This window comes from Treponema sp. OMZ 805 (assembly GCF_050937395.1).
Lineage (GTDB): Bacteria > Spirochaetota > Spirochaetia > Treponematales > Treponemataceae > Treponema.
The window spans coordinates 57,672-115,342 of the sequence record NZ_JACCLP010000007.1; the positions used below are offsets into that span (position 1 = coordinate 57,672).

At 46.8% G+C, this 57,671-nt stretch carries 50 protein-coding genes (2 of these 50 cut by a window edge); 17 read left to right on the forward strand and 33 right to left on the reverse strand.

Annotation, left to right across the window (positions count from 1 at the left end):
* The 3 genes from rsmA to HGH47_RS07220 all read left to right on the forward strand — a co-directional run.
* A protein-coding gene (gene rsmA / locus HGH47_RS07210) for a 16S rRNA (adenine(1518)-N(6)/adenine(1519)-N(6))-dimethyltransferase RsmA (RefSeq protein ID WP_432911342.1) crosses the window boundary here: on the forward strand, window positions 1–10 show its 3' portion. Its footprint begins 854 nt before the window's first position; 10 of the gene's 864 nt are visible here — the last part of the coding sequence; its start codon lies off the left edge, out of view; its stop codon occupies window positions 8–10.
* A 34-nt stretch (window positions 11–44) separates the two neighbouring features.
* The gene (locus HGH47_RS07215; protein ID WP_330997244.1) at window positions 45–554 is read left to right on the forward strand and encodes a hypothetical protein; all 510 of its coding nucleotides are present in this window, start codon (window positions 45–47) and stop codon (window positions 552–554) included.
* Window positions 555–618: 64 nt separating this feature from the next.
* Window positions 619–1,605, forward strand: coding sequence for an RluA family pseudouridine synthase (locus HGH47_RS07220; RefSeq protein ID WP_212566575.1), 987 nt, complete (start codon window positions 619–621; stop codon window positions 1,603–1,605).
* A gap of 104 nt (window positions 1,606–1,709) precedes the next feature.
* Here HGH47_RS07220 and HGH47_RS07225 read toward each other — a convergent pair whose 3' ends face one another.
* The 29 genes from HGH47_RS07225 to HGH47_RS07365 all read right to left on the reverse strand — a co-directional run bounded on the left by HGH47_RS07225 (window position 1,710) and on the right by HGH47_RS07365 (window position 32,619).
* Window positions 1,710–3,062, reverse strand: a complete 1,353-nt coding sequence (locus HGH47_RS07225) for an ABC transporter permease (RefSeq protein ID WP_212564850.1) — start codon at window positions 3,060–3,062, stop codon at window positions 1,710–1,712.
* Window positions 3,059–3,739, reverse strand: a complete 681-nt coding sequence (locus HGH47_RS07230; RefSeq protein ID WP_212564851.1) for an ABC transporter ATP-binding protein — start codon at window positions 3,737–3,739, stop codon at window positions 3,059–3,061. The genes HGH47_RS07225 and HGH47_RS07230 overlap by 4 nt, the downstream gene beginning before the upstream one ends.
* Window positions 3,732–5,012 carry an ABC transporter permease gene (locus HGH47_RS07235; protein ID WP_212564852.1) on the reverse strand — a complete coding sequence of 427 codons (1,281 nt, stop codon included), beginning with the start codon at window positions 5,010–5,012 and terminating at the stop codon, window positions 3,732–3,734. The genes HGH47_RS07230 and HGH47_RS07235 overlap by 8 nt, the downstream gene beginning before the upstream one ends.
* Window positions 5,009–5,803, reverse strand: a complete 795-nt coding sequence (locus HGH47_RS07240; RefSeq protein WP_432911349.1) for a hypothetical protein — start codon at window positions 5,801–5,803, stop codon at window positions 5,009–5,011. The genes HGH47_RS07235 and HGH47_RS07240 overlap by 4 nt, the downstream gene beginning before the upstream one ends.
* The gene (gene ftsY, locus HGH47_RS07245; protein WP_432911352.1) at window positions 5,800–6,681 is read right to left on the reverse strand and encodes a signal recognition particle-docking protein FtsY; all 882 of its coding nucleotides are present in this window, start codon (window positions 6,679–6,681) and stop codon (window positions 5,800–5,802) included. The genes HGH47_RS07240 and ftsY overlap by 4 nt, the downstream gene beginning before the upstream one ends.
* Window positions 6,682–6,710: 29 nt before the next feature.
* Window positions 6,711–8,168, reverse strand: a complete 1,458-nt coding sequence (locus HGH47_RS07250) for a PEGA domain-containing protein (protein ID WP_212564854.1) — start codon at window positions 8,166–8,168, stop codon at window positions 6,711–6,713.
* Window positions 8,165–9,302, reverse strand: a protein-coding gene (gene prfB / locus HGH47_RS07255) for a peptide chain release factor 2 (protein ID WP_432911356.1) whose coding sequence is annotated in 2 segments (ribosomal slippage) — window positions 8,165–9,229 and window positions 9,231–9,302 — 1,137 coding nt in all. Because the reading frame shifts where the segments join, the coding sequence is not laid out codon by codon here. The genes HGH47_RS07250 and prfB overlap by 4 nt, the downstream gene beginning before the upstream one ends.
* Before the next feature lie 326 nt (window positions 9,303–9,628).
* Complete coding sequence (locus HGH47_RS07260; RefSeq protein WP_212564855.1) at window positions 9,629–9,913, reverse strand: CRISPR-associated protein Cas2; 285 nt, start codon at window positions 9,911–9,913, stop codon at window positions 9,629–9,631.
* Between the two features lie 447 nt (window positions 9,914–10,360).
* On the reverse strand, window positions 10,361–11,023 hold the full coding sequence (locus HGH47_RS07265; RefSeq protein ID WP_432911359.1) for a hypothetical protein: 663 nt from the start codon (window positions 11,021–11,023) through the stop codon (window positions 10,361–10,363).
* The gene (locus HGH47_RS07270) at window positions 11,024–11,812 is read right to left on the reverse strand and encodes an ABC transporter ATP-binding protein (protein ID WP_432911362.1); all 789 of its coding nucleotides are present in this window, start codon (window positions 11,810–11,812) and stop codon (window positions 11,024–11,026) included.
* Between the two features lie 31 nt (window positions 11,813–11,843).
* A complete protein-coding gene (locus tag HGH47_RS07275) occupies window positions 11,844–12,383 on the reverse strand; it encodes a biotin transporter BioY (protein WP_432911365.1) in 540 nt (179 codons plus the stop codon).
* 56 nt (window positions 12,384–12,439) lie between these two features.
* Entirely contained in the window at window positions 12,440–13,189 is a 750-nt protein-coding gene (locus HGH47_RS07280; protein WP_212564859.1) for a hypothetical protein, read from the reverse strand.
* A gap of 61 nt (window positions 13,190–13,250) precedes the next feature.
* Window positions 13,251–14,921 (reverse strand): CoA-disulfide reductase, encoded by a 1,671-nt coding sequence (locus tag HGH47_RS07285; RefSeq protein WP_212564860.1) that lies wholly within the window; start codon window positions 14,919–14,921, stop codon window positions 13,251–13,253.
* Window positions 14,922–14,982: 61 nt separating this feature from the next.
* Window positions 14,983–15,753 (reverse strand): M15 family metallopeptidase, encoded by a 771-nt coding sequence (locus tag HGH47_RS07290; protein ID WP_212564861.1) that lies wholly within the window; start codon window positions 15,751–15,753, stop codon window positions 14,983–14,985.
* A 25-nt stretch (window positions 15,754–15,778) separates the two neighbouring features.
* Window positions 15,779–16,168 carry a hypothetical protein gene (locus tag HGH47_RS07295; protein WP_212564862.1) on the reverse strand — a complete coding sequence of 130 codons (390 nt, stop codon included), beginning with the start codon at window positions 16,166–16,168 and terminating at the stop codon, window positions 15,779–15,781.
* Window positions 16,169–16,187: 19 nt separating this feature from the next.
* Entirely contained in the window at window positions 16,188–16,517 is a 330-nt protein-coding gene (locus tag HGH47_RS07300; protein WP_414162740.1) for an STAS domain-containing protein, read from the reverse strand.
* Between the two features lie 12 nt (window positions 16,518–16,529).
* Window positions 16,530–18,659, reverse strand: coding sequence for a PP2C family protein-serine/threonine phosphatase (locus HGH47_RS07305; protein ID WP_212564863.1), 2,130 nt, complete (start codon window positions 18,657–18,659; stop codon window positions 16,530–16,532).
* Between the two features lie 3 nt (window positions 18,660–18,662).
* Window positions 18,663–20,135, reverse strand: coding sequence for a PP2C family protein-serine/threonine phosphatase (locus HGH47_RS07310; protein ID WP_253675019.1), 1,473 nt, complete (start codon window positions 20,133–20,135; stop codon window positions 18,663–18,665).
* A 124-nt stretch (window positions 20,136–20,259) separates the two neighbouring features.
* Window positions 20,260–22,113 carry an oligopeptide ABC transporter substrate-binding protein gene (locus HGH47_RS07315; protein ID WP_432911373.1) on the reverse strand — a complete coding sequence of 618 codons (1,854 nt, stop codon included), beginning with the start codon at window positions 22,111–22,113 and terminating at the stop codon, window positions 20,260–20,262.
* Between the two features lie 56 nt (window positions 22,114–22,169).
* The gene (locus HGH47_RS07320) at window positions 22,170–23,090 is read right to left on the reverse strand and encodes an ABC transporter permease (protein WP_432911376.1); all 921 of its coding nucleotides are present in this window, start codon (window positions 23,088–23,090) and stop codon (window positions 22,170–22,172) included.
* Window positions 23,091–23,159: 69 nt separating this feature from the next.
* The gene (locus tag HGH47_RS07325; RefSeq protein ID WP_432911379.1) at window positions 23,160–24,128 is read right to left on the reverse strand and encodes an ABC transporter permease; all 969 of its coding nucleotides are present in this window, start codon (window positions 24,126–24,128) and stop codon (window positions 23,160–23,162) included.
* Between the two features lie 10 nt (window positions 24,129–24,138).
* The gene (locus HGH47_RS07330; RefSeq protein ID WP_432911382.1) at window positions 24,139–25,068 is read right to left on the reverse strand and encodes an ATP-binding cassette domain-containing protein; all 930 of its coding nucleotides are present in this window, start codon (window positions 25,066–25,068) and stop codon (window positions 24,139–24,141) included.
* Between the two features lie 10 nt (window positions 25,069–25,078).
* The gene (locus HGH47_RS07335; RefSeq protein ID WP_432911385.1) at window positions 25,079–26,074 is read right to left on the reverse strand and encodes an ABC transporter ATP-binding protein; all 996 of its coding nucleotides are present in this window, start codon (window positions 26,072–26,074) and stop codon (window positions 25,079–25,081) included.
* A 96-nt stretch (window positions 26,075–26,170) separates the two neighbouring features.
* Window positions 26,171–26,992, reverse strand: coding sequence for a Cof-type HAD-IIB family hydrolase (locus HGH47_RS07340; RefSeq protein WP_212564870.1), 822 nt, complete (start codon window positions 26,990–26,992; stop codon window positions 26,171–26,173).
* The gene (locus HGH47_RS07345) at window positions 26,992–28,158 is read right to left on the reverse strand and encodes an aminotransferase class I/II-fold pyridoxal phosphate-dependent enzyme (RefSeq protein WP_432911440.1); all 1,167 of its coding nucleotides are present in this window, start codon (window positions 28,156–28,158) and stop codon (window positions 26,992–26,994) included. The genes HGH47_RS07340 and HGH47_RS07345 overlap by 1 nt, the downstream gene beginning before the upstream one ends.
* The gene (locus HGH47_RS07350; protein WP_016523627.1) at window positions 28,155–28,637 is read right to left on the reverse strand and encodes an Lrp/AsnC family transcriptional regulator; all 483 of its coding nucleotides are present in this window, start codon (window positions 28,635–28,637) and stop codon (window positions 28,155–28,157) included. The genes HGH47_RS07345 and HGH47_RS07350 overlap by 4 nt, the downstream gene beginning before the upstream one ends.
* 23 nt (window positions 28,638–28,660) lie before the next feature.
* Window positions 28,661–30,718 (reverse strand): hypothetical protein, encoded by a 2,058-nt coding sequence (locus tag HGH47_RS07355; protein WP_212564871.1) that lies wholly within the window; start codon window positions 30,716–30,718, stop codon window positions 28,661–28,663.
* A 65-nt stretch (window positions 30,719–30,783) separates the two neighbouring features.
* A complete protein-coding gene (locus HGH47_RS07360) occupies window positions 30,784–31,452 on the reverse strand; it encodes a tetratricopeptide repeat protein (RefSeq protein ID WP_212564872.1) in 669 nt (222 codons plus the stop codon).
* Between the two features lie 12 nt (window positions 31,453–31,464).
* Window positions 31,465–32,619: a galactokinase gene (locus tag HGH47_RS07365; protein WP_212564873.1), complete on the reverse strand. Its 1,155-nt coding sequence runs from the start codon at window positions 32,617–32,619 to the stop codon at window positions 31,465–31,467.
* Window positions 32,620–32,682: 63 nt separating this feature from the next.
* Here HGH47_RS07365 and lnt point away from each other — a divergent pair, with 63 nt between their 5' ends.
* The 7 genes from lnt (at window position 32,683) to HGH47_RS07400 (ending at window position 44,482) form a co-directional block, all read left to right on the forward strand.
* The gene (lnt, locus tag HGH47_RS07370) at window positions 32,683–34,401 is read left to right on the forward strand and encodes an apolipoprotein N-acyltransferase (RefSeq protein WP_212564874.1); all 1,719 of its coding nucleotides are present in this window, start codon (window positions 32,683–32,685) and stop codon (window positions 34,399–34,401) included.
* Window positions 34,402–34,405: 4 nt separating this feature from the next.
* Window positions 34,406–38,140: a DEAD/DEAH box helicase family protein gene (locus tag HGH47_RS07375; protein ID WP_432911393.1), complete on the forward strand. Its 3,735-nt coding sequence runs from the start codon at window positions 34,406–34,408 to the stop codon at window positions 38,138–38,140.
* Window positions 38,133–39,617, forward strand: coding sequence for a type ISP restriction/modification enzyme (locus HGH47_RS07380; protein ID WP_212564877.1), 1,485 nt, complete (start codon window positions 38,133–38,135; stop codon window positions 39,615–39,617). The genes HGH47_RS07375 and HGH47_RS07380 overlap by 8 nt, the downstream gene beginning before the upstream one ends.
* Before the next feature lie 179 nt (window positions 39,618–39,796).
* Window positions 39,797–40,978: a DegT/DnrJ/EryC1/StrS family aminotransferase gene (locus tag HGH47_RS07385; protein ID WP_212564878.1), complete on the forward strand. Its 1,182-nt coding sequence runs from the start codon at window positions 39,797–39,799 to the stop codon at window positions 40,976–40,978.
* Window positions 40,979–41,012: 34 nt separating this feature from the next.
* Window positions 41,013–43,163, forward strand: coding sequence for a molybdopterin cofactor-binding domain-containing protein (locus HGH47_RS07390; protein ID WP_432911397.1), 2,151 nt, complete (start codon window positions 41,013–41,015; stop codon window positions 43,161–43,163).
* 1 nt (window position 43,164) lies between these two features.
* Complete coding sequence (locus HGH47_RS07395; protein WP_212564879.1) at window positions 43,165–43,644, forward strand: (2Fe-2S)-binding protein; 480 nt, start codon at window positions 43,165–43,167, stop codon at window positions 43,642–43,644.
* On the forward strand, window positions 43,634–44,482 hold the full coding sequence (locus HGH47_RS07400; protein ID WP_212564880.1) for an FAD binding domain-containing protein: 849 nt from the start codon (window positions 43,634–43,636) through the stop codon (window positions 44,480–44,482). Before HGH47_RS07395 ends, HGH47_RS07400 begins: the two co-directional genes overlap by 11 nt.
* Before the next feature lie 73 nt (window positions 44,483–44,555).
* On the opposite strand, the gene HGH47_RS07405 is transcribed toward HGH47_RS07400, so the two are convergent.
* Window positions 44,556–45,494, reverse strand: a complete 939-nt coding sequence (locus HGH47_RS07405; protein WP_432911401.1) for a TIGR00282 family metallophosphoesterase — start codon at window positions 45,492–45,494, stop codon at window positions 44,556–44,558.
* Window positions 45,491–46,048 carry a tetratricopeptide repeat protein gene (locus HGH47_RS07410; RefSeq protein WP_212564881.1) on the reverse strand — a complete coding sequence of 186 codons (558 nt, stop codon included), beginning with the start codon at window positions 46,046–46,048 and terminating at the stop codon, window positions 45,491–45,493. Before HGH47_RS07410 ends, HGH47_RS07405 begins: the two co-directional genes overlap by 4 nt.
* Window positions 46,049–46,248: 200 nt before the next feature.
* Here HGH47_RS07410 and HGH47_RS07415 point away from each other — a divergent pair, with 200 nt between their 5' ends.
* From HGH47_RS07415 to HGH47_RS07445, 7 genes are all read left to right on the forward strand, one after another.
* Entirely contained in the window at window positions 46,249–48,855 is a 2,607-nt protein-coding gene (locus tag HGH47_RS07415) for a ribonucleoside-diphosphate reductase subunit alpha (protein ID WP_212564882.1), read from the forward strand.
* Between the two features lie 114 nt (window positions 48,856–48,969).
* Window positions 48,970–49,221, forward strand: coding sequence for a type II toxin-antitoxin system Phd/YefM family antitoxin (locus tag HGH47_RS07420; protein WP_206181781.1), 252 nt, complete (start codon window positions 48,970–48,972; stop codon window positions 49,219–49,221).
* Window positions 49,222–49,227: 6 nt separating this feature from the next.
* A complete protein-coding gene (locus HGH47_RS07425; protein WP_212564883.1) occupies window positions 49,228–49,524 on the forward strand; it encodes a Txe/YoeB family addiction module toxin in 297 nt (98 codons plus the stop codon).
* 79 nt (window positions 49,525–49,603) lie between these two features.
* A complete protein-coding gene (locus HGH47_RS07430; protein WP_044012743.1) occupies window positions 49,604–49,810 on the forward strand; it encodes a DNA-directed RNA polymerase subunit omega in 207 nt (68 codons plus the stop codon).
* A gap of 3 nt (window positions 49,811–49,813) precedes the next feature.
* Entirely contained in the window at window positions 49,814–50,764 is a 951-nt protein-coding gene (gene miaA / locus HGH47_RS07435; RefSeq protein WP_212564884.1) for a tRNA (adenosine(37)-N6)-dimethylallyltransferase MiaA, read from the forward strand.
* A gap of 161 nt (window positions 50,765–50,925) precedes the next feature.
* Window positions 50,926–52,446, forward strand: a complete 1,521-nt coding sequence (locus HGH47_RS07440; RefSeq protein ID WP_212564885.1) for a peptidyl-prolyl cis-trans isomerase — start codon at window positions 50,926–50,928, stop codon at window positions 52,444–52,446.
* 4 nt (window positions 52,447–52,450) lie between these two features.
* Window positions 52,451–54,220: a 6-hydroxymethylpterin diphosphokinase MptE-like protein gene (locus HGH47_RS07445; protein ID WP_230974341.1), complete on the forward strand. Its 1,770-nt coding sequence runs from the start codon at window positions 52,451–52,453 to the stop codon at window positions 54,218–54,220.
* Between the two features lie 640 nt (window positions 54,221–54,860).
* On the opposite strand, the gene HGH47_RS07450 is transcribed toward HGH47_RS07445, so the two are convergent.
* Window positions 54,861–56,543, reverse strand: coding sequence for a ComEC/Rec2 family competence protein (locus HGH47_RS07450; protein WP_212564886.1), 1,683 nt, complete (start codon window positions 56,541–56,543; stop codon window positions 54,861–54,863).
* 86 nt (window positions 56,544–56,629) lie between these two features.
* On the reverse strand, window positions 56,630–57,671 hold the 3' portion of the coding sequence (locus tag HGH47_RS07455; RefSeq protein ID WP_212564887.1) for an adenylate/guanylate cyclase domain-containing protein. 44 nt of this gene lie beyond the right edge of the window; the window shows 1,042 of its 1,086 coding nt (coding positions 45–1,086); its start codon lies off the right edge, out of view; the stop codon is at window positions 56,630–56,632.

Genomic DNA, 57,671 nt, shown 5'->3' on the forward strand with positions numbered 1-57,671 from the left:
TGATGAATAAACGATTGCGTTGTACTGCGTTTTTGGTTCTGTGCATGATGACCGCTGCGCAGATGCCGCTGATTGCGGAAGAAAAAAAAGAAGATTATACGCCGGTTCCCTATACCAAAGAGGAATTCCCTCTTTGGCAGCGGGAGCTTCGACGGTTTGAAATATTGTCCTTCGGGGCGCTTCCCTTTGTTACGTTGCTCTCTTTTTGGGGCTACGATATGATTCGAGCTGCAAAACACCCCAAAGACCCCGCCTATTATCCGTGGCCGCTCAAACAGGCTGATAAAGCGGTCGCGCTGACTGAAAAAGAACAGCTCGGCGTGTTCCTTACCGCCGCCGGTATATCAATGACAATCGCGTTAATCGATATAACGTACCGCGCTATTAAACGTTCCGCAGTAAAAAAACGTTTGGAACGGGAAAATGCCTTTACTGAAGATCCCATTCAGTTTATTCCGATAAAACCATCAACTGAAGTAGAACCTCAGACTTTGCAGCACATGACCGATGCCGCATTATCTGCGGGTTCTATCGGCGGAATTGCAAGGCTATGAGAGAAGAACGTCGCTGCAGATCCTTCCGCTCAGGGCGGCAAGACCGATACGGCAGCGCAGCATTATGACTAAAGTATTTGAGCTTGAGGTTCCGGAAGGTACCGCTAAGCTGAGGCTTGATGCGTTTTGCAGCAGCATTCTTACCGGCATGACCCGTTCGCAGCTGAAAATGGGGATGCAATCCGTGCAGCTCAATGGGCGGCAGGCAAAACTTTCAAGCACTGTGCAAGCGGGCGACCGTATCACACTGATATGGGAAAATCCGCTCCCCGATGTTCTTATCCCTGAACACATTCCGCTCCGTATCCTGTATGAAGATAACGATGTCATTGTGGTAAATAAGCAGGCTGGTATGGTAACGCACCCTGCGGCAGGCAACTGGACGGGGACGCTGGTACAGGCGCTTGCCTATTATCGTTTGCACACTTCTCCTATCCATGACGCATTCGCTCGCTTGCTCGAAGCGGAGCAGGGAAAAGAAAATTTTACCGAGCTATCGCGTATGGGTATCGTTCACCGACTTGATAAGGATACCTCCGGCATCCTTATCACCGCCCGTAGCGCCGAGGCGGAAGCCTTTCTAAAAAACGAGTTTAAGCTGCGGCGTACGGAAAAATATTATCTTGCAATCTTGAACGGCATACCGGAAAAGCAGACCGGTATTATCGAAACTTCGGTATTCCGTGACGGACATAGCCGCATTCGGTTTGCCGCCTCAGGCGATTTGTCTAAGGGAAAATATGCGCGTTCCCGCTATAAGGTATTGCGGGTATATGGGAAATATGCGCTGGCGCTCTTTAAAATCGATACCGGTAGAACTCACCAGATTCGGCTCCACGCGCGGTTTATCGGCTGTCCGATTGTCGGGGATCCGCTGTATGGAAAAAAAGAGGCGGAGTGGAAACAATACGGGTTGATGCTCCATGCGTATCGGCTCCGTATTACGCTCCCTTCAGCACGTGAAAAAGCCGTGTTTACCGCCCCGCCGCCCCGAAAATTCCTGACAGTCCTGCGCCTTTTGCAGAAGCGACAGCCGCAGGGGAATAGCTGAGATATTAACACGGCAATCGCATCACAAATATTTTAAGCGATTGCTTTCCTTTTGTACGAAATTTTATCTAAAATTTCGTACAGTTGATTGACAGCTCCGTTCGCCTATACCTTCCGCATACTGTCCAAGGGCTTTTCTTTACCTGCATACACGGCAGGCAGCAAGCAGACAATTACCGACAGAATAAGCGTTCCGGCGGCGATTATATAAAGCTCGGTAGCATTGAGGGATATGGGGATATACTCCAAATAGTATTCGGGCGCTAAGAGGCGGATGGTTTCGGGGCTGCCCGTTTTTCCCAGCATATAATAGAACGCGGTCTGCCCTATATTGATTGCGTGCTCAAAAGCGACAAACAGCTCGTTGATGTGTAAAGCCGCCAGTATCCCACCGGTTAAGCCGATACAGAGTCCTGCTGCTCCCGTAAAGAGACCTGCGAGTAAAAACGACAGGGTGATAAAAAACGGATGCGCTCCGGTCGCTTTAAGAATTGCAATTTCCTTCCGCCGCTCCATGATGAGCATTACCATTGCCGACGAAACATTGACCGAGGCAGCAAGAAGAATCAAAAACATAATGAACATCAAAAGATTCTTTGAAGTCTGAAATGAATAAAATTGAGAACGGTTTAAATCCTGCCACGTATACACCGAAAATCCCGCCGGTAACAGTTGCCGAATGGCGTCTTTTGCTTCCGCAAGCAAGACGTCGTTAAAAGGATCTGCAATACTGACAACAAGAGCGCTCAGCGAAGATTGCGGCGACAATACTGCATCGGCAGACTCCAACGGGATAAAGATCCACAGTGCATCCAATTCCTGATAACCGGAGGAAAGAATGCCGACAACCTTAAAACGAGTAAGTTTCGGCTTTGTCTGATTGCCTGAATACTGCGGCAGCAGCGTAAGCAGCGAGCAGCTGTCTCCGACTTTAAGACCGGTTTTCTCCGCAATCTTTTTGCCGAGCAGGATGGAGCGGGCGCCGTCAAATTCAAGACTGCCGTCTACCACCGTTAACAGGTTCCGTGCCGCCGGATTTTCGGTAAAATAGCCCGTCTCTATTGCCCGTATTGTGCCTCCGCTGCGGCCGGTCTTGCCGATGAGTAACCCCGTACCTTCCTGTTGCCGCCGAGAACCGGTGAGCGCCGACTGTGCAGTCATGCGGATTGAATTAAAAACTTCTTGGATGCTTTGCTTCCGCTCATCGGCTGTCTGTGCATTCCGCGGCGTCGGGCGCAGGTCGAGCACCTGTATGTGTCCGCTCCCCAGTTCAATCATACGGGAGGTAATCCCCTTGATCATTCCGTCAGACACAACGAGCACAATAACCAACGGAATGATGCTGATACCGATGCCCCAGACAGCGCCGATTAAACTTTTCCGTGCGTTTGAAACTGTCTTTCCCGCATTCAGTCCCAGATACCGCAGCGCAAGCTTCCATGCCAATAAAAAATTCATAAAAGCTGCAACTTCCCTTGCTCAAGCCGGTAGCATAGATCGGTATCGGCGGCAATTCCCTGATCATGCGTCACGATGATAAGTGTTTTATGATGTTTATCAGCTATCGAAAAAAGCAGCTCCTGCACCCCGTGCGCATTTGCGGGGTCGAGGTTGCCGGTCGGCTCATCAGCCAAAATAAGTGACGGATCGTTGATAAGTGCACGGGCAACCGCCGCCCGCTGCCGCTCTCCGCCGGATAGCTGTGCGGGAAAATGATTAAGCCGTGTCTCCAACTTGACATCCTGTAAAAGTGCAGCAGCTTTCTCTTTTACCTTTTTTTTTGGCATACCTGCGATGAGCGCAGGAAGCATCACATTTTCGATAGCCGTAAAGTCTTTCAACAAATAGTGAAACTGAAAGATAAAGCCGAGGTAAAAGCGGCGATAGTCCGTCAATCCGCTTTCATTGAGCCGGTGCAGTTCGTATCCGCCTGCAATAATCTCCCCCGAATCAGCCTGTTCCAAGCCGCCGACAATATTCAAAAAAGTGCTTTTCCCGCAGCCGGACTCCCCTACTACGGCAATTTTTGCCGGTTGCTCGATTATCAGATCTAAGTTATGTAAAATACGGATTGAATCCGCCTCCGACTGAAAGGTTTTTGAAACATTTGTCAGCGCCAAAATCGGTTTATTCATAGCGCAGTACCTCCGCAGGTTTAAGGGTAAGAATTTTTCGGGCTGCAATTGAAGCGGCAAAACTCGCGGAAAAGACACCGAATAAGAACACTAAAAAGACTTCGTCGAAGAAAATACGCACAGGCACCGAATCGATGTAAAAATATTTAGGACTGAAAATACTAAAGCCGGTAAAAAATGTGTGCTCCAGCAAAATATTTGCCGCTTCAATGACGGCATTTACCAGATATTCAGCCAGTAAAAACACCCGATTGATGTCTGCGGAAAGCAGCAAACCCAACAGCAAACCAATGAACGCGCCCAAAAGCCCGATTGTAAAACCGTTTGCGATGAAGAGCGCTTGGATATGCTCTTTTTTAGCCCCCAACGAGGCAAGCACCGAAATTTCCTCCCGCCGCTCATAGATAGAACGCCGCATTCCGTTGTAAATATTCACCGTAACCACCACAAAGATTAAAAATACGAGCATAAACATCGTATTTTTTTCGATACGCAAGGCTCCGAAAAATGCCTGATTATAGGTGCGCCATGATTCGGCTCTCAGTTCGGGTATGACGGCGGAAATGCGGGCTATATATACCCCGTCGGTCTCCGAGTTTTGAAGCTTTACTGCGGCGGATAGCTCCTGTTGTTTACCGCAGAGCATCTCGCCGGTCTCCATCGACATAAAGGCAAAACTAGCGTCGATTTCATAATAGCCGGTCTTCATTAAACCGGCGATTCTACACTCCGCATCCTCAGGAAAGATATCGGTATCCGCAGTGCCCGAAAGCGCGAGAAGTGAAATACTATCCCCTGCAGAAACAGAAAGCATACGGGCAAGTTCATATCCGAGCACAACGGAATGCGGCGCGCTGAGGTCAAAAGAGCCTTCCATCATCGTTATGGCACCGGCAAAGCCGCGGTCATCGCTTAAGATTGTCTCAGGCACGGCACGCAGTATGGCGGGTTGCTGCCTGCCGTAGTTTCCCTGCATTATCGTTTGTGTTTCCGAAAACATATAAAAAGACTGGAAACCGCCCGCAGCACGCGCCTTCTCAAGCGCCGCTCCGGATCCGTACAGCTGCACGTGCGCCGAACTTACCTGCAAAATGGTATCGATAAAGCTGCGCTGAAAACCGTTCATCACGGCAAGTATTACGATAAGCACCGTAACCCCGAAGGCGATACCAAGTACGGAAAGGATTCCGGTAATTGCCGAACGCCCCTTGGTATCTGCGGCATTAAACCGCCGTAATACAAAAAAAATCCATGCAAGGTCGGTACGCTTCATTGCTCCTCTCCTACATACACTTCTTTATCATCGACATAGAGGTGCACAATATGCGGCGTACTGCCAAGCTCGATAAAGGCGGTTTTCTTCCCGTCACGGTATTTGGTTTGAGTAACAGCCTTATCTCCGGCAAATTCCCAAACCGACCTGTCGCTATTTTTTCCCGCGGTAATTGTCTGTTCAATCAGTTTATCGGAATCGTTATAGGTATTTTCCGTCTTGGATATCAAGTTTTTCCCTTCGTACCGCTCGATAGTCAACTCTTTTCCTTTCTCGTTATAGCGAATAACTTCCGAGGCATCCTTGCGAAGTATTTTTTTCTGCTCGGGATAACGGGCAGCGCCATGATATGTCCACACCGTTTTTTCAATCGCAGCGCCGTCTTCGTAGAGTACCCCAAAAGCAGACCGTCCCTGCCGGTCAAAAGTTTCATAGTACCATTTGTTTCCATCCGCAACGGCTAATCCCTTGCTATGGATTGAGGCAAAAGTTACATCGGCATCTTCGCCGCTTCCGTCCTCTTTTCCGGCTTCTACCGCTGACGCAGCGGTTTCGCTATCCTTTGCAGTCTCAGTAGAAGCCTTCTCTGTTTGGGTAGTATCTGCCGACGCTGTATCTGCCGGCGCTGTATCTGTCGGGACTGTATCTGTCGGGACATCATCCGGAGTGATGTCTGCCGGAATCTCCGGTATTGCCCCGATCTCCGTTGATTCGAACCCATCGGCAATACCGAGCGGCGATTGACAAAACGCAACCGCTAAAATGAAAAGGCAGAAAACGAAACGTTTCATACCGGCATACCGATAAATTCCCGCAGATAGGTGTCGGCATTGAATGGGGCAAAGTCTCCGTATTTTTCGCCGGTACCGGTAAAAATAACCGGTAGATTCAACTGCCGTCCTACACTGAGCGCGATACCGCCCTTTGCCGTCGAATCGTATTTTGTCAGAATGACCGCATCGACACCGACTGCCTCGTGAAAAACCTCAGCTTGCCTAAAGCCGCTTTGCCCTGCCGTTACATCGAGTACGAGTATTTTTTTATAACATCCCTCATCGGTTTTTGATTCTGCAATTCTATTGATCTTTTGCAATTCCCGTACAAGGTTTTCCTTATTGTGGAGACGTCCGGCGGTATCGGCGATAACAAGCCCGCCTCCTTGCGCCCGCGCTGCCTGAGCCGCATCAAAGATAACCGCCCCCGGATCCCCGCCGTACTGATGCGCAATAACCCGAACATCAAGCTGTTTTCCGTGATATTCAAGCTGCTCTATTGCGGCTGCCCTAAAGGTATCCGCAGCGGCAAGGATAATCGGCGCTTCAAAGTGGGGCTTATAATACTGAGCGAGCTTTGCAGCCGTCGTCGTCTTTCCCACTCCATTTACCCCCAGCAGTAAATACACCGAGGTCTTATCTTTCTCCGGCATAAAAGAAGCAACCGGCAAAAAAGGACGTAAAATATCATATAAAACCTGTAATACCTGCTCCTGCTGCTCGACCTTCCGTTTTTTGCATTCCGCGCGGAGCCGGTCTTCAATTTCAAATGCAAATTGAGCGCCGATATCGCCTTCCACCAATGTATCGGTGACGCTTTCAAAAAAAGAATCATCCAATTGGGAATGAATGCCGAACAGCTTCTTTAAGCCTTCGGAAAAACTTCTTTTAGCCATATTTTTCTCCAATAATCCCACTTATCCCGTTATAACTTACGCGCCTCTTTTGGAATACTCTGATCAGCGGCGTACAGATACAGTCCAAGCTGTATCACATAGTTAATACCTAAACCGATTGTTATTCCCTGCATAACTGCAGTGCTTATAAACAACGCACGATATTTATTCTGTACCGCTGCATTAACCCTCAAACGGGAATCCGCAGCGGCAGAAGCCATATCTGCAGTAAGCCCCTGCAAAATCATAAAAATAGGAAGCGACACATAAAAGGCTCCGAGCGACCAGTACAGGACATTTCTCCGCCTATCAATCAATGTCTTGGTCTTTTCTTTGTTGAGCGTAGCTTGCAGTTGATAGGTCGTCTGCCCTTGCTGCATAAAATTATTAGGTCGAAGTACAATATAGGTTTTTACATCTTTATACGAAAAACTGATAGCAGTATTTTTACCTTCCGGAATATCAGCTTCAAACGGCGTACCGGCAAAATACTGTGTATGTAAAAACACATCCGCATCAGGTTTTATAAACTGAAATCCGACGGAAATCGTTTGTTCTTTTTTTAATTTTATATTCAGCAAATAATTTTGCCCTGCTTGAGCCTCGATAGTCTTACCGGCTGAATCGTAACCGGCAGCAAGCGCTTCAAGTCGATGACTTCCTGCATACATATAAATAGACTTTTTTCCCGTTTCCAGTGCTTCGCTGTCCAAATACACTTCCGCATCTTCCGGTTCGACAGTAAGCAAAACCTGTGCAGGTTGGGTATTTTTTACCGCCGTCATAATTTGCGCCGCTAACGAACGGGCAATTGTTTCGATTGACTGATACGGCCCCGCTTCGCTGAACCGGTAGTCGGGCATACCCGGCAAACCGGTCGTCAATACAACGGACACATACATATAGCCTGCCAAATCCTGTATCGAGCCATCAATAACCGCGGAGATATTTTCAGTCTTCAATACTTGCGGAACATTTGCATATTCGGGGAGCTCAAACACCTGTTGGCCGTCCTTCCATATCATAACGGGGAGCGTTTCAGCGGTAAAGGAGGTATCGTTCAGTAATTCGTCGATTTTCACTTGAGCTTTTTGAATATCGGTTTCCTTCGCGGTTATTTTTTTACTGAACGCGGCTGTCTGTTTCTGCTTCTCCTTTTCGGACATTACCGCAAGGTACAGCGAATCTCGTTCTGCAATTAATGATGACCGTTCCTTGATAAGCGCAAGTTTTTTTGCCGCATAATCGACAAGCTGCCGCGCTCTTTTTTCTTCGGGTGTTACGAGCCTGCTTGCGGGTACTGCACAAAAAAGGTTGAGCATTGCGGGTAATGCGGTCGAGTACGATGCATACAATTCAGGTACATCGGTAAGCGTAAATTTTGATGCCGTAATCGACCATGTGGGAAGTTCATCTTTTGTTTGCGCAATACCGTATAGTGCAGTTACCATCACAATCAGAGCGACGCACAGCCGTTTTATTTTCATTCCGGACTGTCCTCATACATCAGCTGATTCGCCCATTGTTTTTTCAAAAAGTCTTCGATAAAGCCGTCTATATCGCCGTCCATAACAGCTTGGATATTGCCTGTTTCATGTTTTGTACGATGATCCTTTACCATTGTATAGGGCTGAAAGATATATGATCTGATCTGATTTCCCCACGAAATGCCTTTTTTCTCGGCGGCGAATTTCGCGTTCTCTTTTTCTTTTTCGTTGCGGTAGTATTCGTAAAGCCGCGCTTTGAGCATACTCATCGCCGTTGCCCGATTGGAAATTTGGCTGCGCTCGTTTTGGCACGCAACGACAATACCGGTAGGCAGGTGTGTCAGCCGTACTGCCGAATCTGTTTTATTGATATGCTGACCGCCCGCCCCGCCTGCGCGGTAGGTATCTACCCGTAAGTCTTCCGGTCTGATATTTACCTCGATGGTATCGTCCAACACGGGAAACACATAGACGGAAGAAAAAGAGGTATGCCTGCGGGCATTCGCATCAAACGGGCTAATTCGGATAAGCCGGTGCACACCGGTTTCAGCCTTTAAAAGGCCGTAAACATAGTCGCCGCGTATCTGTAGGGTAATGGATTTTAACCCCTCATCGGCTTCCAGTTCGTCGAGCGTTTCAACGGAAAAACCGCGACGCTCCGCCCAGCGGAGATACATACGGGTCAGCATCCGCGCCCAATCGCAGGCTTCGGTACCGCCGGCTCCTGCATGAACGGTCAAAAAGGCATCGCTCCCGTCAACCTCGTCGGAAAGGAGCGCTAGCGTATTGAGTTTCTCGAATCGATCTTTGAGGTTTGTAAGCGATGTATCGATTTCTTGAATGGAATCTGTGTTATCATCCTCCCCTGCCTCTTGGGTGAGCTCATAGAGCGTCTGCAAATCTTCTATATCGGCGATGAGCGTTTCCCACGGCTCGATACGGCTTTTCAGTTTTTTAATTTCCGACAAGAGTTTCTCGGCAGCTTTAGGATCGTTCCAAAAGCCTTCAGCTCCCGCAACGGCTTCTTTTTCTGCAATCCGTTTTTTTACCGCTTCGGAGTCAAAGACGCCTCCAAATTTCGTCGACATCGGCTTTAAGCGCTGCAATCTGCGGTTTATATTCTTCCAATAACATCATCATCTCCTATAAAAACTTTTGCAGGATGTTTCAGAGCCTTCGGCTCTGTTCTACAAAGAAATTCATTAACTTGTCCGCTTAAGCGGACTGCGAATCAACATCCGAAAAAAGTTTTTAGCCGTGTGCGCTACGCACACACGTAAATCAACAAGTTTGCCCCGCAAACTTTACCGCCACGGAGGGCGGTGGTTATAACAGAAGCGATATTTTGGCGTTGCCAAAATTCGCCATCAACCGATGTACACGGAAGTACATCGGTTGATGAGGCGACATAATTTTAGACGGCACTTTTTAGCGTATCTCCCATATATTCCATAAGAAGCTTAGACTTTCTTAGGTGGACGGATTAAGATTTTCCGCCACTTTTTTTTAGCAAGCGTGGAAATCGCTAATACGCCCTCGACGGGATACTGATACATGCGGATAACATCATAATAATCGGTTACCCGATCAATTTCACGTTTAAGAGCGACCAACTGTTTCTCACTAAGCGTAGTTGATTCCCAACACGCCCGCTGCACCCGTTCAAATCCGTAAAAAGTCAATAATTCAGAAAGATGGGCGGCGGATTCCTCTCCGCCCGGATCTATCATTACCGATACAAACATATTAAGGTATAGAATATAACAAACAAGGCTCTATTGTCAAAGGGCTTGCACCAAGAAGTTCAGGATAAACGCATCAGGTCGCTTGTTTAACACCCCCGCGGAAAAATTGAGACTATTCGACCAGAGTTGAACCTCTTCGCGGTTCAAATGGTCTCACAGTCTCAATTTTTCCGCGGTTTTTATCTACTCTACCTGATGCGTTTACCCGTCCGCTAGAAAAAAATGTGCGAAATTTTATTTCCTTAAAATGCAACAGTTGAACAAAATATGAATTTTGGAAACTGTTGCATTCGTGCGCGAAAAGCGCACACATCAATACGCAAGTTTTCGAAAGAAAACTTGACGGTTAAGGTGAGCGGCGTCATTGTAGACGCTCACCTTATACCTATGAAATTTCGCACAGAAGGAAGGCAACCGCTAAAAATATTTTTAATACGGTTGCCCTGCTCACCCCCGCAGTCGCCGATTTTTGAGGGCTTTTTCGACGGTAACGGCAAAGCGTAAGAGGTTTTCGATAAGTGCAGGCAATAGAGAAGCAAAACGACGGCAGGCGCTTATGAAATCACGCCGCCGGTGAGTACGCGCATCATAGGCATAGTTTAACTGCGCCCATACTTCGAATACACGGGGAACGCACATCAATGTGATGGTAAAGAGTGTCGAAAAAGCGCCGGTGTATTTCTTTCCGCAAAAGAATCGTTCGATTTTTTCACAAAGCATAAAAATTTCCAGCTTTGAGGTAGTTTCGTAAAATATCGAGGCGGTAAATAAGATAAGCGCAAGTTTTTGCATAAAAAACAGCGTTTCCGTTGCCGTAGCTTTAAACATATCTGCCGTCAGCGGCATCCCGATTATTTTGATAAGGAAGATACACACTGCGTATATACACAAGAACCGGCAATTTCTCTTTATCGCCACCAGTGATATTTTTGCACAGAGAGCGATAAAAACAAGACATACCGCATATACGGCAAGCGCCGCTTGGGGAGCGCCGTACAGGGCAAAGGAAGAGAGACATAATACGCAAAACTTTACCCCTGCCGGGAGACGGTGAATCACCGTATTTCGAGCCGTATATTGAAATAAAAAACTGTTTTTATCGACGGTCATCTATATGAGCACCGGTGAGCTTCGCTCACCAATTTTCCATACAAGGTCGGCAAATACACGGTATGAGCAGAGCGGATTCCGTATGCCGTATTGTTCAAGGATACCGCTATGGAGTGCAGGTTCGGGTTCCGCATTATAAACAAGATTTCCCTTGTGCAAAATGATGAGCCGGTTCGCAAGCGCCAACACTTTTTCCAGCTCGTGGGTAAGTACCATAATCGTTTTTCCGTCACGCTGCAGCTGCTCTATCATTGCCGTTACCTGCACCACCCCTGTATAATCGAGGTTGGCAAAAGGTTCGTCAAAGATGATGACATCGGCTTCCATCATCAGGATACCGGCAACCGCAAGCCGCCGCTTTTCGCCCCCTGACAAACTGCGCGCAGGCGAACGGCGCTTTTCGTACAAGCCCAATTGCCTCAGTACCGCTTCCAACCGCTGCGCGATGACGTCTTTAGACAGCTTGCTGTCCCGCATACCGAAAAGCGCATCCTCTTCGACGGTGTCTCCGAGGATTTGGGCGTCGGCTTCCTGAAACACCAGCCCGATACGCAGCTCACAGCCGTCTTTCCCACTACGGACTATCGAACCGGCAGACGTCATTTCCAGCCCAGCGATAAGCGTCATCAACACGGTTTTACCCGATCCATTAGGTCCGGATACGACAATACAGTCGCCGTCATACACCGAGAAAGATATACCGTTCAGTACCGGCTGTTCACATCCGGCAAAAGATTTGGTTACATCGGTGAGTTTGAGCAATTCATATCGGTCTGAGGCAGATGGCATTGGTATAGCGAACAATGCATGAGCGCCGGTGTTATTCCGTATAGCGCCGTATAATCGGGCGCAATTTGAGCGTAATGGGAACAACAACAACCAGTTTAATCAAATCGGGCAGGATAAAAGGCACAAACCCTTTCAGAAAAGTATGCTGCCAGCTGAGGTTAAGCGCGTGTTTAAACCACAAAAGACCGAACACATAAATGGACAAAAAGCTCAAAAGCCCTGCAACCGCAATGATACCGCAGGCAAGCGGCCACCGCTGTTCTTCCCTATAGAGTTTCATAATAAAGCCGCCGACAACAGCCGCTGCAAGATACCCGACTAAAAAGCCGCCGGTCGGTCCCGCAAATACGGCAAAACCTCCGGATCCGCCCGAAAAAACAGGCAGCCCGACAGCTCCGGCAACCAGAAAGAGCAGTACCGAAAGACCACCGAACAGCGGCCCCAACAGCAATCCTGCAAGCACTGCAAGCGCGTTTTGCAGTACAATCGGAATAGGTCCAACGGGAATAGCCATCATCCATCCCGCACAAATCAACGCGGCAAAAACCGCAGAAATAATACTTTTACGCATCTTTGTACATACCCTGTAAGAATCTCGCAAAATGTGACGAATTTTTTAGAGATGCCCTATAGTTTCGACGGAATCAGCTTCCAAGTACCGTCAATATTTTCCAAGCCGTAGACGAGCAAAGAAACATTCGCCTGCTTCATAATAACATTGACCCGTGTCGGTGAAACAAACTTTATATCGTCTACCCGTACATTCTGACGCGAAGGAACGAAGACGTAGGTAAAGTAATCCTTCAAAGATTTAAGTTTTATCCCCTTAACCGGCAGCGCTTCGGAAACTTTTTGAAGCGTCAAAGCCTGAGAATACTGTCGCTTATAGTCTTCCGATAAGAATGTAAGCCATTGACTATAATCCTTTGAAGCAGTAATCCGGTTAAGCTTCTCGACGATCTTTTCCATCTCCGTTTTTGTTTGATCGTACGTTTCTTTTGTAATCGTAACTCCTTCAAACTCAGCGATGACAGTATTTTTTTCTTCGACAGACTCGGGCTTAACTTTGGCGGCAGGTTCTTTTTTTGCAACAACCGGTTCCGGCTTTGCTGGCGGTTCCTCAACCTTTGCAGGAGATTCTTCTACCTTCACGGGCGGTGTCTTTGTTTTAACCGGCGGCTTCGGCTTAACCGAAACCGTAGGTTTAACGGTTTCCTGCTTTATCGGTACTTCCGGTTCTTTGACCGGTTCAGGTGCCGGAGCCGTAACTGCCTCGGATTGAGCAGGTTCCTCTTTAACGGAAGGCGGTGCGGCAGAACAGCCGACCGATACACCTATTATAAAAGCTAAAAATAAATATCGATGGAGTATTTTCATATCTCTATTCTATAGGTAAAAACCGATTTCGTCAAATCATCAAATCACTAAATATCAAATTTCACGGCAAACGGGACAGCTCGTTATGGACTGCGCTATATGTCATAAAACCGCCCGAAAGGTTCACCGTACTTGTATATCCGTTCTGCCGCAAAATCCGCTCAGCTATATATCCCCGCAAACCCGACCCGCAGTTAATAACAATCGGCCGGTCTTTCGGTACTTCGTTTAATCTACCACGCAATGCAGTATGCGGTATATTGACCGCTCCCGGAATGGCGCCGCAGCTAAATTCCTCCGGAGTCCGTGCATCAAGGAAGAATGACCCCTGTTCCGCATATTTAGAGACATCCCGCCATGAAATAATCGTTGTTAAACCATCACGGTCATTTTCCGCAATAAATCCGAGCATATTTATGGGATCCTTTGCGGAGTTAAACGGCGGCGCATACGCGTGCTCAAATTCTGCCAAGTCGGAAATCGTGCCGTTCTTTTTGATATAGGCGGCTAGAACATCGATTCTCTTATCCGCGCCTTCCGCACCGACTGCCTGTGCACCCCAGAGCCGACCGTTTTCAGGATTATACAGAATTTTAATCGATAACATGGATGCGTTGGGATAATACCCTGCATGATGAGCGGCATGGGTTACCGCCTGCTTATAGGGAAGCCCTGCCCTATCCAACGCTTTCTCTCCCAATCCCGTTGCAGCGGCAGTATAATCGAATATCCGCGCGATGCTGGTACCGATTGTCCCGCAGTACGGTTTTTTATTGCCGTACACGATATTATCCGCACAGATGCGTGCCTGTTTATTTGCAGGCCCTGCAAGGGGAACCGTCACATCGGTACCGAGCAGCGGACTCTTAAACGAAATCGCATCGCCGATAGCGTAAATATCCTTTTGAGAGGTTTCAAAATAGTCGTTGACCTTTATCGCCCCGTTCGGCGCAAGCTCGATATTGCAAGCCTTTGCCAATGCGGTATCGGGATGCACGCCGATCGAAAGGATGACGGCATCGCATACCACCTCTTTGCCCGACTGCAAACATACCGCTAAACCGGCGCTGCGCCGTTCAAAGGCTTTTACTCCATCTTTCAGGTATAAACCGACCCCCTTGCTGCGGATGTTCGCCTGCACGATTGCCGCCATATCGTAATCGATGACATTCATCACCTGATCGACCGCTTCGATAATGGAAACTTCCATGCCGCGGCGATGCAGGTTTTCAGCCATTTCCAAACCGATAAAACCTCCGCCGATTACGGCAATCCGTTTTGTCGCAGGGTTATCAATTCTTTGCTTAATTGCTTCGATATCGCTGACCGATCGCAGTGTGTAAATGGCGTCATCATTGATTCCCGGAATCGGCGGCTTAATGGGGGATGCGCCCGGGCTTAAAATCAGCGTATCATAGCTTTCGGTACTTTCCGCCCCGGTATCCAAATTTTTAACCGTTACCGTTTTGGAAGAAGGATTAATCGCCGTTACCTCGTGCCGTATCTTTGCGGTAACGTTCAGCGATGCCTTAAACTTTTCGGGCGTCATCACAAAAAGCGCATCCCGGTTTTCGATAACGCCGCCGGCATAATAGGGAAGCCCGCAGTTCGCAAAGCTGATATGCTGTCCCCGCTCAAAGACGGTAATCTCCGCTGTTTCATCCAATCTGCGTAACCGAGCTGCAACGCCTGCCCCTCCGGCAACGCCGCCTACTATAAGATATTTCTTCATTTTTCCTCCATAAGTTTATTCCATGATGACCCAACATACAATCAGTTTTAGAGGCATCGTCTTATTTCATTTCGGTTGTTTTTTTCCACGCATCGATAAATTCAAGCATATACTGCTGAATACCGCCGAACCATTTTTGCTGAAAAGCACAGGCTTCCGCACCGATATATCGGTAATGCCACGATTCCCACACATAGCCGGTTACCGCTTCGTATCCTTTGGGAAAAGAAAGCGACCAGCCGTATTTTGAAGCGTTCTGCAGTACCCACTTACCGGCGCGTGTTTGTGCAAATTCATCGGAGATGGAACCGAAGTCTACAACCGTACCAAGCTGGTGCTGGCTTGTTCCCGCACGGGCGGAAAACCGTTCAGCTTCTTTTTCGCCGGATTCCCGTACATAGCGGTCAAATAAATTTTTCTGATATGTGTATGAACGGTACGAGGAGCTGACAACCAGCGTAACGCCGTCATTCTTTGCGACACGCGCCATCTCTTGCAAGGCTTGTTCCGCCGTTTTTGTCAAGGATAAATCTTTTCGGTTAATCATATAGGCGCGACCGGCAGTCAGTGTTACAAGATTTTGCGGCGTATATCCGTCCGGCAACAAATGCCGCTTATCAACCAGCACCAAAAGGTTTTCCTTTTCCGCCGCTAAAACCTGTTTTAACTCGGCCAAAAAGGCGCCTGCGTCATTGCCGATATGGCGCCGTATCTCTGCCGGAATAGCAGAAGGATATACGAAACTGCGAAGCTGCATTTCCATATTTGCATCAGCAGCCGTTACACAAAAGAACGATAACAGACATATCATTATAGAAAGTATTTTCTTCATAATACCGACTTTTTAAGCGACGTGTTTATAGGTATACGATAATACAGGAGCGGGATTGCTCTTGCCGATAACATACTTTACGGGCAAGGTTTTTTGTCATCAATAAACCGAATCCCCGATACCGTTTTGCATCAGGATCAAAGTGAGGTTTTGTTCTCTTGAGCGCATGTAATAAATTATCAAAATTCGTGCTGTGGTAGGAGAAACAAAGACGCGGAAAGAAAATATTTGATACACTTAATAGAATATTTTTATTTTCAGCAAAGACGGCATGTTCGGCAATATTGTCAAACACTTCCGTTGAGATAATAAGCGCTGTTGCTCGTTTACTCTCGGGAATATTTTTAGAGGTAGAAATAAACTCTTCAATAAAGCCGATATTTTTTAAATCAGCTTCTACCTGTAAATGGTTCACGTCCTTATACCGTATCAGCCTATTTTACTTCGTCGAGCGAGCGGATAATAGGAAACACTTCCGAAAAACCGGTGGAGGCAATCGCAAGCTTTACAACCTCTGAAGGATTCAGAATATAAATTTTATGACCGACCTCCTCCCCGTCTTCGGAAGCAGCCATAAGGATTCCCAATCCTGATGAGGATAAATTGGTAACGCGGGATACATCAAGTACAATTGAGCGCTCCTTAATAAGGTTGTAAACTTTTGTTTCAAATTCATGATACGTGTATGAATTTATTGAACCGGCTACCGTCAGCAATACAAACGCATCGTTTGTTTTTTCCGTAATCGTTAAGTTATCCATCATTATACTCCTATCTTATTGATTATATTTCAATACCAATATAGTAACATCATCATCAATTTTACGTAAAATAAAATCCAGAAGGCTATTATAAATAGTACGAGCAATCTGAGAGGGGTTAGCGCTGTTATTTTCCTGCAGGATTCGGCCAACACGATCGCTGCCAAATCGGTCTCCTTTTAGGTTCGTTGCCTCAAGCAAACCGTCAGTCGTAAAAACAATCGTATCTCCTTTGTGCATGGTGATTTTCCGTACTTTTAAGAAAGGCGCAATATTCTTTACAAAGCCGAGAACTCTGCCTTCCCCCTGAATTTCGATTGCGTTCTTATATGAACTGATATACATTGACATCAGCGGAATACCGCAGTTCAAATAATAAATCGTATTAGTCGGAAAGTCGATAATACCAAAAAGTCCCGCAAAGAAAGTTCCGCGCGGCAGATTGTCCTTTATAAATCGGTTTACCTTTGTTATTAATTCCTTAAAATCTGAGATTGTCTGCAAATAGGTATGAATAATCGACTTTAAAATGACCATCGACATACTGGCGCTTAAACCCTTACCTGAAACATCCCCAATAAGGAACATTGCCCGTTTTTCGTTCAGCGTAATATAGTCGATAAAATCACCGCCGAGCTGGTGCGCGGAATATGCAATAGAATCCATTGAAAATCCATGCGATTCAAGCGTATTCTTATAGTTCTGAATGGATCCGATAATTTGATCGGACATTTCAACCTCGCGGTCGATCGTAACGGTAATATCCTGCTTGGAAATATTTCTCAGGTAATAAATTACCAAAAAGAAATATGAATACATATTGGACAATACACGTATGTCATACGGGGTATACTCCGCACTATGCGTTTTTGGCGCCAAAAGGATACAGCCGATAAGTTTTTGCCCCTCTCTCATAGTGATAAGGATTTCGGTTTGTGTTGTTTCAAAGATATTGAGCAGCTCACCTCTGATAGACTCATAGAGATAATTAGCAATAAGCTCCGTTTTAGTGATAACGACATTATTTTGATTAAGCAGATATTCAAAACAAGGGAGATTGGCGCTCATCGTATTATGATGGTCAAAGTCCGAATACACCGTCTGCAAATTCATATTTTCATCGCTGACAAGAATATCGAGGCCTTTACAGGTGATATACTGTTTCATAATTCTCGGAAAAGTCTCCAACACCGTATCGTGACCTTTACCAAAATCGAGTTTTTGCAGCTCTGCATCTAACTTTACTTCGTAGTCTGCTGTTTTACCAAAGACATATTCAAGCTTACCGGCAACAAAACTTCGGCTAAAGAAAAGAATAATACACGAAACCGTAATTAAAGCCATCCAACCGCCAACCGAAGGGATAAACTGCATAATAAGCGCTGTTGCAAAACCAGCAGCTCCGGCAAATAAAACAGTAAAAAAGATAAACCGGATAAGACCGAAGAGAATTTGCTTAATATCAAAAACACGCGTCAGCGAAAATATGGCATTGTCCAACGCCAACATAGCAACATACCCGAACGGTATAAACGAAAAAGCCCAAGAAAATATCAGAAAATAATGGCTTTCCGCAATCCATATAACGAGGCCGACTCCGACGGCAAGTCCGTGCAAAAACAGCTGCTGACGGTGAATATTGCTTTTAACGAAAATCATTTTTACAAAGACTATTGCAATTGAAATAACAGCGGTAAGAAATACATACACATATTGAAAAAGTCTAACGCCGCTCATACCCGGAAGTACATCACGCTGTAAAAAATAGAAGCCTCTCAGCGGATTCCATTGGAACCTGCCCACATAGAACACGATAAGCCCGATACCGGCGAGATGAAATACTACGTTAATCTTTTGAAGCACCTTATACGCTTTTAGTTCCGAAATGATAAATGCCATATTGATGATATGATATGATGCAAGCACCATAAAGAAAAAGGCACCGACGGATACGATACGCTGTATAGCGGCCTGTCCGTAAAACACCAAATGAATGGAAACTGCGATACAAAGTGCAACAAGCGTAGCAGGAACCGTAATCTTATTTAACAGAACATTAATACGATTCGATTGATGAAACGAAAGATACAATGAGTTTACAAGGAGTAAAACAGCGCCAAAATATGTAAAGAAAATTAACCCCATACATTATCCCTTTAATTTTACTGCTAAAATAGTAGTATCATCGCGGAAGGCTTTTGCAGCACTATAGTTAAGCCCCAATTCCGCTACTTTTGAGGTAATTGACGATGCGTCCGACGAAGCAAAAGATTTAATCGAGTCAATGTAAAGCTCATTACTGCCGAGTTCCACCCCTTCTTCATTGGTAATTTCGGGAATTCCGTCCGTCGTAATAACAAGCAAATCATTACGGTATAAAGGCTTTTCGGAAACCGTCACCGAATCGATATCAATAATTCCGATAACGGAACAATTTGAATCAAGCATCTTTACTTTATATCCTTCCGCCGCCCTCGTAAAGATCATCGGCGCTTCCATTGAAGCATTTACATAACGTATCTTCATAGCCTTAGTATCAATGAGTCCTAAAAATACAACAGTATATTTATCCAGCAGATTCATACGCTTAATAGCGCTGTCTATTGCAAAAATCAAACCGGCAAGGTCTTCTTTATTTTCCATAATCCTTATCGTGTTTACAACGACACCCATGACAAGCGCTGCAGCGAGTCCTTTGCCGGAAACGTCCCCCGTAATAACAAGGGTTTTATCTTCGTCAATAGGGATAATGTCATAATAGTCTCCCGATACGTTTACCAATGGCCGGAAATAAACGCCTATTTCCAGCTTGTCAAGCGCCGGTATCTTTTGCGGCAGGAATGCCCGCTGAGTATTGGCAACCATCTGCCATTCTTGCGCAAGTTCCGAATAATAGAGGAGCTGCGAAAGTGTTTTTTCGCGTCCGAAATAGTTTTTAAACTCCGTAAAAAACTGATGGAAAACTTCGGGTTCAACCGCACGGATATAGCGGCAGATAATAAAAAACCGTGCAGAACTATATGCAATGACCAAACCCCGCGCTTTTTTTCTATCAGTGATCATCTGCATATCCGAATCCAATAAATAAATATTTTCTCCCCAGTGATCCATCCATTCGACTGAAAACCGATGCGCTAGTTTTTCATACACATCGGGATCCGAGACATAAGCAGAAGTGCTGCTATATATAACCAAATCGGTGTCGGTATTGATAAGCAAGACAGAGCAATCAGCCTTGTATTCAAGTTCCTGTTGAATAGCTTCAATAAGGTTTTCACGAGTATAGCAAAAGCGCAATCTGTTGATAAAGGTGTCAAAAAGAGCAGTCTCGGTTTCTTGATACACCCTTTCCCGTACCTTGCGAGATAAAAAAGCTGTCCCAAGCGAGACCATAATGGAAGCAATAGCAAAGATTGCAAAAGCAAAACCGAAACGGGTAACAAAACTGAAATTAGGAAGCATCCGGTATTGTGTTACCATCAATGTAAGGTCTCTTGCCGAAATCAGCCGCCCTAAAAACGAAAAACGAGGACTCAACGCGAGCATAAAAGCTGAAAAAACCAAACTAATGCCGGTAAAAATAACTAATTTTCCCCAAAATTCCTGTTGTTTTCGTATCATGCACTACAACCTCATAACCATTTTAATTCACTTTTCATTTTTAAACGAATAACACCGACCTGTCTTTACCCGACCGGCCAGTGTTACTCCGTTAGTCCATACTATTATTTTTACCCTGTTCCCGTTATTTCATCATATTGACGGCAGGCTTCTCGCTGATCAGCGCAAGATCGCACCAGTCCCAGTCGGTAACGAACTGTTGATCCCAGCTCTTTGTCCGCTTGTTTACCGCGTACAATTTCATGCGGTAAGCAGTCGGAATCGCCGGAGCTTCTTCAAGAATATTTTCGTCCCAATCCCTATATGCTTGAGCGCGGAATGCTTCGTCAAAAGCATCTCCTGAGGTTATTTTAGCAAGTAGCTCCTCGTTTTTATCGTTTACCCAACGTTCCAAATTAAACTGCGCAACTTTTCCGTAAAGGCCGGTCGGTTCGGGATTGGATCCGACACCCCATGCAGCGGAGTACATCTCTACCGTTGGGTCGTCATCCTGCAGCTTATCGTAGAACGCATTGAATTCGATCAGCCGACCGTCGTTCAGCGCAACATTTAAGCCGACATCTTTCCAATTTTGAATATAGTAATTCGCAATCGGAGCCGATACATCGCTGCCGCTCATAAACATGAAATTGATTTTAAGCGGTTTTCCGTCAGGCGTTTCGCGGTAACCATCCCCGTCGACATCCTTGTAGCCCGCTTTGTCAAGCAGTTGTTTCGCTTTATCAGGATCGTAGGAATAACCTTTCCGTGAAACATCGTAGAAACCAGGATGGTACGGTGTAATAAACGAATTTGCCGTAACACGCAAACCGTGGTAGTAAATGGCATTGATACCGTCGTTATCCATCGCATAGCCGATAGCCTGACGCAGCGCCTTGTCTTTAAATTTACCGCCGTCGGGGAACATTTCGCACATTTCTTTTTCTTTATTCCATGTCCCGAATTTAAATCCGATGTATGTATAAGTGTTTTCGATATTACCGACAATATCAATATTATCGACTTTCATTTTCGGTTTTCCATTTTCGTCGAAAACCGTTTTACCCTCATCGTCAAGTTCAACAAATTGATCGTATAAATCGGCTTTAAATTGAACGGCGTCAACTTCGCCCGCTTTTATCGCCGCGGCAGCAGAAGTCGGCGCAATCCGTTTGATGATGAGCTTATCGATCGCAATTTTTCTACCATACCAATAGGGATTGGGCACATATTCAAGTATATCACCTTCTACCATAGAATTGATCACAAACGGGCCGCAAGAGAGCGGCGTTTTCCGCACACGATCGTGAGAAGCCATTTCCGTTAACGGGATATCTTTGAGATAATGATAGGGTTCCGCATCATAAGTGATTCCCGCACCCCATAAAATGCCCGGGAAAAAGTTTTTAAAGGTAACCTCTACCGTTTTATCATCTATCTTTTTTACACCGGAAATCGTTTTTGCCTCGCCTTTGTGGTACTCAACCATACCGACAACATTTTCATAGTCGCTGTCATAACGAACGCCCGTATAGTCGGGATGCCCGACGCATTCATAGACAAAAATAATGTCCTCAGCCGTAACCGGCACTCCATCCGACCACGTAAGCTTTTCGTTTATGTGGTATGTCGCCGTTTTTGCCTCGCGGTCGAACGTCATCACACAGTAGCTGTCCTTAATTTCATGATTCGGGCCGTCGGTCATAAACTTACCGATCCGCGGACGCATTACTTCATACGTGGGATTATCCTGATACAGGAAGGTGTTAAACACTCCCTTCCACGGCGTATCATATACAAAACCGTATACAAAGGTGCCACCCTTAATAGTCGATCCTTCCCGCTCGATCATTTGCGGAAACATCAGTTTTAATGTTTTATCCGCTTCCGTATCGCTACCGGTCCGTGCAGTCTGCTTTTGTCCCGTCTTACCGCCGCAGCTTGCAAGCACCATCATCACTGCGCATAAAAATGCAGCAACTTTTAAACTCTTTGACATTAAACTCCTCCTCTTGGCCAACTTTAAAAACAGGTTGATTTTTAAAGATGTTCCTTCTATTTATAACGCTGCTTTGCATCGGAGGCGCGTTTTATCGTTTGTCCGACGTAATTGATACACAGCATTAATACCATAATAAGAATGGATGCAGGCAGCCATACCCACAGCTTGCCGGAAATAGTTCCCGGGTCACGCGCATACCCGATCAAGGTACCGAGCGACGGCGATGTCGGCGGGAGCCCAAAGCCTAAAAAACTCATCCCCGTTTCGATACCGATATTGCCTGCCATACCGAGCGTAAAATCTACGATGATGATGGAAGCGATATTCGGCAAAATACCGCCGTACATAATCTTAAAATCCCCCGTTCCCATAATGCGCGATGCGTTCACATAATCGCGGCGGTTTTCGGACAAGGCCTTACTCCGTACAAGACGTGTAACCCCCGTCCAATAAAAGGCGGACATAATAAAAATAAACGTCCAAATATTATAGGTCGGCACGATGGTTACAAAGACAATAATGAGCATCACGATCGGCAGAATAAGAATAAAGTCGCAAATACGCATAATGACATTATCGACTTTTCCCGCGTAAAAACCTGCCATCAAGCCGAAAAAGACACCGACGATTTCGGTGATAATCGTTACGCTGAAAGCGATTAAAATGGAATTACGCGCACCGATAATCAGCTGCGGTAAAATCGGCCTGCCGCCGAGGTCGGCACCGAGCAGATATTTTTTACCGGGCACGGAAAACTTATCCCGTAAACTCACCTTCATAACGGTTTCCGTATCAAGCACAAAACCACCGATGATAATCACTGCAAAGATAATAACCAATATCCCGAGTGCAACGATTGCTGCCTTATCATGTTTAAATTCCGTCTTTACAATCTTCCAAAATGACGGCACGGAAGACATTTCTTTTAACGTCGCTTCATCTATAGTATCAATATCAAATGCTGTTTTTTCCATAATCCCTCTCAAAACCGCCACAGATGGCATGGTTCAAAAATATACGTCCTTATACATCAGTTGATGATCCTATTCAATTCTGATCCGCGGATCGACGATTATCATAATAATATCCGAAATCAAGCTGCCGAACAGGGCAAGCGTGCCGTACAATAAGGTGAGCGCATTGATAATCGAATAATCGCGCGACATAATCGATTCTATAAACAGCAAGCCCATCCCTTGATACATAAAAATCGTTTCGATAAATATTGAACCGGCGAGCAATCCCGTTACCGTAAAGCCGAAAAAGGCCGCTATCGGCAACAGAGAATTTCGGAAAATATGATGCGTATAAACTTTATCGATCGGTACGCCCTTACTCCGCGCCGTTTTAACGTAATCTTGACTCTTCGCATCGATAACCTCATTGCGCAGGTATTGCACAATACCCGTCGTACGCAATACTGCCGCCGTAATTGCCGGCAGCAGCATGTGATATATTCTGCTTACAATATAACGGCTACTGTTTCCCATTGCCTCCAATCCGACGAAGCCCGACGTCGGAAAAATCTTCAGCCGATAGCCGAACAGCAAAAGACTCAAAAGACCGAGGATAAACGTCGGAATTGCATACGTGATAAAGTTATAGACCAGCACCGCCTTATCGAATTTAGACCCGTTATAGCGACCGGCGCGGATACCGAGCGGAATGGCAATCGCATACGTTAACACAACCGTTAAAAGCGAGAGCCACAGGGTGTTTTGCGCGGGTAATTTGATTTTATCCGTTACCGGAATTTTATAGGTATAGGATACACCGAAATCGCCGTGTAGCAGAATCCGCCCCATCCAGTTCTTATACTGAACCGGCCACGGATCGTTTAAACCGGCTTTTTCCCGCAGCTCTTCGATGCGGCTTGCTTTAATATTCGGATTGCCGACAAGTCCGGTGAAGGGATCGCCGGGCATCATCTTCCCGATTAAAAAAACCAAAACGCTCAATACAAACAGCTGCGGTATCATAATAAGGATACGGCGTATTATCGTCTTCCACATACTTTTCCCCCTAATCCTTCAACGCAGCGTAATGAGTTTCGCTGATTTTCTTTAAATCGTATACCCGCCCTTCGGGACTAAAGTAACGCTCAGATTCGCGCTTGTATATTTCTTCAATTTCGGCACGGTGCTTTTTATATTCTTCGCGTATTTCTACATTCATTTCGGGAATTGCTGCGATAAGCCGCTTGGTGTAGATATGCATGGGATTATGATAAATATCTTCCCGCGTCCCCGCTTCCACAAACCGACCGCGGTACATGATGTAGATGTAATCGCACATATGCTTGACAACACCGAGGTCGTGCGAAATAAATAGGTAGCTCAGCATAAATTCACGCTGAATCTCTTTGAGAAAGTTGAGAATTTGCGCCTGCACCGAAAGGTCGAGCGCAGAAACCGGCTCGTCCGCCACAATGAGCTGCGGATTAACAGCAATTGAACGCGCAACGCCGATGCGCTGCCGCTGCCCGCCCGAAAATTCATACGGATATTTATATAAGCCATCGGGCGGAATTCCAACAATCTGCAACAGCGAAAGCACCTTCTTTAATTCTTCATGCTTTGAAAGCCGTTCAAAGTTCCTGATGGGTTCCGCAATGATATCGCGGATACGCTTTTTTGGATCGAGACTCGACATAACGTCCTGAAACACCATCTGAACATTTTCGTTATATTTGATCTTTCTCCGCTGCGATTTGGTATTTACGAGGCTTCCTTCGTAGCGGATTTCGCCGCCGGTAGGCTGTTCCAACCCGACAATCGCTTTGCCGATGGTGGTTTTCCCCGAACCGGATTCCCCAATAAGGCCGTAAGTTTTTCCTTCTTCAATCTGAAAAGAAACGCCGTCCACCGCTCGCACGTAATCTTGAATTGTATTAAAAAAGCCGCCACGGATGGGGAAATGTACTTTTAAGTCTTTTACTTCCAATAATGCCATACCCGCCCCCTTATACCTCATCCTCGAATCGGAAATTTTTCCAGCAGGAGCAGCGGACAAAATGACCGGAGTTTACTTCGTGTAAGACCGGCGATTCTTCGTGCTCCGCAGCAGGAATCCACGGTATACGGTCGGCGAACCGACAGCCCGTATGCTTGAGCTTTTTGAGCGACGGCACCATACCTTTGATAACATGCAGCATATCGTCGTCTTTATCCGCCTGCGGAATCGATTTAAGCAAAGAGCGGGTATACGGATGCAAAGGATGAGTGAACAGCTCTTGCGCCGTAGCAAGCTCGACGATCTGCCCCGCGTACATAACTGCAACGCGGTCGGCAACCTGCGCAACGACGCCGAGGTCATGAGTGATAAGGATGATACCGGCCTTATGTTCTTCTTGCAGGTCTTTGATAAGATCAAGAATCTGCGCTTGGATGGTTACATCGAGCGCTGTTGTCGGCTCATCGGCAATGATCAGCGAAGGGCTGCATGACAGCGCAGTCGCGATAAGTACCCGCTGTCGCATTCCGCCTGAAAGCTCATGCGGAAACCGCTGCGCCGTCCGCTTGGGGTTTTGGATACCGACATCGTTTAAAAGCTGTAAAACCCGCTCTTGCCGCTCTTTTTCGTTGAGACTGGTGTGGTACAACAGAGCTTCTTCAATCTGCTTCCCTACCCGCTGCAGCGGATTAAGCGAAGCAAGCGGATCCTGAAAGATAAATCCGATATCTTTTCCGCGGATTTTGTTCATCTCATTTTCTGAAAGCGTCAGCAAGTCCCTGCCGTTCAGTAAAATTTCACCCGAAACGCGGGTAAAGCGCATATCGTGCAGTCCCATAACGGACATCGCAACGGTACTTTTACCGCAGCCGGATTCCCCTACAATAGCAAGCATCTCATTGGGATGAACGTCAAACGACACGCCGTCAACAGCATCATAGTAGCTGCCGTCGATACGGAAAGCCGTGTGCAAATTTTTAACGGTCAATAAATTGTTTTGTTCCATGGTAGTTCACTGTATTTATAACCTTTTTTTAATAACTCTATAACACGGTATCACGGATACGCAAATTTTGCAACCGCATTCTTACACTCTTACACTCTACAGCACATATTTTTCTAAAAAGCGGGCGATACCGTCCTCGTTATTGGTGTAGTCCGTTACTGCGTACGCAATATCTTTGATAGCGTCGTGGCCGTTTTTCATGGCGATGCCGTATCCCGCAAGGCGGATCATCGTTTCGTCGTTCATGCTGTCGCCGAATGCCATCACTGCCTCATTTTTGATACCGAGTAGCCATGCCAGCTCTTGCAGGAACTCCCCCTTACCGGTATCCAATGGAATGATTTCCAAAAAATACGGCTTACTGGTAAACAGGACAGCCCGCGTACCGAACCGCTTTCTAAACTCCGGTTCGACGGCAGCGATAATATCAGGCTCCGCAGGAATGAGCAATTTATACACCGGCTTGGTGCGCAAAATTTCCCGATAATCATCCGGTATGACAACCTTCATTTTTGTCAGATGCGCATCCCGATCCGAAAAAACAGTCCGTTTAGCGATGTAAATGGTATCGTCAAAGTAGAGATGGCAGGAAAGATTTTGCGACTCTATATAATCGTAAATCTCAATCGCAAGATCGGCGCCGAGACGGCGGCTGATGATTTCCAGCTTCATATCGGAGGTCAATATCTGCGTCCCGTTGTTGCACAGGATATAGCTTTCCGTTTTATCCGAACCGATCCGCTGCGCATACGAATGTACCGAACGAGGACTTCTCCCCGAAGCGAGCAATGTCAGTACACCCTTTTTCATCAAGGCCTGTAAAACCGATACCGTATAATCGGAGATGGTCAGATCATCCCGCAAAAGGGTATCGTCCAAATCCATTGCGATAATTTCTATGTTTTTTAACTTTTCCATTACAGCGGCTCGCCTTTCAGCAATTTACCGATACGCTCAAGCGCAACCCGTATTTTACTGATGTCGGTAGCGTAGCAGCAGCGGACAAAGCCTTCGCCGCCGCTTCCGAACACGTGCCCGGGCACAACAGCAACTTTGTAGTCGGTAATCAGCTTAACCGCAAAATCTTCCGAACTTAAACCGGTACTACGGATATCGACAAAGAGGTAAAATGCACCGTCGGGCGTTATATAAGGAAGATTCATCGAATCAAAACTCTTCATCATCAAGTTACGCCGCTGCCGGTAGGAAACCCGCATCCGCTCAACCTCGTCCCAGCCGCGTTCCAATCCTTCCAGCGCCGCATATTGGCTCATAATCGGAGCGCAGATTGCCGCATACTGATGAATTTTATGAATTTGAGCCATCAGCTCCTGCGGGCAGGCGATAAACCCGATACGCCAGCCGGTCATCGCAAAGGACTTTGAAAACCCGTTGAGGATAATACAGTAATCCTTCATTCCGGGGAAAGAACCGATAGATGTATGCGGCGCTTCGTACCGAAGTTCGCAATACACCTCGTCGGACAGCGCCCAAATCTTATGCTCTTTAACGACGGCGGCGATCTTTTCCATCTCATCAGCAGGAATCATCGTACCGGTGGGATTGTTCGGGCTGCAGATAATCAGCGCCTTGGTCTTCGGCGTAATAAGCGCTTCGATGGCTGCCGCCGTCGGGATAAAGTTATCCGCCGAGGTATCCAGCCCGACCGGTTTCGCCCCGCAGAGCGCTACCAAGGGCTGATACGAAACATAGCACGGTTCCGCAACAATCACCTCGTCCCCCGGATTCAGGATGGAACGGAACACAATATCGATTGCTTCCGAAACGCCAAAGGTAATCAGCACCTCATTTTTAGGAGAATACGACATACCGTAGCGGGTTAAATAGTTTGCAATCGCCTTGCGGAGCGGTTCAAGCCCCCAGTTTGAAGTATAGGATGTATGCCCGCATTCGAGATGATACCACGCTTCCTCGCGCATAACCCACGGCGTTGCAAAATCAGGCTCCCCTACCCCCAGCGAGATAATATCGTCCTGTCCGGCGGCAAGCTCAAAAAAACGGCGGATACCGGAAGGAGCGACGCTCACAATTCGGTTGGAAAATTTATCGGGTCTATCCATTATGCGGTAATCTCTTCGCGGGGATCTTTTTTGGGGTCGATATAATACGTTCCGTTTTCCTTGTAGGTCTTGAGCACAAAATGCGTACGTGTGCTGATCACTCCTTCCAGCGACGCGAGCTTTTCCGACACGAAAAAGGCAACCTCTTTTAAGTCTTTTCCTTCAACCAGCACATGCAAATCGTATCCGCCGGACATCAGCTGTACCGTCTTTACCTGCGGGTACCGATATATCCGCTCCGCAATGCGGTCAAATCCGTGTTCCCTCGCCGGTGCAACCTGAATTTCTATCATCGCAGATACCGTATCGCTGCTTGCAAGCCGTTCACGGTTGATAACCGCAGCATATTTTAAGATGATGCCCTCATCCTCTAATTTTTTAATGGCAGCGCGAACCTCTTCCTCGGACTTACCCGTCATTGCGGCAATATCCTGCGGACTCAGCCGCGCATCGTTTTCCAATAAATCGATGATTTCCTGCATAACAGCTCCTTGGTAATCCGGTTCTATTCCAGCGGGGCAAAATAGCCGGTTTCATCCCTGCCCGAACGGGTTAGAAGCCGTACCTCAAGCTCTACCGGTAAATAGGCACGGCCGAAGTCGGTTGGCAATGTAGAGGTATAACTTAGCTGATACGAGCCTATAGGTTTGGCAATTAAATCTTCAATAATCGGAGAAAGCCCCTGTTCGGCATAGATATACGTACTCATCCCACCCGTTTTTGTGCAAAGATACGAAAGCTCAGGAGGCAATGTGCGTGGCTTTAGATTAACCGTATAAAAACGGATACCGTTGTTGGTCATATATGCAGCAAGATCGTTTAAGCTGTACTGTTTAAAGCTGTCGGAACCGATATCTTCAAACGACAAGAACACGATAGCCCGCTTGGGAGCCGCATTTATAAGCTCCCCACTTGCGAGCCGCAATGCAAGATCACAATTCCATATCGGCGACCACGCCGCCTTTAATTTAAGCGGCTGCGATAAAAGCGCTTCGGGAGAAAACTTACCCTCCAGCACCGGCAGTTGAGAAGCCGACACAAGAGAAATTTTTCCTTTCCCTTGCATTGCCTCGGCAAGCTCTTTAACTACCGTCTTAACCAGCTCCAATTCTTTTTCCGATTGAGGTGAGCGCTCGATTACAACGGCAATATCGCAGCCGGTATTGAGGTAGGCGGCGCCCTTTAAAGTAAAATCATTGACTTGCCGATTCGATTCGGTGAGGAAAAAATTATTCGCCGTTAAGCCGACCAGCGGCTGCCCCATCCGGTTTTCTACGCGGACATCGACGGTAACCGTCGGGAACTTATCGGCATAGACGCGGTCGAAGCGGACAAACAAACCGCCCGCCAGTTCGTTGATATGAGAAAAAACCTGAATATTTCCGTTTTTATAATCGGCCAACAAAAGACTGCCGTTAGCATCGGGAATTGCCGCGGTTACACGGGCAGGCGCATTACCTAAACTCGCAACAGTATACAAACTCGCCAAGCCGATATCGACCAAATACACCTTATTGGCGCAGGACACCAAAAGATTGTTTTTCCATACCCGCATCGATTCCGCCTGTACGACACTCTTATCCGGCAGCAGCGTTCTGATATAGTTTCCTGCCGTATCAAACACATAGATAGAGCCTTTTACCGAATCCGCAACGTAAACCAAATCATCCAAGATTGCGATACCTGCCGGAGCGGTAAAGCCCGGGAATATACCGCTACGCTGCCCGAATGTAAAAAGGCCTTCCCCGTCCGGAGAAAACACCACGACGCGGGCGTTGCCGAAGTCCGTTACAAAGATATTTCCGTAAGAATCATACGCCAAAAACTGAGGCCCGATGCACTGCCCGTCTCCTCTTCCTCTCGTGCCGAATGACTTAATGAATTTACCGTCTTTGGTAAGCAACGAAAGCCGATCGGCGGCAAATTCCGAGATGAGCAAATTCCCGTTTTTAAGCGGTAAAATATCGAACGGGCGGTCAAAGCCCTGCAAGGGACCGCTCGTCCGGTCAAGTACGATGCCGTTAATATCGAAGTGAACCAATTCGTTGGAGCCGTAGGCGACTACCCAGAAACTGCCGTCGCCCATTGCCGCAACCGAAAGCGGCTGCCTAAAAAAGACTTCTTTTCCGTGTTTTGACTCGAATACGGCGGTTTCTACATAGCGCACCGATTCTGCAAAATCGGGCTGAGAACTGCGCCGTTCCTTAACAACTTCTATTTTATTTTTTAACAGCTGCCCGCCGTATCCCGAAGCGGAAGCCGCCGACCATTGTTCCAGCGCGGCGCCCTCTATGCCGGATCGGTAATAGGCTTGTCCGAGCCAATCCAAAATAAGCGGGTCGCCGGGAATATGTGTGAGGGCTTTTTCAAACAGCAGAATCGCTTCGTTAAAGGTTCCGCGATAATACGCCTGCACGCCGCGGCGGAATTCTTCAAATCCGTGGTCTTTGTCGGCGGAACTTAAACGAGGCTGCAGACTGTTTGTTTGCGCAGTCAGCGCTATACCGCTGCACAATAAAAGCAGCATTAAACCGGCTGTTTGCAATAGTCTCTTTATACGCATGATACTTATCCTTTTGACAATTTTCTAAAAACATAAAAGTTAGGAGCAGACTCGCAATATTCCTCTTAGCTGCTCATAATACGCTGCAAATGGCGCTTAATTATTTCATTATCGGGAAGCTGTGCATCCGCTCGCTGAATATATGTGCGAGCTTCAGTATCAAAGCCCATCTTGTAATATGTCCACGCCAGCGAATCCAAATAGGCGGGATTATCAGGCTGCGCGTCGAGCGCCTTTTTGCACAAGATTAAAGCCCGAGTTAAATCTTTTTCGGTATCGGCAAGAATATAGCCGAGTCCATTAAGCGCAGTGGAATTATCGGGATCAAGCTCCAGCGCTTTTTCATAAAGCTCAAGCGCCTTATCGACCTTCTCTTGCTCATACGCCAAATACGCCATCGAGGTATGTACCTGCGGAGAATCATATCCTGCATCCAAAAGTTTTGAAAGCTCAAATTCCGCCAAACGGACACGGCCTGTTTTTGTATAAATAAAGGCTAAAATAAGCCGGCATTGATATACACGGGCAATATCGGTTCCCGCAGTGATAATCTGCTCCAAGTAGACAAGCGCATTATCATATTGTAAAAGGCTCGCATAACAGAGACCGATATAATACGCCAAGTCAAAATTGAGTTCAGTATCTTTAGAAGATATCTTTAAAAATGCGGCGAGCGCATCCTCATATCGATTCTCCCGATACAGCTGTACCCCTTCTTTAAGAATCGTATCCATTTAGTTTCTCCCTCATAGTATGCGTACTCCGCCGGAAGGCTTAACTTTATAGTACAAAGGCTTAAATCCGAAAATACGTTCATAGTCGCCCAGTTTTTCAATATAGATTTGGATATCGTTCGCTCTTAGAATGCTGTAGGTGCATCCGCCGAATCCCCTTCCCGTCAAGCGAGAGCACACAATATCGTTCATATCGGGCGTTACAAATTCCATAGCCCGTTTTACCAGCCAATCCAATTCGGGACAGGAAATTTCAAAGCGGTCGCGCAAGTTTTCTTGAGAGCGTGTTACAATGCGCGAAAACACCACCCAATCGTTTTTCTTTAAGGCGGCGATAGCGTCATCGACACTGATGGATTCGCGGATAATATATAGTACCCGCCGCCGTACCGATTCGGGAATGGCAAGCTCTTCAAGATCACTTTCGGCAAGCTTACTGAAATCCTGAGGAATATCCGGCATCTTTTTTACCCGCTCGTAGGCTTCCATACATTCCTGAATTCTATGGTTCAGCTCCTCGCGCGCCAACAAACGGGGAACCCGCGAATCCGTCAAAATGATCCGGTAGTTACTGATGGGGAAAGGATAAATATCAGCCGTCTTCCGCCGATGATTTGTCCGTATGCAGTGTCCCGCCTTTGCATATAATGCGCACAAAATATCCGCACGGTGAGGATAGGTATTAAGATGCTGCACGTTTGCATTCTCCAAAATATCGACAAGATCAGCTTTCGTAAGCCGCGGCGCAAATACCTTCCGTAACGCCATCGCCGTTGCAACCTTGAGCGCATTCGGCGTACCGAGCCCCGCATCCGCCGGTATTTCGGAAAGGATGGTAAAATTGAGTCCTGTCATCTCAATCCCTTGATCCATAAAAGAAAGAATAACAGCCTTTATCGAATTTGCCCAACGATCTTCTTTACGATACCGAAGGTTGGCAGCTGCAACTTTTTTCCGCTCTTTGAGCGACAGAGAAAGGAACCGATAATTAGAATCTTTTCGTTTTGAAACACAAAGATACAGATAATGATCGATTGCCATCGAAAGCGTATTGCCCTGTGCAAACCATGTATGCTCACCTAAAAGGTGAAAGCGCCCGGGAACCGCAACGGTTACTTCCGGCTCATCTCCATATTCGTCTACATGAAACGGTAGAATCTTCTGCATGCTTTCTATAATATCCCTTATATTGAAACAATTCAAGAAAAATGATTAAATTACCTCAAAATTATGTCGGTTATTTCATCTTTTCTAGCGGTTTTATGCTCTGCGGTGCTGCTTTCACTAGGGATACCGAATGAATACCTGTATTTCGGGTCGGCTTTCTTCGGCATTATTGCACTGATACCGTTATATACCGCATTTTGCATCATCCCGAGCCGACGGCGCACGGCATGGATGTTCGGCGCAATGATAGCCCTTGTCCATCTGTTCTCCAGTTTTTGGCTGGCGTATTTTGAAAACTTTGCAATTTTTACGCTCGGCGCTTCCACCGTCGCTTATTTCTTCCTCGGCTTTCTTTTCGGACACTGGTTTTATTATGCAATGAAGCTGCCGCCGGCTCTGCGTCCGTTTGCCTTTGCGGGCTTGTGGACACTCTGGGAATGGTTTAAGGGAAGCGGTTTTGTCGCCTATCCGTGGGGCAGCCTTTCGATGACAACATTATCGCTGCGGCCGCTCATTCAAATAGCAGATATTACCGGCGTATGGGGAATAACCTTTCTTGTTGCATTGATTTCCGCGCTCCTTGCAGAAATAATCCGTGCAGCAGAAGATGTAACCACCGGTTTTTCCAAGCTGCACGGCAGACCGTTACTCCGCCCACTGATCTTTACCGCCGGTCTATTGCTGCTGGTCAACGGATACGGACTTTTCCGCATGTATCAAAAAAGAACGCCGCAACAGAACCTCACCCTTGTGTTAGTACAGCAAAACACCGATCCGTGGGTCTACGGCCTCGATTTATTTTTTGATAATTTGTATAACACCCAAAAGCTTACCGAAAAGGCAATTACCGAATCGCCGGTGCGGCCTGACCTCATCGTATGGAACGAAAGCAGCCTTGCATACGGGTATGATCAATTTCAAGATTATTACCGGCAGCGTCCATTTCAAGAATCCTTTACCGATTTTTTGCAGCGGATGGATATTCCCATTTTAACAGGCTCCCCGCTTTTACAGGATGCCGAACGCGAAAAATACGCAAATTCCGTCTATCTTATCGCACCGGACGGAACGGTACTCGACACCTATTCAAAGATACAGCTGATCTGCTTTGCGGAATATATTCCCTTTATCGACCATCCGTTTGTGCAGCGCTTTTTCGACTCGCTGGTCGGTTTTTCGTCGGGATGGGCGCCGGGAACGGAATATAAAGCGATGACGTTCACCGCACAAAATGGAAACGATGTCCGCTTCGCCGCGCCCATCTGTTTTGAAGATGCCTTTCCGACACTCTGCGCCGATTTGCATAATCAAAAAAGCAATATCTTGATTAACCTGACCAATGATTCGTGGTCTAAAACGGCGAGTGCGGAATACCAGCATTTTGCCGTCGCCTATTTCCGTGCAATAGAACTACGGACGCCGCTTGTCCGCTCTACCAACGGCGGCTATACCTGCGTTGTCGATCCCGTCGGGACTGTTACCGCAAGCCTTCCGCTCTTTACTACCGATGCATTAAGCGTTTCCGTCCCGATCTATCCGTACCAACCAACTTTTTATGCACAATGGAAAGACTGGCTGCCCGCGCTTTTTTTAGCGATTGCGCTTATCACTGCTACCGCATACCGGTTCAACCCCGTGTTTTGTAAAAAAGCGGTGGTGTATATGGAACATCCGCTCGAATGGCTCTCCCCTGCCGAACGAAAAAAGCGGCAACGGAAACAGCTCTGGAAAAAGCCGTGGTTTAGGAAGCAGCGGAAGTTTATTAAAGAATTCCGGGAGTAACTGCATGGCTTTACCATTTGAGCATATTATAGACAAATACCGCGAAAACTCAACTTCCGAACGTAACATGGGAGACAAGTTTGAACGGCTTATGCAAGCCTACCTTTTAACCAAACCAACATATAAAAACCTTTTATCAAACGTATGGCTTTGGGCAGATTTTCCTTATAAAGCCCAATTCGGAACCGGTGGAAAGGACACGGGCATTGATATTGTATGCCGTGCTCACGATGGCGATTATTGGGCAGTTCAGTGCAAATGCTATCAAGCAGATAAGAAAATCGATAAGGCAATGGTAGACTCCTTTGTTTCCACATCTTCATTTAAATTTCAAACACAAGACGGCGAAAAAAACTTCAGCTTTAGGATTTGGATTGACACCACGTATGGCGGTTTTAATGCAGAGGCACAGAATGTAATCGAGAAGCTCGGTATCGGGCGAATCGGCTTAATTGATCTCAAAAACGATGACGTAAACTGGGAAGAATTGGATGCCGGCAAAAAAGGAAATGAAGCACGTGTCAAAAAATACGAGCTACTTTCCCACCAAAAAGAAGCGTACAACGCTGCAACACAATATTATAAAACCTACGACCGTGGAAAACTCATCATGGCGTGTGGCACCGGTAAAACGTTTACATCGCTCAGAATTGCGGAGGTCTTGGCGACCGAAAGCCGACTGGTGCTGTTCCTTGTTCCGTCAATCGCACTTTTGAGCCAAACCTTAAAGGAATGGTCGGCACAAAGCAAAGAAAACCTCTATCCTATCTGTATCTGTTCGGATGCCCATGCAAGCGACAAAGCGGAGGATTCAATTTCAGACCTCGTTCTTCCTGCAACGACGGATTCTGCAAAAGTTCATAGGCAATTTGTTGACTATAGAAACCGTCTGAAAACTGAAGGTGGAATGATAGTCGTATTCAGCACCTACCAGTCAATCGACGTAATCGGTACCGTCCAAAAAGACATAAACAGACGTGAAAAAGATTCATTTCTCTTTGACTTGATTATTTGCGATGAAGCACACAGAACTACCGGTATAACACAAAAGGATAAATCTCAGTCTGCATTCACGAAGGTACATTCCAACGATAATATCAACGCAAAAAAGCGTCTGTATATGACTGCCACTCCCCGGCTATATTCAAGCGAAGCGCAAGCAAAGGCAAAAGAAAATGAAGCTCTCGTTTGGTCTATGGATGCCCCTGAATGGTTCGGTGAAGAAATCTACCGTATCGGCTTCGGTGCGGCAGTTGAAAAGCAGCTACTTTCCGATTACAAGGTAATCGTACTGACACTCGATGAACATTCAGTGTCGCCGGAAGTTCAAAAAAGCATTATAGACGGACACTCCGAAATCAAAATGACCGATGCGATAAAACTCATCGGCTGTATCAATGTACTTTCAAAACGCACAAGCTATCTTACCGACAAGGAGCTATTCAGCGATGTCGATCCTGAACCGATGAAGAGCGCTGTTGCGTTCTGTTCGAGTATCAAAAATTCAAAGTATTTAAAAGATAGCTTTAATGTATGTCGAAAAGCATATTATGGAAAGCTTTCTGAAACGGAACGAGAGCAACTCGTTTTAGTGGACGCTTCCCATATTGACGGCACTATGGGAAGCACCGTCCGGGAAGAAAAACTTGACTGGCTCAAGCACGCTGATCCGAACAAAAACGAGTGCCGAATTTTAAATAATGTGCGATGTCTTTCCGAAGGTGTCGATGTCCCGAGCCTTGACGCTATTATGTTCCTTTCCAGCCGTAACAGCCAAGTCGACGTCGTTCAGTCGGTCGGCCGCGTTATGCGGAAAGCCGAAGGTAAAAAATTCGGCTACATCATCATTCCTGTGATTGTACCGGCGAATAAAAATGCCAATGAAGTTCTGGACACAAGCGATGACTTTAAAATCGTATGGAGCGTCTTGAATGCGCTGCGGGCGCACGACGACCGTTTTAATGCAACGATCAATAAAATTGAACTGAATAAAAAGAAACCTAAAATTATCAATGTATCCGGCGGAGGAAATTTCGGTGGAAAACCGGTAGGCGAAAATGAGGACGACGGCGGAGCGGAAGCGGTACAGGGAGTTTTAGACTTTGATGAACTGCAGCAAGAGCTTTACGAGAAATTCAAGAGTCTTACCGAACAGGTTTTTGCAAAGATTGTAAACAAATGCGGAAGCAGACGTTATTGGGCTGACTGGGGTAAAGACGTAAGCGAAATTGCCAAGCGAAACATCGAGCGCATACATAAGCTTATTTCAATCGAAGGTACGCACAAGGAAAAATTTACCTCTTACTGGGAAGGTCTCAAAAAGAATCTCAATCCAAGCGTAAGCCAATCGGAAGCAGTTGAAATGCTCGCCCAACATATCATTACAAAACCCGTGTTTGAAGCTCTATTCGGAAATGATCGCTTCACAAAAGAAAATCCCGTTTCAAAATCACTGGAAGACATCGTTGCTTTACTCGATGAAAAATCAGCCCCGGAAGATTTGGAAAAACTCGAGCGATTCTACAAATCGGTTCAGCAGAGAGTCGAAGGAATCGACAACGCGGAAGGAAAACAAAAAATCGTCGTGGAGCTGTACGACTCTTTCTTTAAGAACGCCTTTCCACTGACGGTAGAAAAACTCGGCATTGTGTATACGCCGGTTCCGGTCGTTGATTTTATCATAAGGAGTGTCGAGTGGGTGTTGAATAAAGAATTCGGCCGTTCAATCAGCGACGAAAGGGTTAATGTAATTGATCCGTTTACCGGCACCGGTACATTCATCACGCGCCTTTTACAGTTGGGGATTATCAAGCCGGAGGACTTGGAGCGGAAATACAGGCACGAGATTTTTGCGAACGAAATAGTCCTTTTAGCCTACTACATCGCAAGCGTGAACATAGAAAATGCCTACCACGATTTAAGCGGCAAGGATACCTACGAGCCGTTCGGCGGTATCTGTTTGACAGACACATTCCAGCTTTACGAAACCGGAGAGCCGACTTTAGATGACAGGATATTCAGAGAAAACAGCGACCGTGTGAATGAACAAAAAAAACAGCCGATTACCGTCGTTATGGGAAATCCTCCGTATTCAATCGGGCAGAAGTCGGCTAATGACAATGCACAAAACCAAAGATATCCAAAACTTGAAGAGCGTATCGCAACCACGTATGTAAAAGAATCTGAAGCAGGATTAAATAAGTCAGCTTATGACTCTTATATTAAAGCATTCCGGTGGGCAAGCGATAGGATCACCGCATCAATGCCCGCCCTCGGGGGGGGGGGGGGGGGTAATAGCCTTCGTCTCAAACGGGAGCTTTCTGGACAACAATGCGCAGGATGGGTTCAGAAAAACGCTGGAAAAGGAGTTCGAAAGGGTTTATGTATTCAATTTGAGGGGCAATCAGAGAACGAGCGGAGAACTCTCCAGAAGGGAAGGAGGGAAGATTTTCGGCAGCGGAAGCCGAACTCCGATAGCGATTACAGTCTTGGTCAAAAAGGAGACGGCATAGTGGCTTTTGTTTCAAATGGGAGTTGGCTGGACGGTAACGCACAAGACGGATTCAGAAAAACAATCGAAAAAGAATTCAGCAAGGTCTATGTATTCAATCTCCGAGGCAACTGTAGAACAAGCGGAGAACTCCGCAAAAAGGAAGCGGGAAATGTGTTCGGACTTGGCAGCCGTACACCAATCGCAGTGACGATACTTGTAAAAAAAAGTGAGAAATCAGATGAATAACCATAGAGCGGAAATTTATTACTACGACATAGGCGACTATTTGAGTCGTGAACAGAAACTGGATATAATCACAAAATTCAAGAGCATGGAGAATCTACCATTCACACAACTTACTCCAAATGAACATGGTGATTGGATAAATCAGAGAAACAATACATTCGCAACATGGATTCCAATAGAAGCGGATAAAAAATTTGATTCTACCTCACAGTCTTTCTTTACGACTTATGCTATCGGTGTTGCGACTAACCGTGATAGTTGGGTTTACAATTATTCAAGAGCTGCTTTAAAAGAAAATATGCAGCAAATGATTGCCTATTATAATGAGCAACGAAATATTTTTGCAGAAAAAACAAAGTTGAATAAAGACTTAAAAGTTGACGATATTGTGGAAAACGATGCCTCAAAAATTAACTGGACGCGCGGGATAAAAAAACTTTTAGAGCTCAACGTCAAAATTGAATTGAAAGACAGCGACCTTATAACAGGTATCTATAGACCATTTATAGAACAGAATTTCTATTTTTCTAACAGTGTTATTGAAATGCCCGGTTTAAGCAAAAAGCTCTTCCCCACACCAAATCATAAAAACCTTGTCATTTGTGTGAACGGTCTCGGCGGTAACAAAGAACCATCCGTACTTATTTCAGATTGTATAGTTGACCTCAACTCTCAAGAAGCCGGCTCTCAATGCTTCCCTCTCTATTGGTACGAAACGATTGAGACGAAGCAGCATTCGCTCTTTGATGACGGCGCAAAAATCGTAAGACATGAAGCAATTAGCGACTTCATATTAAACCGTGCTCAACAAAAATATGGAAACAATGTTCAGCGTGAAGATATTTTCTATTATGTTTACGGCATCCTGCATTCAAAATCCTACCGAGAAACATTCAGCGCCGACCTCAAAAAAATGCTTCCCCGTATTCCGCTCGTAAGCGACCGGCAAAAGTTCCGGGCATTTAGTGAGTCAGGCCGTAAGCTTGCCGACTTGCATTTGAATTATGAAGAAGTTGAACCCTATCCGGACATACAGGTAAGCTCGCTTAAATATGTTCAGTACAATACCGAAATGCAGAATGTATACAACGATGAGCTTATGGCAGCAGAGCCAAATCCACAGGTTATACCGGAGAATGAAACCGACTACAAGTATTATGCAGTGGAGCAGATGAAGTTCCCGAAAAAAGGCGAGAAAGGCACGATTGTATACAATCACTGGCATACCATAAAAAATATTCCGGAAAAAGCGTACGAGTATGTCGTAAACGGAAAGCCTGCAATTGAGTGGATTATGGAGCGCTACGCGGTAACGACGGATAAAAAATCCGGAATAAAGAATGATCCGAATGATTGGTCCCGTGAACATAACAAACCCTGCTATATTTTGGACTTGCTCCTGAGTGTCATCAACGTATCGGTTCAGACCGTAGACATTGTGAACGAACTGCCGGAAGTAGACTGGGATAAGGAATAATTAAAAAACATTATCCAAGTTTAAATACATCGCCATTAATCTCATTGAACAAAGATTCGATATACAGAAAGCCCCTATCGAAAAACGGCAAAAACTGATAAACTGATCACGATCGGTAAGAGTCTGTATTTTCAAAAATTGTGATACCGGATACGAAAGTTTTTATGGGAGATATAATCATGAATACAACCGAACAAAATCCCGCAAGGGAGGTACCCTTTTTTAGACCGTCGTTCGACCGCAGAGAAGAAGAAGCGGCAATCCGCGTGCTGCACTCGGGATGGCTGACGACCGGCAAGGAAACGCTCGCCTTTGAAAAAGAGTTTGCCGATATGGTACACAGCCCGTACGCACTGGCAGTTAATTCCGCATCAAACGGATTGATGCTCGCGATGGAAGCCTTCGGAATCGGCAAGGGTACCAAAATACTCACCAGCCCGTACACCTTTGTCTCGACTGCGACCAGCGCCTTGCACCTCGGCGGAGAAGCGGTCTATGCGGATATCGAAGCGGACTCCTACAGTATCGATCCTGAAAAAATCGAAGATAAACTCAAACAGGATAAGAGCATTAAAGCGATTGTGCCTATCCATATCGCAGGAAATCTCTGCAATATGAAAGCGATTAACAGCCTTGCAAAGAAATACAACGTCGCGGTTATTGAAGACGCAGCCCATGCCTTTCCTGCAAAAACGGCAGACGGCTACGGCGGCACTTTCGGCGACGCGGGCGTGTTCTCTTTTTATGCTACCAAAACCATCACAACCGGAGAAGGCGGTATGATCTGCGTCCGTAATCCCGAAGCGGCGGAACGCATTAAGCTGATGCGCTCCCACGGTATCAACCGCACAATATGGGATCGCTACACCGACAAACACGCCAGCTGGCAATACGATGTCGTCGCGGAAGGCTACAAATGCAACCTGCCGGATATTTTATCGGCAATCGGCAGGGTTCAGCTGCAAAAGGCGGAAGAGTTTTACCGAAAACGGACGCTTATCGCCGAACGCTTTACCCGCGCCTTTGAACCGTTCGACTTTTTTCAAGTTCCGCCGGACGGAGCAGGCAATGCGTGGCATCTCTACATCCTCCGCATCGTACCGGAAACGCTTTCCGTCGGCAGGGATGACTTTGCCCGCGCACTGCAGGAACGGGGACTTGGCATTTCAGTCCACTTTATCCCCCACTTTGAACTGACCTTCCTAAAAGAGCGGTACGGACTGCGCGCGCAGGACTTCCCCAATGCGGCAGCGCACTATGCACAGAGCATCAGCCTTCCGTTCTGGCCGGATATGAGCGATGAGGATGTACAGTACGTTATCGATACGGTCATCGACACCGCTAAGAAGTTCCGCCGATAGGGAAGGAAAACAGGGATTTGACAGGAAGTTTGATATGATAGAACAATTTGTGTCCGATCTTACCTTTGAGGGGCAGCGCTATGCGGTGATTGTCCGCGCTCCCGTATCATCAGGGATCATTTCCGCCGTGCATCTGCCCCCCTTACCGGAAGGGTATGCCTTTTACGGAGCGGCACAGCTGCCTGCGCAAAAAACGATCGAAGTATTCGAGCACTCGCTTCCTCTTTTTGCAGTGGACGAGATAGAATATAAGGAGCAAGCCGTCGGAATCCTTACCGGCGATAATCAGGCAACGCTTGAAGCGCTGCGGAAAGACATCACAATAGAACTGGAGCCGATACCCGAAGACAGTTTTGAAGCGGGGCGGACACATACGCTGTTTGACTATCCTATCGTTGCACGGGAGGCGTGCACTGCCGGAAATATCGATGCAATCTTTGAAACAGCCACCTCAACCGTATTCTCATCGCTTAAAATCGCTTCGCAATATGCTGCCCGTTCGGAACCGTTTTCCGCCGTTACGGTGTTCCGCGAGGACGGCCTTGACGTCTATGTACCCACCCAATGGCCGTTTCATGTCCGTGCCGCGGTAGCAAAAGTAACCGGACTTGCGGAAGAAGCCGTCATTGTACACCCAACCCAAACCGGCGAAACATTCAATGAGCTTTTATGGTATCCGTCCATCCTCGCCTGCCAGTGCGCCGTTGCGGCGGTTCTACAGCGGAACACCGTTTCGCTCAATTTATCGGCGGAAGAGAGCAGAGCGGCGGCGCCTAAAACGCCGGAGATGATTATCGAGCATAAATCGGCGCTGTCCGACACTCATTCGATTGCCGCAATGCAGATTTCGATTATTGTCAACGCCGGCGCCTGCTGCCCGCTCATCGGCACCATACTCAAGCAAATGACCGCAGCAGCATTAGGGCCGTACATAATACCGAACTACCGGATAGAAGTGCGGGCATCAAAAACGGCGGACGGCCTTATCGATATCCTTGAGGGATGGGGCGACTACTATGTGTCAAACGCACTGGAAAACCACATCAACAAGATTATTCAGGATTACAATCTCTCTCCGGCGGAATGGCGTGCAAAAAATATGCCGGACGATTACAGCGCCATTTTTTCAAGCCTCTTCGAACTCTTAACCGGCAAAAGCGATTTTACCTGTAAATATGCCGCATATAATGTTTTTAACCGAGGTAAAACGGATAAACGGGACGGACGCTGGCGCGGTATCGGCTTGGCAGCGGGCTTTCAATACAGCGGATGCGCTGCAGACTTCACCTATACGGCAGAGCTGACACTGGATGTTCACAACAAGCTTTCCATTAAGGCGGAACCGGCTGGGTCTGATTTAAAGAAAGTTATCAAGAAGCTGGCTGTGAAAAAGCTGGACATTGCCGAATCCGATATTACCTTTGCCGGTCTTACAACCGCCGATATGAATGAGTCAGGGCCTGCGACTGCCGGCAACACAGCCGGTATCGTTCTCCCCCTTGTTGAGCAATGCCTGAGTGATTTACAGGAGCAGCGCTTCCGCAATCCGCTGCCGATCAGTATTTCGAGGAGCACCAGCCCCGCGCAATCGGATGCCTCACAGTCTGCAGCTCCGCACCCCAATATTTTACAGCCCGATGCTCCGCAACAGGATGTTTCGCAGTCCAATACTCCGCCCCCCGATACTCCACAACAGAATGATCCTGCTACAGAAAATAAAACCGGAAAAAGCAGCATTTCGTTTATTTCCCAAACACCTGCTGTCTGTATTATCGAACTCGAACTGGACACCGTTTGCTATGAAATACAAATTCGGAAGGTGTGGTTCGCATGCCGTCCCGGAAAAATCTACGAAAAAAAGCAAATCCTCAACTATCTGCATAAGAATATTGCAACAGCATTATCGCGTACTGCTAAGGAAGCGCTTCCTTTAGTAGAAACCGATGATACTCCACTCCCCTATTCGGAATACCGGATGATGCTGCCGAATGAGATACCTCCCCTGTCCGTGGATATTCCCGAACGGGGAAATTCGATGAGCGCTTTCGATTCATCTGCGCTGAATATACTGCCTGCTGCATACCTTGCAGCGTTGAACCAAATACTGCTGCGTGTTCCTGCACGGATAGATGCGTTACCGATCCGGAGAGAACACCTCTTTAATGCTTTGACGGGGAAAAAATAATATGAAGATACGATTTCACCTCAATAACGAGGCGGTAGAGATTGAAGCCGATGCCGACGAGCGGTTGTCAGACGTACTAAGACGGGATTTCGGCATCCTCAGCGTACGGAAAAGCGGTATACAGGAGATGTATGGTTCCTGCACGGTATTATTAAACGATCATCCGGTGCCGTCCTGTATGCTCCCCGTCTTTGCCGCAGCGGGGCAAAACATTATCACGCTTGAAGCCTTTAGCGCTACGCAGGAATATAAAGACATTACCACTGCGTTTGAAAAAGAAGGCATTACACTGTGCGGTTTTTGTTCCGCTGGTACCCTTTTAACCGCGCATAGTATTGTGCAAAAGCATTGGAATCCTACCGACGAACAGATACGAGATGCTTATATCGGAACCGTGTGCCGATGTACCGATATCGTTTCGCTCACCGCGGCGTTAAAGCAGGTATGCAGATCAAGGAGAGGCAAGCGGCATGAAAAATAATTATATCATCAATACCGCAAAAAGTATGGCAGAGCTGTATACATTGATGCAGAACAATACCGACATTACTCCGCTTGCCGGCACCACCGGATTGCTCAAAGATTGCCATACCGACCGTTTCCCCTTGCCGGAATCGATTTTGTTCTTAAAGAATCTTCCCGAACTTGAAACCATCGCAAAACGGGAGCGCTTCATAGACTTCGGCGCTACCGCAACCCTCAATACCATTTTAGAGCTGGGAGAAAAGAATGTGCCGCAGATTCTCTATCAGGCGATTTTCCTTGCGGCAAACCCCGGGGTTCGTTCGCTTGCAACTATCGGCGGAAACATCGCACAAGCGCCCATGCAAAACTCTTGCCTTATCCCGCTAATCGCGCTCGATACAAAGATCGAAATACGGACACGGAAAGAAACGTTTTGGATGCCGCTGATTCAGTATTGCGACGAAAGCAGTAATGTGCTGCGTCATACCCCGCATATCATCCTTCGTGTGCGCGTCCCGTTTGAAGAATGGACTATTTCATATTACAAGCGGCTTGGGCCGATCGGTCATATTACTGCCGATACCGCCTCTTTTGTATTCCTCGCCCGCACACAGAAAAACCTGCTTTCCGATGTTAAACTGCTGTTCGGCAGCACTCAGCTGATAAAAAGTAAAGAGTTTGAAAACCTGCTCACCGGAAAGGGACTCCCCATCGACCGGCGCAGCGTCGGTGCATTGATGAAAGAAACCGAAGAAATTTTCAGCGATACCTTTACAGCCGCAGAAATCTCCGAGTTTCAAAAGGCGTGTTTTTTCAACTTAATTGAAGAAAGTATGTACTTACTAACCGGTTAAGCATAAAACCAGTAGAATCCCTATGTAACATATCCACAGAGCGGGCAAAGTATTTCGATAGGGATTCGTTCTATCAACACGGAGCCGCAGCGACAGGCATTTCGATACGAATTCGTTCTATCGACAAGGCGCCGCCCGCCCCGTCCAGCTCAATATCCAACCCTTGTACACAGACCCGCTGCCATGTCTCCTGCGGGTACTCAAAAAGGCCGGTGCGGTATTCCCGTATCTTGCCGGACGGGGCATGTCCGCCGACGGAGTCAAAACTGCCGGTTCGTCCCGCATCAGTGATATAGGCAGTTTTTCGGTTTTGCCGCCCGCCGCGCTGCTGCCCATAGCATGCTTCCGCAGCTTCCATCCGCGCATTAGGCAGCGCCTCTGATGCTGTCTGTTGCATATCGGTATGAGCGGCTGACTCAACAGCAGACACACCGCATTCGGCGGACATCAGCCGTTCATCGGCTGTGGCGGCGCCGGTGCCCGACCCGACCAACACAGAGAGTCTCCCCGCAAGAAAGAACGCCATAGTTTGTTTTTCGGCGGTTGCGGTTGAAGAAAAATCAGCCATGATAAACGGCGTTTCTCTTTCTATTTTCGGAAGCAGCGTCTGCATCAACGTAAACGGATTATCCGCTAAAAGCCGATGGTGTCCTACCCGTCCCAAAATCGAAATAACCGCAAGTTTTTCCCCGCTTCGGGCTGTAAAATAGCGGTAACCGGCTCCCGAACTGTGCTCAGGCAGATTGAAAGGGCGCAGCACAAAAGGCATCTGTGGGAGATTTTCAACTAAATCTTTTTTTTGAAAGATACAATCTCCGCCGGTGATACAATCGATGCCCATCTTTCTCAAATAACCGGCATGTTGTTTGCCGAGCCCGCCCGCACCTGTCGCCATACCGGCATTTGCGATAATAAAGTCGGGTTGATAGCGGCGCTTAATCTCCGCGATATTTTTTTTAACCGCCCACACGCCTGCTTTACCGGTAATTTCGGCGATATAAAAAATTCTCACGGCTCATTCCGCTTTTGTACCAGTGTGTTCGGATTTTTTAATGCCAGCCTATCGATTATTTTAGTACATTTTTTTGCAAGCTTTTTGTTCCCCAGCATCGTATAGGTATCGCGTAAATTAAAGAGCGTATCCTCAGAATCGGGAGCAAGTGTCAGAGCCGATTCAAAGGCGCGGCGGGCTTGTTCATATTTTTCTTCATTAAAAAGGAGTGTACCGTAGTTATTCCAAATGCGGCCGTTTTCGGTTTCCAGCTCAAGCGCTTTCGTATATGCAAGCCGTGAAGCCTCCATCTCGCCGGTTTCATGGAGAACTACTCCCAACGTATCCCAAATATCTGCATCAAAGGGATTACAGCGCGCTGCCTCGTAGAGCGCATAGCGGGAGTTATCTTTATCATCAAGCGCATAGTAACTGAGTCCGAGGTTAAACCACATCAAACTGCTGAACGGTTCAAGCTGTAAGCCACGGCGAAGGCATGCAATCGCTTCGCTATGGCATCCCTCGGCAGCAAGCATTACTGCACTGTCATTAAAAAAATCAGCTGTCTCTTGCATATTTAAAATATATACTATTTTATAAAAAACCTCAATCGATGTAAAAATATGCATTACCGTCTATTTTGCTTCTTTTTAAACCGGCGGCATTCCCTGCTCTTCTGAAAATGCTCTATCCGGCACCACTATTTTTTACGAGTTTGCGATCCTTGACGCCCTTCATTTTTCCTATTAAAATCCGCAGAATAAGGAAATTAGGAATGGATATTATTAAGCGGAACGGAGAACGGGAGCCCTACAATGCCGAAAAGATTACATTGGCGATGCAGGCGGCGTTTAACAGTGTAACGAATGCGGCGGCGCAGCATGATGCAAATGCGGCTGCTCAAAACGATACGGTTGTACAAAATAGTGTGGAAACGTCAACGGTTAGCAATCTTGCGCAGGTACTGCAGCAGCTGACGGCGGAAATCGAAGCCGATATATATGAACTGAGCAAAAACGGGAATGCGGTACAGGTAGAAACTATTCAAGATTTAGTTGAAAAAACGCTCATCGAACATAATTATTACGCAGCGGTGAAGAGCTTTATCCTTTACCGTGTTGAACAGACAAAAAAACGGGATGCACGGCGTGCTATTGCCGCTCATTTTTCTTCCATTGAAATTCAACCGGTACTAACCCGTATCCAGCAGGATTTTCCCGAAGAACAGTACGGTTTAACGCTGCTCTTTCATAAGTTTGAATCCTTCCGTAAGCAGGATATGACAGAAGCGGAACTGCTGGCAATCCTGATAAAGGCTGCTGTTGAGCTTACTGCGCAGGAAGCTCCCCGCTGGGAGTTTATTGCCGCCCGCTTTTTAATGCTCGACTTTTCCGAAAAACTGAAAGCCGAACTTGCCAAGCGGAACATCCGATCATTCTACGAAAAGCTCACCTATCTGGAAGAAAAGGGTCTCTACGGCGCTTATATCCGTGCAGGTTATTCAAAAGAAGAGCTGGAAACAGCCTATTCGTATATCGATAACGATAAAAACGACCTTTTTACCTACAGCGGTTTGGATTTACTCTTGCGCCGGTATGTTATTTCCACACGGGGGCATATTCCGCTTGAAACACCGCAGGAGATGTTTTTAGGAATCGCCTTACACCTCGCCTTGCATGAAAAAAATGACCGGATGGAATGGGTGCGCCGCTTTTACCTGATGCTGAGCAGCTTGCAGGTTACCATGGCAACGCCGACCCTTTCCAATGCCCGTAAGCCCTATCATCAGCTTTCATCCTGCTTTATCGACACCGTTCCCGACTCACTCGACGGGATTTACCGCAGCATCGATAACTTTGCAAAGATTTCCAAATTCGGCGGCGGTATGGGGCTGTACTTCGGCAAGGTGCGGGCAGTCGGCGCACCCATCCGCGGGTTTCAAGGGGCGGCAGGCGGGGTCATCCGCTGGATAAAACTTGCAAACGATACCGCGGTTGCCGTCGATCAGCTGGGAGTGCGGCAGGGTTCGGTAGCCGTGTACTTGGACGTATGGCACAAGGATATCCCGGAGTTTTTGCAGCTCCGCACCAATAACGGCGACGACCGGATGAAGGCGCACGATGTGTTCCCTGCAGTGTGCTGCCCCGACCTTTTCTGGCGCACTGTCGATGAGGACATCAACGCTCCGTGGTACCTGATGTGCCCGCACGAGGTTCTCACGGTAAAAGGCTACGCGCTGGAAGACTTTTACGGTGAAGAATGGGAAAAACGCTACAAGGATTGTATCAATGATAACCGGATTTCAAAACGGGAAATCCCGATAAAAGAGCTGGTGCGCCTCATCCTAAAATCTGCGGTAGAAACCGGCACGCCGTTCATCTTTAACCGCGACCATGCGAACCGCGCTAACCCCAACGGGCATAAGGGCATGATCTACAGCTCCAACCTCTGTACCGAAATTGCACAGAATATGAGCCCGATCGAGACGGTGAATACCGAAATCCAAACACAGGACGGAGAGACTGTGGTTGTAACCGTTACAAAGCCCGGCAATTTCGTCGTCTGTAATCTCGCATCGCTTGTCCTCGGTAATATCGACACCGATAACGAAGCCGAGCTGGAAGGTGCCATAGAAGCGGCGGTACGCGCCTTGGATAATGTAATCGACCTCAATTTTTATCCCGTACCGTATGCAAAGATCACCAACGAGCAGTACCGCGCTATCGGCTTAGGCGTTTCGGGCTATCATCATTTACTGGCAAAAAAATACATTGCGTGGGAAAGCGAGGCGCACCTCCGCCTTGCCGATGGGCTGTTTGAAAAAATCAATTACTACGCAGTGCAGGCGAGTATGCGGATTGCTGAAGAGAAAGGTTCGTACAGCCTCTTTGAAGGCAGCGATTGGCAAACCGGCACGTATTTTGAAAAACGCGGCTATCATTCCGAACAATGGAACACGCTGCGAAATGCAGTTGCCCGACACGGTATGCGGAACGGCTATCTGTTAGCGGTCGCTCCGACCAGTTCAACCTCGATTGTCGCAGGCACCACCGCCGGCATCGATCCCATTATGAAGCGCTACTTTTTGGAAGAAAAGAAAGGCTCGTTGGTACCCCGTGTTGCCCCTGCCCTCTCGCTCGAAACCTATTGGCTGTATAAAAACGCCCACACCATTGATCAGCTCTGGAGCATCCGCGCCTGCGGTCTCCGCCAGCGTCATATCGATCAGGGGCAATCCATGAACTTCTATATTACCAACGAGTACAGCTTCCGGCAGGTGCTCAACTTGTATGTTGAAGCATGGAAAAACGGCGTAAAATCCGTCTACTATGTTCGCAGCCGCTCCCTCGAAGTGGAAGAATGCGAAAGCTGCAGCTCGTAGCGGAAACATATTCAACGATTGCTCATCTTTCACATAATTGACGTACGGAAATATGTACACTATACTAGGGTTAGTTCTTAGAGGTTCCTTATAGTTTATCAACGGAGGTTCTGTATGGATGCAATCAATATAACAAAGGCACGGGCAAATCTATTCAAAATTATAGCAGAAGTAAATGCGCACTCCGAGCCGGTGATTTTGACAAATACGAAAGGCAAAAATGCTGTTTTGATTAGTGAAGATGATTGGAATGCACTACAAGAAACCATCTATTTAAATTCCATTCCCGGAATGGCTGCTTCGTTGCAAAAAGGAATGGAAACTCCGCTGGAAGAATGTATTGCAGAAAAAGATGTTTTGTGGTAATTGCCGATGTATCATATAGTGTACGATAAGCAAGCCATTAAAGACATAAAAAATTTAAAATCGGCTCGGCTGGATACAAAAGCAAAAAGACTGATAGAAATTGTCAGAAGCAATCCGTTTGCAAATCCTCCACCTTATGAAGCGCTTATCGGGAATCTTACGGGACTGTATTCACGGAGAATTACTATTAAACATAGATTTGTGTATCAAGTCTTTCCCGGCAAGATTACGGTAGACGATAGCGAATATGATGGAACTGTGAAAATTATCAGGATGTGGACACATTATGATGATATATCATGATGGGGCAATATGCTAACTTTCACATAATTGACAAACTAATCGGTTGCAGTAAATACTAAAACTCGCTATAATATGCGCTATGATTTTTCCGTTAAAAGAATTGATTGAATTCAAAGGCAATATTTACGAAATTACCTGCGCTGCAACACGGCGCGCTTTTCAGCTGGTAACTATTCAAGATCCGATACTTGAAGAGAATAACGATAAGGTTGTATGCACTGCAGCTTCGCAAGTGTTTACCGGCGCTATCGACTATAAAATAGAATACCGCCCCGATCATTCCTAATTCTTGATATCGACACATACAATTCCTGTTGCGGTTATTTTCGGAGCTACCGCCTGCGGAAAAACCGCGCTTGCCGCTCATCTTTTTGCTTCTCCTGTTAATCCCATTAAAGCAGAGATTATATCTGCGGATTCGGTGCAAGTATATCGCGGTATGCCGATCGGTTCGGCTCAGCCTCCGCAAGCGCTTCTCGATACGCTCCCCCATCACCTTATCAGTATATGCGACCCTTCCGAAGAATTTTCCGTAGCGGACTTTGTACGCAGCGCGGATGCACTCTGCCAGGACATTGCAAGCCGCGGCAACCTGCCGGTTGTACTTGGCGGGACGGCTTTTTACATTAAGCATTTTATGTACGGTATGCCGGTTACCCCGCAGGCGAATCCGGTTTTACGTGCACAGTTGCAAGAACGGATGCAGCGTGTCGGCGCCGCGGCAATGCACGAGGAACTTGCGTCTTTTGACCCCGCATCGGCAGCAAAAATCCACATCCATGACGAATACCGTATCCTCCGCGCGCACGAGGTGTATTGCGCCTCGGGGCGGCCGCTCAGCTCATTCGAGCTGTCGTACCGTTATCGCGAGGGTTTCCGCTTTTGCCCGATATGTTTAGACCGCCCTCGCGATGAACTGTACCGGCGCATCGAAGCCCGTGTCGATGAGATGTTTGCGCAAGGGTTGCAACAGGAAATTGCGCAGCTCGTTTCGCAGGGCTGTACTGCCGAATATCCTGCGATGAAGGCTATCGGGTATCGGGAGTTTTTTGAGCTGTCCCCCGATGCGCCGGCGGCCGCCCCGCTCGATGCGGTGAAAGACCTCATTAAGCGCAACAGCAAACGCTACGCCAAACGGCAGCAAACCTTTTTCCAATCTTTCCCGAATGTTCACCGCATCGACATGACCGACCCGAAAAGCGGACAGCAAGTTGCAGAGATAGTACGAAGGCTATTTTAGCAAAGCGATTTCAAAATTTACTCATTTCTCCTGACACGCTAAGAAATCTGTGATGTTAAGGAATCGGTGATTGACATTTCACAGTCAAGCTGGTACAGTTACTAACTGTCTATTTCAAAATGAAGAAAACTAAAATCCGGATACATTAAGGAAACAAAACTATGGCGGGCTTTAAAAAGAATACGTTGGCAATCGGAAGTATTATTATTCTGGTGTTCTCGGTAATTGCATTTGTCTTTGTTCCGGCAGCAGGCGGACAATGGGGCAGTAATACAAAAACAACGCTTGGTAAATGGAAGAACAAGCGGCTTGACTACACGGCTGACGGGCTTTTTTTACGGGAATACCGGCAGCTTCATCGCTCTGCCGAACTGCGCGGATACCTGAGAAGCGATAATAAAATCCAGCAGGAATTTATAGAACGGCAGATTATGCGTACGGCGTTTAACGCGTCAATGATTCAACTCGCGGCACAGGAAGAAGCCCTGAACGCCGGTTTCTATCTGCCCAATAAGAATATCAACAAGGCGCTCATTTCATATTATACCGATTCGACGGGCGCTTATTCGGAAAAACTATACGCTCAGACATCGGAACAGCAGCGGCTTGCCTATCGGCGGGAAGTAATCGATTATCTTACCGCACAGCGATATATTGAAGACAACTTCGGTACCTATAATAATATATTCGGCCTAAAAACCAGCTCGGCAGAAACCGCTTTTGTGCAGAAAATGGCGGAAAAAGAGCGTATCTTTAAGTATGTCGTATTTGAGGAAAGCCAATTCCCGCAGGATAAAATCCGTGCGTATGGAGAAGAACACGCGGATCTGTTTGCAGAGCATAGCTTACTGATGTTGACATTTAACTCGCAGGAGGATGCGAATAAAACCGCTCAAGCGCTCCAAAAAGGAGAAATCACGTTTGAAGACGCCGTTATAACAAATTCTACCAAGCTGGGTACCGATTCTAATGGAAAGCTGTTATCTCCGTACCGAACAACGATAAACCGGACATTCCCCGAATCACAGGATCTTGATACCGTACTCAAGCTCGGTGTCGATGAGGTGAGTTCCGTTGTTAAAACTTCTTCAGGATATGCAATTGTAAAATGCACCGCTCCGGTTACGCCTGCCGATTTTTCATTAGACGAAACACGAGAACGTGTATTCTCGTATATGAAATCGAATGAACGCGGTATTATCGAAGATTACCTTGAACAAAAGGCAAAAACCTTTATCGAAGCGGCAAAAATCGGCGGGTTTGCGCATGAAGCTTCCGTAAACGATTTGGTTGTACAGACGAGCAATCCGATGACGTTAAATTACGGTAATGCCGATATCCTACCTCAGATTTCATCTCAGGCTGACTCCTTCTTTGCATCGGGAGTGCGGAACGAAACGTTCTTTAAAAAAGCATTCGCACTTAAACAAGGGGAAATTTCCGAGCCGATTTTGCTGGGCGCAAATGTGCTGGTATTGCAGCTTGATGAAGAGAAAGCCGGTTCGGAAGAAACGCAAAATAACATCGCAACCTCATACCGGCAGTTTGCATCGGTTTGGTATTACGAATACCCGCTTGCCATGCTTGCCTATCAGCAGCTTTCATGGGGGCAGCAGACTTTTATCGATTTTGTGTTGAACAGCAAAAATTTTACCGACAATTTTAACACGGTATTCAACTAAAAGATTGATTAACAACAAAGATGAAAAGCCTCTGCTGATACAAACAGACAGGGGCTTTTCCGTTTTATACCGAAATAAATATCTCTATTCAAAATACAATCCTCAAGCAGCCATTACAACACAGATTGCATCGTTGCAGATACCCGATTCTACATTGATACTCTGCCTTTCGCCGGTACTCGGATACGGACTGAAAGAATTGGCGGAAAAGCTGCCGCCCTCTTCTTATATCCTTGCGTTGGAATGCGATCAAGTATTGATGCGGTTCTCGCTTGATCATTACGATTTCTCCCCATTTGCACAGCAACGGTTTTCTTATATCCGAACGGATTCGGTTGCAGAGGTGCTAAAAAAGATAGAAGCCTTACCGCTGTTTCCCTTTAAAAAGTGTATTGCCCTTTCCTTTTCAGGAGGGGTACAGTTGAATCAAACCTTTTATGATGAGGTGCGCTTATATGCAGATGAGGTAATTTCTCGGTTCTGGAAAAACAGGATAACGCTGATGCACCTCGGCAGGAATTACGCACATAATACATTCCGCAATCTCCTCTCGCTGGCGAGATCGCTTGCAAAATCGTCGGCGAGGCCGATGAGAGAATCGCTCACAAGATCGCCGGAGAACTCGCTGGCAGGCTCTCCTGCATGGGGTCTACCGTCGACTAAGAGTAATTTCCGGTTGCTCACCGGCGATGAGCGTATCCGCAAGCCTCTTTTGATTGCAGGCGCCGGACCATCGCTGGATACTGTACGGGATTTTATCATCAAGAATAGAAACTCCTTTTTTTTACTTGCAGTGGATGCCGCGGCTGCAGCGCTTTTACCCGATATTCAACCTGATGCAATAGTACTGGTGGAATCTCAGTATTGGATTGATTCAGCGTTCATCGGCTTGCACAAATACGGCATACCGATCTTTGCCGATCTGACAGCTTCTCCCCGTGCGCTGCAAGCATGCGGCGGAAATGTATACTTTTTTTGCACCGAGTATGCTCGATTAAAGTATTTGGAACGTCTCTATCAGACGCTGCATCCGCTTACTCTTCCGCCGATGGGATCGGTAGGATTGACGGCAATACAGCTTGCTTTAGCGCTGACTGCCCCTCACCTACCCATACTGCATACCGGTTTGGATTTTGCATGGCAAAACGGTCTTACCCATGCCGCCGGAAGCAGCCCCATAAAAAAACTCTTTGCGGAAATAACCCGCACCGAATCGCCGTATAAGCTCAGTGTTTCTACCGGTATGCAGTGTATTTACGGAAAGCGAGGACTTTCCTATTGGACAACGCCGGTGCTTTCCGGCTACGCAGAACTGTACCGCCATACTTTCGCCGGAAATGAGCGAGTGATCGACATCGGGACGGAGGGCTGCTTTTTGAACGGCCGACAAGCTGATATGACCGAAGCGGAGCGGATACTTACCGATGCCGGTAAATCAAATATAAATGCGGACAGTACAGCTATCGGAACCGGTTGCTCGCAGACAAATGCAGCCGATAGTTTTTTTGATTCCGTTTGTGAATCAGACACTGCAAACGAACGATATGAAGCGCTCTGCGGCTATCTTGCCGGTGAAGCAGAAGCCCTGACAGTACTGAATGATCACTTACAGGGTAAACGCTCGATATCGGAACATATGATGGAACAACTCTTCGCAGAGCGTGACTATCTGTACAGCCACTTTCCCGATGCTGCACGTGGCTATTCACTTGACCTCGGTTTTTTAAAACGGGCAGGTATCGAGCTGCGATATCTGTTAAAGATTCTCGGGTAACGGATATCAATAATGTATACTTACACAGGCAGTAGCTATCATCGGAAACTGCCTATCGCCCCTGTAAAATCCTATTACAATACTTTCTACACCGACTGATTGCGACGTGCGCAAAGACAGACATATTCTTCCTTTAAGGTTAAAAGCAATTCATCTTCCAAAAAACGCTATGCTGCGTGCAGCATAGCGTTTATTTCCTGCATGGTATCGGCAAACAGCAGCACGTCATCCATATAGCGGACATAGCCTTTTACCTTTATCTCCTCTTTTGCATAGTGATCAAAAGCGCCAAGATAAAAGTTTGCAAAGTATTGGCTCGTTAAATTACCGATCGGTAAACCCCGTCCTTCCGTTACACAATAGGATGCAAGCAGCGTATTAAATAAATAATGAAGTTAGGGGAAGACTTTTCTTTTTTTTCGATAAAAAGAAAAGTCTTCCCCTACGACCCCATGTAAAGAAAAATGACGACTTAGGGTTCTACCCTAAGAACCCGCCTTTCTTCCAAAGCTTATTCTAAAATAAAAGCTAAAAAGTAATGGTTTTCACCCTAACTCGTTTCAGAACCGCCGTCCGCGACGGTAGAGAAACGGCAGGTATTAAACTCTCCGTACAAATAAACCTCAGGTACTCACCATACTCATGTCAATCGAGGCAAAGAGGCTGCTGTCCGCTTGCGCTGAATATATGCCAGAGCCGCACAGCATACGCCAACTGCAAACGTCGCTGTCGAAAAGGCCAAGCGCCCTACTCCGGTTTCCGGCGCAATAACCGGTAGTCGTGCAAAAAAATCCGCAGACGCAAAGATTATCCGATATGCAGCGTCCAATCCGTATCCAAGCAGCGGACTCGTGAACGGGAAGATAAGCGCAAGCGGAATGCAGATAAGCCCCGCTATGAGGAAAACCGAAACAAGCGGACTCACCACACATGAAGCAATTACCCCCGCCGCTGCGATATTCCCGATTGCAGAAATAACAATCGGGGCGGTAAAAAGCTGTGCGCCGACGGATGCGGAAATACTGCCTGCAAAAGCCGGAGGTATTTTTCCTGCCAAAAGACGGGCGCACGCATCGCCGAAGATGATGATGCCGGCGCATGCCCCATACGAAAGCATAAACCCAAGCATTATTGCTTCAGCGCCGGCGATTGCGATATGCACGGTTAGCATGGCGCATAGTACCGACAAAGGCGGCGGCTTTAAACCGAGTGCTTTTCCTGCAGCGGCGATACATACCATTCCCAATGCACGGTTCAACGAAGGCGCGGAGCCGGCAAACCATACAAATAGGAAAACCGCCGCAAGCGAAAACCATACTGCCCTGCTTTTATGCCCGAATACCCTACCCCCTTGCAGCGCCGCCATCCCGATTAATGAAAGATGCATCCCCGACAGCGCAAGGATATGGGCAAGACCGGCGTTGCGGAAAGCCGCGATGCATCCTGCCGGTAAGAACGCTTTATCGGCAGCAAGCAGCGCAAGCAAAAGTCCGCCCGCATCGCCCCAACCGTATAGCATCCGCATAAAAGCAAAGCGGAAAAACGCGCGGAGGCGGCTAAGCGGAGAATTCCATCCGAGAAACATCGGCTGCACCGGCTGCGCATAAAACACTGTTCCCGTTTTACCGAACTTTCCTTGAACTGCAAGCCGCATTCCGCGGACATAAAACCGGCATTCTTGCGGCTTTTGCAAATAGTCAGCAAAAGCCGCCGTACCGCGCAGCAACGGAATCGTCTTTTCGGATTGCTCCGCTTCGCCGATGCGGGTAATGTCTCCTGAATATGTTCCGCGGACAAGCGCTGCCGGAACAAAGAGCTGTATGACACCTGATGCGGAAAATTGTTCATTGCGGCCGGTGCTGCATGCAATCAGTTTAACCGGTATGCGATAATAATCGGCACCCGTCGGCACAGGCTCTGCGGTTAATTCCGCAATAACCGTCCGTACCATATACAATGCTGCAAGTGTTTGAGGTGGGCGCTGTTCTCTTTGCAGAGCCAGCGCCGAATATGAGCCGATTGCAATTCCGGCAGCCGCACAAAGCGCAAACCGAACTGCAAATCGTACGCAATGCATAGGAATCGCAGTTCGGTGATTCCGGTCGTGCCGCTCTCGGTATTTTAAGTTTCGATGCAACAGCTTACCCGCTACGGATACCGCTATTAAAAACACCGATAGCACGCAGAATAATAAAACCGCCGTCAAAAAGATAAACGATGTAATGAGACCGCCGATGTACGCAAACGCATAAAGCGTATAAAAAACAGCTGTCGATGCCGCAGCAAGAACCGTAACAGGCGGGACAATATGTCTACTATCCATACAAACCTCTTACGATTCCTTATACGCCACGGTGTACAAAATGGCTAGAAATTACCGGCGTTTACGGTCTAAATATTCAAAAAACTTCAGTTTTTAGGAGTACCCTTTTGATTTGATATTTTTATATGATAGAGCGTATGATTTTCCGGATTTCCCTTAAATCGTATCTGCTGTTTTTGTACGGTATTAGTAAAGGAAAGAATGGAATGTTTAACAGCAGGACTCTTAAAAAGAGCTTCTGAAATAACAATCTCATTCGGAAGCGCAGTATTTTTTATATCAGCGGCAGTATTGACAGTCAAACCGACATAATTAAGCCGGTTATTCAACGTTGCCACCAGCGCGGAACCACTGTGCAAGCCCATTTTCATTTCCAGTTGTTCGTTTATCGACTTATTTTGAGAATGCTTCATCAACTGACGCAGCGCTTTCACCGCAGCTTGGAAAGCCTTACCGGAGTCGATAAAAGACGCCACAACAACATCATCGCTTTTCATAACCGGTACGCCGCAGCACTTTTCAATCGTACCAAAAAGAATCTTCACATACTCTTTTATCAATGAAAATGCTTTTTTATTGCCTAATGAAGCATAAAGTTTCGTCGAGTTCGTAATCTCCGCAAAGAGAATCGTTATATTTTTCAATGGAAGCGATTGATCACCGATAAGCACTTCGGAACTCATCAATTTACGATATAAATTATTTTGAATGATCTCAACACCCCGTACTGCATCGGGTGTATCCCATGTCCGATACTGCCCGTTCCGGATATTTTTACCGATTTCAGCGATATAATTCAATCTAAACAGGGGATCAATCATCTTACAACGCGGATGAATTGAAAAGCATGCTTCGACATTGGTGTCGAGCATATTATCAAAGGCTTTATTGCAAACCGTACAAAAATTTTGAGACGAAGCACGATGAAGAGACGGCGCCTCATACGCGACATTTCCGCATGTGGGGCAATGATAAATCCAGTCTAATATAAAAAATCCGTCGTAAACGCCTTGAATAAAAATATCCAATATATCTTCACGCGATATACCAAAGGCTTTACCGATTTCATAAAGAGGAATATGAAAAAGCAAACGCTCCGATACATTCATCAAAAAAGCTGCAATCTTA

Bases quoted from the DNA above. Each gene is read 5' to 3' on its own strand.
- HGH47_RS07215 (WP_330997244.1), top strand. From the start codon at position 45: ATGATGACCGCTGCGCAGATGCCGCTGATTGCGGAAGAAAAAAAAGAA.
- HGH47_RS07220 (WP_212566575.1), top strand. From the start codon at position 619: ATGACTAAAGTATTTGAGCTTGAGGTTCCGGAAGGTACCGCTAAGCTG.
- HGH47_RS07225 (WP_212564850.1), bottom strand. From the start codon at position 3,062: ATGAATTTTTTATTGGCATGGAAGCTTGCGCTGCGGTATCTGGGACTG.
- HGH47_RS07230 (WP_212564851.1), bottom strand. From the start codon at position 3,739: ATGAATAAACCGATTTTGGCGCTGACAAATGTTTCAAAAACCTTTCAG.
- HGH47_RS07235 (WP_212564852.1), bottom strand. From the start codon at position 5,012: ATGAAGCGTACCGACCTTGCATGGATTTTTTTTGTATTACGGCGGTTT.
- HGH47_RS07240 (WP_432911349.1), bottom strand. From the start codon at position 5,803: ATGAAACGTTTCGTTTTCTGCCTTTTCATTTTAGCGGTTGCGTTTTGT.
- ftsY (WP_432911352.1), bottom strand. From the start codon at position 6,681: ATGGCTAAAAGAAGTTTTTCCGAAGGCTTAAAGAAGCTGTTCGGCATT.
- HGH47_RS07250 (WP_212564854.1), bottom strand. From the start codon at position 8,168: ATGAAAATAAAACGGCTGTGCGTCGCTCTGATTGTGATGGTAACTGCA.
- HGH47_RS07260 (WP_212564855.1), bottom strand. From the start codon at position 9,913: ATGTTTGTATCGGTAATGATAGATCCGGGCGGAGAGGAATCCGCCGCC.
- HGH47_RS07265 (WP_432911359.1), bottom strand. From the start codon at position 11,023: ATGACCGTCGATAAAAACAGTTTTTTATTTCAATATACGGCTCGAAAT.
- HGH47_RS07270 (WP_432911362.1), bottom strand. From the start codon at position 11,812: ATGCCATCTGCCTCAGACCGATATGAATTGCTCAAACTCACCGATGTA.
- HGH47_RS07275 (WP_432911365.1), bottom strand. From the start codon at position 12,383: ATGCGTAAAAGTATTATTTCTGCGGTTTTTGCCGCGTTGATTTGTGCG.
- HGH47_RS07280 (WP_212564859.1), bottom strand. From the start codon at position 13,189: ATGAAAATACTCCATCGATATTTATTTTTAGCTTTTATAATAGGTGTA.
- HGH47_RS07285 (WP_212564860.1), bottom strand. From the start codon at position 14,921: ATGAAGAAATATCTTATAGTAGGCGGCGTTGCCGGAGGGGCAGGCGTT.
- HGH47_RS07290 (WP_212564861.1), bottom strand. From the start codon at position 15,753: ATGAAGAAAATACTTTCTATAATGATATGTCTGTTATCGTTCTTTTGT.
- HGH47_RS07300 (WP_414162740.1), bottom strand. From the start codon at position 16,517: ATGATGGATAACTTAACGATTACGGAAAAAACAAACGATGCGTTTGTA.
- HGH47_RS07305 (WP_212564863.1), bottom strand. From the start codon at position 18,659: ATGGGGTTAATTTTCTTTACATATTTTGGCGCTGTTTTACTCCTTGTA.
- HGH47_RS07310 (WP_253675019.1), bottom strand. From the start codon at position 20,135: ATGATACGAAAACAACAGGAATTTTGGGGAAAATTAGTTATTTTTACC.
- HGH47_RS07315 (WP_432911373.1), bottom strand. From the start codon at position 22,113: ATGTCAAAGAGTTTAAAAGTTGCTGCATTTTTATGCGCAGTGATGATG.
- HGH47_RS07320 (WP_432911376.1), bottom strand. From the start codon at position 23,090: ATGGAAAAAACAGCATTTGATATTGATACTATAGATGAAGCGACGTTA.
- HGH47_RS07325 (WP_432911379.1), bottom strand. From the start codon at position 24,128: ATGTGGAAGACGATAATACGCCGTATCCTTATTATGATACCGCAGCTG.
- HGH47_RS07330 (WP_432911382.1), bottom strand. From the start codon at position 25,068: ATGGCATTATTGGAAGTAAAAGACTTAAAAGTACATTTCCCCATCCGT.
- HGH47_RS07335 (WP_432911385.1), bottom strand. From the start codon at position 26,074: ATGGAACAAAACAATTTATTGACCGTTAAAAATTTGCACACGGCTTTC.
- HGH47_RS07340 (WP_212564870.1), bottom strand. From the start codon at position 26,992: ATGGAAAAGTTAAAAAACATAGAAATTATCGCAATGGATTTGGACGAT.
- HGH47_RS07350 (WP_016523627.1), bottom strand. From the start codon at position 28,637: ATGCAGGAAATCATCGATTTATTGGAAAACGATGCGCGGCTGAGTCCG.
- HGH47_RS07355 (WP_212564871.1), bottom strand. From the start codon at position 30,718: ATGCGTATAAAGAGACTATTGCAAACAGCCGGTTTAATGCTGCTTTTA.
- HGH47_RS07360 (WP_212564872.1), bottom strand. From the start codon at position 31,452: ATGGATACGATTCTTAAAGAAGGGGTACAGCTGTATCGGGAGAATCGA.
- HGH47_RS07365 (WP_212564873.1), bottom strand. From the start codon at position 32,619: ATGCAGAAGATTCTACCGTTTCATGTAGACGAATATGGAGATGAGCCG.
- lnt (WP_212564874.1), top strand. From the start codon at position 32,683: ATGTCGGTTATTTCATCTTTTCTAGCGGTTTTATGCTCTGCGGTGCTG.
- HGH47_RS07375 (WP_432911393.1), top strand. From the start codon at position 34,406: ATGGCTTTACCATTTGAGCATATTATAGACAAATACCGCGAAAACTCA.
- HGH47_RS07380 (WP_212564877.1), top strand. From the start codon at position 38,133: ATGAATAACCATAGAGCGGAAATTTATTACTACGACATAGGCGACTAT.
- HGH47_RS07385 (WP_212564878.1), top strand. From the start codon at position 39,797: ATGAATACAACCGAACAAAATCCCGCAAGGGAGGTACCCTTTTTTAGA.
- HGH47_RS07390 (WP_432911397.1), top strand. From the start codon at position 41,013: ATGATAGAACAATTTGTGTCCGATCTTACCTTTGAGGGGCAGCGCTAT.
- HGH47_RS07395 (WP_212564879.1), top strand. From the start codon at position 43,165: ATGAAGATACGATTTCACCTCAATAACGAGGCGGTAGAGATTGAAGCC.
- HGH47_RS07400 (WP_212564880.1), top strand. From the start codon at position 43,634: ATGAAAAATAATTATATCATCAATACCGCAAAAAGTATGGCAGAGCTG.
- HGH47_RS07410 (WP_212564881.1), bottom strand. From the start codon at position 46,048: ATGCAAGAGACAGCTGATTTTTTTAATGACAGTGCAGTAATGCTTGCT.
- HGH47_RS07415 (WP_212564882.1), top strand. From the start codon at position 46,249: ATGGATATTATTAAGCGGAACGGAGAACGGGAGCCCTACAATGCCGAA.
- HGH47_RS07420 (WP_206181781.1), top strand. From the start codon at position 48,970: ATGGATGCAATCAATATAACAAAGGCACGGGCAAATCTATTCAAAATT.
- HGH47_RS07425 (WP_212564883.1), top strand. From the start codon at position 49,228: ATGTATCATATAGTGTACGATAAGCAAGCCATTAAAGACATAAAAAAT.
- HGH47_RS07430 (WP_044012743.1), top strand. From the start codon at position 49,604: ATGATTTTTCCGTTAAAAGAATTGATTGAATTCAAAGGCAATATTTAC.
- HGH47_RS07440 (WP_212564885.1), top strand. From the start codon at position 50,926: ATGGCGGGCTTTAAAAAGAATACGTTGGCAATCGGAAGTATTATTATT.
- HGH47_RS07450 (WP_212564886.1), bottom strand. From the start codon at position 56,543: ATGGATAGTAGACATATTGTCCCGCCTGTTACGGTTCTTGCTGCGGCA.